The following is a 55,235-nucleotide window of genomic DNA, read 5'->3' on the forward strand; positions in this document are numbered from 1 at the left end:
CGCGCGAGCCGCTGCCCTCGACCGCGCTGGACGCCCTGGCCGGCATCGCCGACCGGATCGCGGTCGGCGTCCGCCAGGACCAGTTGCTCAACCGGCTGCGCACCACCACGGAAGCGCTGCAGGCCCCCCTGCTGCCCCCCGCCCTGCCGGCGATGCCCGGCCTGGACGTCGCCGTCCGCTACCGCGCCCAGGGCGACAGCCTGCAGATAGGCGGCGACTTCTACGACGTCTTCCCCCTCGACGACGGCCGGTGGGCCCTCGCCCTGGGCGACATCTGCGGCAAGGGCCCCGTCGCGGCCGCGGCCACCGGCCTGGTGCGCCACACCCTGTGGACCGCCACCCAGCAGGACCCCGCGCCCGGCTATGTCCTGCCCCTGGTCCACCGGGCCCTGCGCCGCGACAACAGCCCCTTCTGCACGCTGGTCTACGTCCTCATCGACCCGCGTGCCGACCCGGGCCCGCGCGTGCAGGTGACCTCCGCCGGGCATCCGTACCCGATCCTGCGCCGCGCCGACGGTGCCACCACCCTGCTCCAGGAACACGGGCCGATGCTGGGCGTCTTCGACCACCTGCACCACCCGGTGCGCTCCCTCGACCTGCGCCCGGGCGACACCCTGGTGCTCTACACCGACGGCTTCACCGAGGGGGCGGGCAACTACCGCTCCCGCGAGCCGGAGGACCTCGCCGAGGAGGTCCAGGCCCTGAGTGTCTCCCCCGACGGGAGCCCGGCCGAGGAGATCGCCGGAGCGCTGTTCGCCTCGGCGCTGGAGCGGTGGGGCGACAAGCGCCGCGACGACCTCGCTCTGCTCGCGGTCACCGCGTCGCCGTAGACCGTCTCAGGCGTCTTCCCGGGGACGCGAGGCGTCGGCTTCCCGCTGATCAGCGGCCTCGAAGGTGAACAACTGGTCGAGTCCGACGATACGGAAGACCCGCATCAGGTCGGCACCGACACCGGCCAGGGTCAGCCGCGAGCCGCCCGTCACGGCACGGCGGTGGATGTGGACGAACACCGTGATGCCCGTCGAGTCGCAGTAGGTCAGCCCGGACAGATCGAGCACCACACGGGTGCCCTCGCCGAAGGGGACCAGGTCGGCGGCGCCGGTGAGCCGCTCGGCGTTGCCGTAGTCCAGTTCCCCGGCCACCGCCAGCACGATGGCACCGGACGGACGGACCTCGCGGGTAACGGTCAGCGAGTGGTCGGTCACCGTTCCTCCATGTGCTGACGATCGTGTGCGACGGGAACGCGAGGAACGGCCATCACGCGTCGCTCCCTCCCGGTCCTTCCCGTACGGCCAGGAGATTACCCGGTGACCGGGGAAGCCGGTGGCCCTCCGCCGAGGCCACCCGTGCCGGACCCGGGCCCTCTGGGCTGGTTAGGCTGCCCGGCATGAATCCGGCCATGATCAGCAGCAGGACCACCGAGCCCGTCCTCCTCGGCGCCGAGGAACTGACCTGCGACCCCGAGCGGGAGGCCCGGTTCGCCGAGTCGGCCCACCGCATCCTGGCGGAGCTGGTCGCCGGGGGCGCGGCGCTGGGCTGGCTCGAACCGCCCTCCCGGGACGAGGTGGCGCGGCTCATCGGCCACGTCGCCTCGGCGGCACGGGCCGGGGACGCGGCCCTGCGTGCCGCCTGCCTCGGCGACCGGCTGGTCGGGTTCGGGTACTGGCTGCGGTACGCCCGGCCGACCCACCGGCCGCACGCCGACCTGGAGAAGGTCGCGGTGGACGCCGCTGCCCACGGCCGCGGCGTGGGCCGGACGCTGGTGGCCGCCCTGATCGCCGATGCCCGGCGGGCGGGCATCGAGACCCTCACCCTGGACGCCCGGGGCGACAACGCCCACGCCCTCCGCCTGTACCGGTCGCTGGGCTTCACCGAGTACGGCCGACTGCCCGACTTCGTCGCCGTGGGGGAACGCCGCTACGACAAGGTCTTCTGCATGATGAAGCTAAACACGAACTAAACCGATCTGGGGGTGAGGCATATGCCTCCGGGTCCTTCGGTGATTTGCCTTCTGAGGGCAGACCTCGGGGCTGCTATACCGGTTCAATAACGAACGCCTTCTGGCGTAAACCTGGCCCCGCCCCATGGTTAACGTGATCGGGTGGATCTACTGGAACCGATCATCAAGCCCTATGCCTGGGGCTCGCGCGAGGCGCTCGCCCGGTTGCGGGGCGGTGACGTGCCGTCCGCGGGGCCCGAGGCGGAACTGTGGATGGGGGACCACCCCGCCGGGCCCGCGGGTGTCACCCGCGACGGCCGCGCCCGCACCCTGACGGACGTGGTGCACGACGACCCCGAGCGGGAACTCGGCGCGGACTGTGTGGCCCGGTTCGGCGGCCGGCTGCCCTTCCTGCTCAAGGTGCTCGCGGCCGACCAGCCCCTGTCCATCCAGGTGCATCCCGATCGCGAGCAGGCGCTCGCCGCGTTCACCGCGCAGACGGCCAACGGGGGAGAGGGCCCCTACTCCGACGACTGGCCCAAGCCCGAACTCCTCTACGCGCTCAGCCCCTTCGAAGTCCTCGCCGGGTTCCGCGACCGCGCCCAGGCCGCCGCCGTACTCGACGGCCTCGGTGTACGGAGCCTGCGCCCCGTGATCGGACTCCTCGGCGCCGAGGGCGAGGGCACCGGGCTCATGGCGGCTCTGCGGACCCTGCTGGAGTGGCCGGAACCGGACCGCGCGTCCCTGGTGCGTGAGGTCGTGGCGGCGAGCGCCCGCCTGGCGGACGCGGCCGGGCCGCACGCTGCGGCGTACGGCGCGGTGGTGGCCATGGCCCGGCACCATGCCGACGACATCGGTCTGGTGGCGTCGCTGCTGATGCGCCATCAGGTCCTGGACGCCGGAACCGCGCTGTACATGCCGGCCGGCGGACTGCACGCGTACGTGCGGGGAGTGGGCGTCGAGATCATGGCGGCCTCGGACAATGTCCTCCGCGCGGGCCTGACGACGAAGGAGGTCGACGTGCCGGAGCTGCTGCGGATCACCGACCCCACGGTCCGGGTACCCGTCGTGGAACCGGGCGAGGTCGCCGGCCGGGGGCGTACCCATGTGTACGACTGCCCGGCCGAGGAGTTCGCCCTCTACCGTACGGAACTCACGGCCACGCCCGTCCCGCTGGTGCCGTCGGCCGGACCCCGCATCGTGCTCTGCACGGCCGGGGACGCGCGGTTGCGGAGCCCGGACGGCGGGGTGCTCACCCTGCAACGGGCGGACTCCTGCTTCGTACCGGACTCCGACCGGGGAGTCACCGCCGAGGGCACCGGGACCCTGTTCGTGGCGGGCACCGGACTCGCCGTCCACCGCCCCCGGCGTCTCCCGGACGGACCACTCAGGCACAGACACACCGCCTGACATCGTTGTCATCGGTCAGTTCCGAACAGAGGAATGAACACACAGGTGTACGCGGCAATAGACATCGGCGGTACGAAGATCGCGGGCGCGTTGATCGACGACGCGGGCGAGGTCGTGGAGCGGACCGAACTGCCCACGCCCGCCCGGGAGTCCGCCTCCCGCCTCAGTGCCACCGTCGACCGGGTGATCGACGCGCTGGCTGCCCACCCCGCCTGGCGCGCGGTGCTCGGCATGGGCATCGCCAGTGCCGGGCCGGTGGACACCGCGGCCGGGACCGTCAGCCCGGTGAACATCCCCGCGTGGCGATCGTTTCCGCTGGTCGAGAGCGTGCGGGCGCATCCCCTGGTGTCCGGTGCCATCGATCCCGTACTGCTCGGTGACGCGGTGGCGGTGGCGGCGGCGGAGCACTGGCGCGGTGCCGCCCGGGGCGTCAGGAACGCCCTGTGCATGGTGGTCTCGACGGGCGTGGGCGGCGGATACGTGCTCGATGGCGCGCTGCACCCCGGACCGTCCGGCAACGCCGGGCACATCGGGCACATCCCGGTGGACCTGGACGGCCCGCCCTGCGTGTGCGGCGGGCGGGGGTGCGTCGAGGGGTACGCGAGCGGCACCGCGATCGCCCGGCACGCGGTGCGGCTCGGCTGGCGGCCGCCGGCGGGCCGGGAGGCGACCGCGGCGGACGTGGCCGTCGCGGCCCGCGCGGGCGACGACCGTGCCCTGGCCGCCTTCGACCGGTCCGCCCGGGCCCTGGCCGCGGCCATCGCCGGGAGTGCCACCCTGCTGGAGATCGAGGTGGCGGTGATCGGCGGGGGAGTGGCCCAGGCCGGTGACCTCCTGTTCGCCCCGCTCGGCCGCCACCTGCGCGGCTTCGCGGTGCTCGACTTCGCCCGGCACGTGGTGGTCCGCCCCGCCGAACTGGCCCGGGACGCCGGCCTGGTCGGCGCCGCCGCGGCGGCCCGCAGCCGGGTGCTCGACGGCGGCGCCCCGATCGCCGCGGAGTGAGGCAGGGCGGGGACGGTTGGTGCGGGGGACCGGTCGGCCGCGGTCCCCTGGCGCCGGGTGTCCGAGGTGCGCGAGGGAGGGCCGCTCCCGGCGCCACCGTCGTCGTACGAAGCTGACGAGGGGGCCACGGCATCGTGCCGTGGCCCCTCCATCCGCGCGTCTACGAGGGTTACCGCTCCGGCCGGGGCGGCGCGGTCGAGCCGCGGGGTACGAGCCGGGGGGTCGCCGCGGGCCGGGAGGCGATGTCGTCCCCCGCGATCACCTGGAACAGGGCCTGGGCGACCTTGGCGCCGAAGGTGTGGACGTCATGGCTCATCGCCGAGAGGGTGGGGTGGGTCAGCCGGCACAGTTGGGAGTCGTCCCAGGCCAGCAGGGACAGCTCGTCGGGGACCGCGATGCCCATCTCGGTGGCCACGCCCAGCCCCGCCACGGCCATGATGTCGTTGTCGTACAGCACGGCCGTGGGCCGGTGGGCGGACAGCAGCAGGGAACGCGTCGCGCGGGCACCCTCCTCACCGGAGAAGTCCGTCTCCATGTGCTGCCCGCCGTCGAGGCCGAGTTCGCGCATGGTGCTCTGGAAGGCGTCCGCCCGGATGGCGCTGTGCCCGAGGTCCGTCGGGCCGCCGACGCGGGCGATGCGCCGGTGCCCGAGCGCGGCGAGGTAGCGGACGGCCTCGCCCACGGCGGTGGCGTCGTCGGTCCAGACCGACGGGAACCCGCCGGTGAGGCTCGGGTGCCCCACGGTCACGGCGGGCAGCTTGAGCCCCCGCAGGGGTTCGATGCGGGGGTCGGCCTCGCGCAGGTCGACCACGATCGAGCCCCCGATCTGGCGCTGCCGCCACCAGCGTTCCTGGAGCTGGATCTCCTCCTCCAGGCTGCCGACCAGACGCAGCAGCAGCGAGCAGTCCCGCTCGGCGAGCACGCTCTCGATGCCGGAGATGAACTCCATGTAGAACGGCTCCAGGCCCAGCAGCTTGGCAGGCCGGCAGATGGCCAGGCCAATGGTGTCGACCGCCTGCCGGGACAGGCTGCGCGCCGAGGAGTTCGGCGCCCAGCCCAGTTGCCGGGCCACGGCGAAGATCCGCTCGCGGGTGGCCTCGGAGACTCCCGGCTTGTGGTTGAACGCCAGGGACACCGCGCCCTTGGACACCCCGGCGGCGGCCGCCACGTCCTTGATGGTGATGCGTTCGGTGGGTGCGCTCACGCCGGTGCCACGCAGAAGAGGGCCGCTCGCACGGCGTTCGCGCCCGTCTCCGCGGCGCCCCGGACGGTCAGCCGGACCTGTTCCCCGGGCAGCAGGGTGCGCAGACCGGTGTCGCAGACAGCGGCCGGTCCGAGACGGTCGGGCTGGAGGAGCAGGTCCCGTACGAGTGTGCGTGCTGTCACCACGACATCGAGACTACCCGCACCGGCGCCGAGCGAGGACGACACGGTGACGTCGTACTCCGGGGCGGGGTAGGCGAAGTCCTTGTCGGTCACCGGGAAGTACACGGCGCGCAGCTCCTCCGCGTCCGCGATCAGGAACTCCTTCGCGGACGCGGCGTCCGGCACCAGCTCCGGCGCGACCGGCTGCCGGTGCACGGCGCGCGGACCGGCGCTCAGGTCGAGGACCTGCCGCGCCAGCACGGTGCCGTCCGCGTGCAGGCGGCGCAGGGTCACCGCCACCGGCCAGGGCTCGGCCGCTTGGTTGATCACGGCGAGCACCGGCCCGTCCGGGCCGGGCTGGACGGTGAGGAGGCGGTCGGCGTAGACGCGGCGCAGCTCGTGGTACAGGGGCTTGCGGCGGCCGTCGCCGTCGATCGCGGCCCAGGAGCTGACCGGCCAGCAGTCGTTGAGCTGCCAGACGACGGTCCCCGCGCACACCGGCCAGTGCGCGCGCCAGTGCTCGATGCCGGCGGCGACGGCGCGGGCCTGGACGAGCTGGGTGAGGTAGTGCCAGCGGTCGAAGTCGTCCTCGGGCAGCGGGAAGTGGCGGGCGACGCCCCGGTCCAGCTTGCCGTTGCCGTCCTCGGCCTTCTGGTGGTGGAGCATGCCGGGCGAGTCCGGCGCGAGCCGCTCCCCGGGCAGCGCGCGGCGCAGGGTGGCCAGGGCAGGCGGCGCCTGCCAGCCGAACTCGGCGACGAACCGCGGCACACTGGCCCGGTACTCGGCGTAGTCCTGCCGGTTCCACACCTCCCAGGAGTGGTGGGTGCCGTGGGCAGGGTCGTTGGGGTGGTGGTCCCAGGACCCGGACCAGGGGCTGCCCGCGGCGTAGGGCCGGGTCGGGTCGAGCTCGGCCACCACGCGGGGCAGCAGGCCCAGGTAGTAGCCCTCGCCCCAGGAGTCGCCGGCCAACTCCGGCTCCCAGTCCCAGTCGCGGAAGCCCCAGAGGTTCTCGTTGTTGCCGTTCCACAGGACCAGGGAGGGGTGCGGCATCAGGCGGACAACGTTGTCGCGGGCCTCGGCCTCCACCTCTCCGCGCAGCGGCTGCTCCTCCGGGTAGGCGGCACAGGCGAAGAGGAAGTCCTGCCAGACCATCAGGCCGAGTTCGTCGCAGGTGTCGTAGAAGGCGTCGTCCTCGTAGATGCCGCCGCCCCAGATGCGGACCAGGTCGATGTTGGCGTCGGCGGCCTGGGTCAGCCGGGTGCGGTAGCGCTCGGGGGTGACCCGGCTGGGGAAGACGTCGTCGGGGATCCAGTTCACGCCCCGGGCGAAGATCCGTACGCCGTTGACGACGAAGGTGAAGCCGGTGCCCTCCTCGTCGGCGGAGCGGTCGAGGGCGACGGTGCGGAAGCCGATGCGGCGCCGCCAGGAGTCCAGCGGCCGGCCGCCGGTGTCACGGGTGCCGTCGGTGCTGTCGATGCCGTCGGTCGTGTCGAGGAGGGACACCTGGAGGTCGTAGAGGGGCTGTGCTCCGTGGCCGCGCGGCCACCACAGCTCGGGCTCGGGCACCTCCAGCGTCAGCACGGCCTCGGTGCCGTCGACCTCGGTGCGTGCCGTGACGCCGGCGACCGTCGCGTCGAGGGCGAGGCGGCGCCCGGCGCCCCGCCCGGTGCGCTCGATGTCGACGCGCACCTCGACGCGGCCGGTGCCGTCGGTGACCGTCACCAGGGGCCGTACGCGCTCCAGGCGCGCGGTGGACCAGCGCTCCAGGCGCACCGGCCGCCAGATCCCGGCCGTCACCAGGGTCGGTCCCCAGTCCCAGCCGAAGCCGCAGGCCATCTTGCGGATGTACTGGAACGGCTCCGGGTAGACGTTGGGCCGGTCCCCGGTCAGCCGGCGGACGGACTCGGCCTCGTCGTAGGCGGAGGCGAACTCCACGCGCAGGTCGCCGTGCCGGCCGGTGACGTCGAAGCGGTAGCGGCGGTGCATGTTGCGGGTGCGGCCCAGTTCCCGGCCGTCCAGTGTGATCGTCGCGGCGGTGTCGAGGCCGTCGAAGACCAGGTCGGTGCGCTCATGGCCGTCCGCGGCGGTGTCCTCGGCGGCGAGCGGGCGGTGGTAGGTCCAGGCCCGGCGGCCCACCCAGGCGACCTCGTTCTCGTTCAGCCCGAGGAAGGGGTCGTCGATCACTCCCGCGGCGAGCAGATCGGTGTGGACGCAGCCCGGCACCTGGGCTCGCAGCGCCTTCCCGTCGTGCTGCAGGCTCCAGCCCTCGGTGAGCTGAACGGCTTCCTTCATTGCGTCTCCTCATGGCGGAACGGGACACGGTTTCGCGTACGGCGCGACACAACTTAACGCCTCCGTCATGAACCGGTCTAGCCCTGCTTTTCCGCGACAGAGACACAAAGCCCCTGGTGGTAACAGGGTTAAGCATCGCAGACGGTGACCGCATGTAACGATTGAGTATCGCGGAGGCTCCTTGAGCTTTACCGGTTCACGAACCGGCTGCCATAGTGCCCGCACGACACCGAAGCCCGAGCCGTGATTCTGGAGGAGTGGGGCGCATGGGGAAGAGAATGCTGAGCGTGGCGGTGCTGGCGACCACCGCGATGACCGTCGCGGGGTGCGGCGGCGGGGGGACGCCGGACGCCGGCGAGACGGCCGCCGCGCCGCTGAACCCGGCGAGCGTCAAGGGCGACATCACGGTGCTCACCAACCGCACCGACCTCGTGAACGACGGCACCATGAAGAAGTACGCCGCCGAGTTCAACAAGGTCTACCCCAAGGTCGAGGTCAAGTTCGAGGGCATGACCGACTACGAGGGCGAAGTCAGGATCCGGATGAACACCGACGACTACGGTGACGTCCTGCTCATCCCCGGCGCGGTCGCCAAGGGCGACTACCCCAAGTTCTTCACCCCGCTCGGCAGCGCGTCGTCGATGCGCGCGAAGTACCTGTTCACCGACCGCACCAACGTCGACGACAAGGTGTACGGCATCGCCTCGTTCGGCACCGCCAACGGCCTGGTCTACAACAAGGCCCTGTGGAAGAAGGCCGGCATCACCGACTGGCCGGCCTCCCCCCGGGAGTTCCTGGCCGACCTGAAGGCCATAGCGGACCGGACGGACGCGACGCCGTACTACACGAACTTCAAGGACGGCTGGCCGCTCAGCGACCAGTGGACCAACGGCGTCGGATCGGTGAGCTGCGACAGCCGGGCGTCCGACAAGCTCGCCGAGACGGACGAGCCCTGGTCGAAGGGGTCCGACCTCCAGGTCATCGACGGTCTGCTGTACGACATCGTGCACGGCAAGCTGTCGGAGAAGGACCCGGCCACCACCAACTGGGAGCAGTCCAAGACGCTCCTGGCCAAGGGTGAGATCGGCAGCATGATGCTCGGCTCCTGGTCGATCAGCCAGATGCGGGCCGCCGCGCAGAAGGCCGGGGAGAACCCGGACGACATCGGCTTCATGCCGTTCCCGGCCCGGTCCGGCGGCCAGTTCTGCTCGACCCTGGTCTCCGACTACCAGCAGGCCGTCAACATCCACTCCGACCACAAGGCCGCGGCCCGGGCCTGGATCGACTGGTTCACCGAGAAGTCCGGGTACGCCGCCACCCAGGGCGCCGTCTCCGCGCTGAAGGCCGACCCGATGCCGAAGACGCTCGAAGAGTACGTTGACAACGATGTCAAGATGGTGGAGCGCTCCGAGAAGAGGACGGCCGAGGTGAACGCCATCGACAAGGCCGCCGAGATCGGCCTCAACCAGAAGGACTACCGCCAGAAGCTCGTCGACATCGCCCGCGGCGCCCAGAGCGGGTCCCTGGAGGACTACTTCGACGAACTGAACCGGCGCTGGTCCGAAGCCAGGCAGAACGCCGGCTCCTGACCCCCGCCGAGGTACGGGTCCCGGCGGTGCCGTCACCGCGGCCGGGACCCGGCGCCACAGCGCCGCAGCGGACGACGAAAGGCCCTGGCCCTCTCATGCCCCGAACCGATTCCACCACCTCACCGCCCGTACCGGCCCCGCGGGACGCCCGGCCGGTGAAGCAGCACGCCGGCCGCCGGGCCGCAGCCGGACGCTCCCGGCGCGAACGGACCCTGCGCCGGCTGACCCCGTGGCTCTTCCTCGCGGTCCCGCTGGCCCTCCTGGTGACCTTCACCTATGTGCCCGTGGGCAACATGCTCTACTACAGCTTCACCGACTGGGACGGGGTCAGCCCCGACCGGAACTTCGTCGGCGGCGAGAACTACGCCGAGGTCTTCACCCGCCCGGAACTGCTGCGGGTCTTCGCGGTGAGCCTCTACTACCTGGCGGCCTCCGTCGTCCAGATCGCCATCGCCCTGTACTTCGCCACGGTCCTCAGCTTCGACCTGCGCTTCCGCAACCTCTTCAAGGGCATCCTGTTCTTCCCCTACCTGATCAACGGCGTCGCGATCGGGTTCGTCTTCCTCTACTTCTTCCAGGACGGCGGCACCCTCGACTCGATCCTGTCCTGGTTCGGCGTCGGTACCGACCACGCCTGGCTGGGAGACCCCGCCTCGGCGAACATCTCGCTGGCCGGTGTGTCGGTGTGGCGGTTCACCGGACTGAACTTCGTGCTCTTCCTGGGCGCCATCCAGTCGATCCCCGGTGAGCTGTACGAGGCGGCGCAGCTCGACGGCGCCGGCCGGTGGAAGCAGTTCCGCCACATCATCGCCCCGGGCATCCGGCCGGTGCTCAGCCTCAGCGTCATCCTGGCGATCTCCGGCTCGCTGTCGGTGTTCGAGATCCCCTACATCATGACCGGCGGCGCGACCGGCACCTCCACGTTCGTCATCCAGACCGTGAAGTACGCCTTCCAGTTCAACAAGACCGGCCTGGCCTCGGCCTGCGCGGTGGTGCTCCTGGCGATCATCCTGCTGATCACCTGGCTCCAGCGCCGCCTGGTGCCCGACGAGAGGGTGGACCTCGTATGACCGTCACCGCCACTGTCACCGCCCGGCGCGGGCCGCGCCGCCGGGTGCGCGTCTCGACCGCGCTGACCTACCTGGTGCTGATCGCGGCGAGTCTGGTGACCCTGGTCCCGCTCACCGTGGTGTTCCTGACCTCGCTGAAGACCTCCGAGGAGGTCACCGGCGGCCACAGCGCCCTGGACCTGCCCGGCGACTGGCTCAACTTCTCGAACTACCGGACCGCGTTCACCAATGGTGAGATGCTCACGGCCTTCGGGAACACCGCCTTCATCCTGCTGTTCTCGATCACCGGTACGGTGCTCATCGGCTCGATGACGGCGTACGCGATCGACCGGTTCGACTTCCGGCTCAAGAAGGCGGTCATGGCGCTGTTCCTGATCGCCACACTGGTGCCGAGCGTGACCACACAGGTCGCCACCTTCCAGGTCGTCAACAGCTTCGGCCTGTTCGACACCCGCTGGGCGCCGATCCTGCTCTACATGGGCACCGACATCGTGTCCATCTACATCTTCCTGCAGTTCATCCGGGGAATCCCGATCTCGGTCGACGAGGCCGCGCGGTTGGACGGCGCCAGCGCCTTCACCATCTACCGCAAGATCATCTTCCCGATGCTGAAGCCGGCGATCGCGACCGTGGTCATCATCAAGGGCATCACCACGTACAACGACTTCTACATCCCGTTCCTGTACATGCCCTCCGAGGAACTCGGCACCATGTCCACGGCGCTGTTCCGCTTCAAGGGTCCCTTCGGGGCCCAGTGGGAGACCATCTCCGCGGGGGCCATCCTGGTCATCGTCCCGACCCTGGTGGTGTTCCTCTTCCTCCAGCGCTACATCTACAACGGGTTCGCGCAGGGCGCGAGCAAGTAGCCCGCCCGCGCCGGGTCGAGGTGGGGGAGGGCCGAGGGGACCGGCCTTCCCCCACCGACGCGGCGGGGGGCAGGTGTACGGCGGTCGACGCCTCGGGCCGGTGCACTCAGTAACTGTCGTAGCTCGGCTCGCCGTTCGTCCGGTAGACGCCCACCACGGTGCCGCCCTTCGTCGTCGACACACTGACCGGCGTCAGCGCGGTGGGGACCGCTCCGTCGGCGAACAGCCGCTTGCCGCTGCCGATGATCACCGGGTGGATGGTCAGCCGGTACTCGTCGACCAGGCCGTGCCGCATCAGGGTCTGGGCGAGGTCGCCGCTGCCGATGACGCCGATGGGGCCGCCCTCGGACGCCTTCAGCTCCCGTACGGCGTCCACGGCATCGCCCCGCAGCAGCGTGGAGTTCCGCCACTCGACCGAGGTCAGGGTCCGCGACGCCACGTACTTGCGCATGCCGTTCATCCGCTCGGTGAACGGATCGCCCGGGTCGGCACCGGGCCAGTACGACGCGAAGACGTCGTACGTCTTGCGGCCGAGCAGCATCGTGTCGAAGCCGTCGTACCAGCCGGCGATGGCCGCGCCGACCTCCTCGTCGTCCACCGGCTTCTGCCAGCCACCGTGCCGGAAGCCGCCCTCGGCGTCCTCGTCCGGACCACCGGGGGCCTGCATGACGCCGTCCAGGGTCAGGAACGTGCAAACGATGATCTCGCGCATGGTGCGCTCCCTTCGTCGAGGGGTAGACGCACCGGCCGCCGGAAAATCATCGGCGGTGCCCGCACCCGGCGCGGAGCCGGAGGCGGGCCCCGTCGCGGGCGGTGCCCGTCCGTGACGTCACAGGGCTCCGGCGTCCCGGGCGGTCCACACGCTCGGGTAGATCGGCCGGAAGCCGAGGTCCCGGCGGATCCGCTGGTTGGACATGATGCCCAGCCACGGGTCGGGGTCCGTGAGCTCGTGCAGCCCGGCGGGCACCTCGACACCGTTGAGCTGGTACAGCTCGACCGTGGTGACGGGGGCGTCGTCGGCGATGTTGTAGATCCGGCCGGCGATGCCCGGCGCGTAGAGCAGGCGCATCAGGCCCTGGGCGACATCCGCGTGGTGGGCCATCTGCAGGCGCTGGTGCGGCGCCCAGCCGGATGCCCAGCGCAGGGAGTCGGCGAGGTGCGGGTCGCCCTCGCCGTAGACGAAGGGAAGCCGTCCGATCCGCATGTCCAGGCCCTCCAGCGCGAGCAGCTCGCGTTCGGCCTCGGCCTTGGACGCGGGGTAGGCGCCCCACATCGCGCCGCCCGGCCGGCTCTCGTCCTCCTCGGTCAGCGGGCGGCCCCGTCCGAGGCCGTACACGTTGCTCGTGCTGACCTGCACGAACCGCGCGACGCCCGCGCGCTGAGCGGCGCGGCCCAGGGCCACCGCGGCGTCCCGGTTGACGGCCCACGCCTCCTCGTCCGGCACCCCGCGGAAGGAGGCGGCGACGTTCACCACGGCGTCCACGCCCGCGAGCGCCTTGCCGAGCGACTCCTCGTCGCGCATGTCCCCCACGGCGACCTGAGCGCCCAGCTCCGCGAAGTGCTCGCCGCGGGCCGCGTCCCGCACCAGGACCCGCACCTGCTCGCCCGGCTGCCGCTGGGCCAGCAGCCTCGGCACGAAGCGGCGTCCGACCTGTCCCGTCGTACCGGTCACCAATGTCAGCATGATCTGCTCCTCACGTCCGAACCGTGTCGCCTTGTCGTCGGTGACCAGCCTCGGCCGGGGCGGGGACGAGGGGGAGAGACCTCCGCATCAGGGGATCGCGAGTCCCTGGATAAGCCGGCCGGTCTCCCGCACCCTGGAGAGGTGAACCGAGCCGAACTCGCCGACTTCCTGCGCCGCGCCCGTGCCCGCCTGGACCCCTCCGACGTGGGCCTGACGGCCGGAGCCCGGCGCCGTACGCCGGGGCTGCGCCGCGAGGAGGTGGCTCATCTGGCCGGCATGTCCGTGGACTACTACACGCGGCTGGAACAGTCCCGGGGCCCGCGTCCGTCCCGCCAGATGCTCACCGCGCTGGCCCGCGCCCTGCGCCTGACGGAGGACGAGCGCGACCACCTCTTCCACCTCACCGGCGAGGAGCCACCGCGCCGGGAGGCGACCGGCACCCATGTGCGCCCGGGGCTGCTGCTGGTACTGGACCGGCTGCACGACACCCCGGCGGCAGTGGTCACCGACTGCGGCGAGGTCCTGGCGCAGAACGCGCTGTCGCGGGCGCTGAGCGGGGACGTCCTCGCCCGCCCGCCCCGGGAGCGCAACTTGATCCGCCGCTTCTTCCTGGACCCGGCGGCCCAGGAGTTGTTCCCGCCCGAGGACCGCCCGCAGCGCGCCCGCGAGCAGGTCGCCGGACTGCGAGCGGTGGCCTCGGCCCGCCCCGCGGACCCCGAACCGGCCGCGCTCGTCGCCGAACTACGCTCCGCGAGTGAGGAGTTCGCCCGCCTCTGGGACGAGCACGAGGTCGCGGTGCGCCGGGCCGCCACGAAACGCTTCCGGCACCCCGCGGTCGGCATCCTCGAACTCGACTGCGAGATCCTCGTCCACTCCGACCACAACCAGCAGCTCGTCATCCACACGGCCCGCCCGGGCACGGACTCGTACGAGCGCTTGCGGTTGCTGGGCGTGGTGGGCTTGCAGGACCTGACGCCGACGGGCTCCTGACCCGGTGCGCGCCCCGGCCGTCCGAGAGGGGTGACCGGCGTACTGCGCGACATGACCGAGCCGTGCCTTCCCGCGGCCTGCGAAGAGGTGGATGACAGTGAGCGCCCTGATACGGAAATGCGCCTCCTACACCCGGGGGCGCGACGCCAGACAGGCCGGCCTCTACCCCTACTACCCCAGCTTCGCCGCGCGGGAGGCGGGCGTCGCCCGGATGACCGGCGGGCGCGAGGTCGTCATGTGCGGCTCCAACGACTACCTGGGGCTCAGCACCGACCCGCGGGTCGTCGCGGCCGCCGCCGAGGCCACGGCCCGGTACGGCGCCGGGTGCACCGGCTCCCGCCTGCTCAACGGCAACCTCGACCTGCACGACCGTCTGGAACGGGAGCTCGCCGACTTCTTCGGCAAGCCCGCCGCGCTGGTGCTGACCACCGGCTACCAGGCCAACCTCGGTGCTGTGGCCGGGCTGTGCGGACCGGGCGACCTGGTCCTCATCGACCAGCAGGCCCATGCCTCCCTGATCGACGCCGCCCGGCTCAGCCGCGCCAAGATCCAGTGGTTCGCGCACAACGACCCCGACGACCTCACCGGCAAGCTGCGGCGCACCGGTCACCGGGGCGGGGTGCTCGTGGTGGTCGACGGCGTCTACAGCATGGCGGGCGACCTCTGCCCGCTGCCCCGGCTCGTGGAGTCCTGCCGGGAGTTCGACGCCACCCTGCTGGTCGACGACGCGCATGGCGCCGGTGTGCTCGACGAGGGGCGCGGCACCTGCTCCCACTTCGGCCTCACCGACGAGGTGCCGCTGGTCACGCTCACCTTCTCCAAGGCGTTCGGCTCCATCGGCGGTGCGGTCCTGGGCGAGGAGGAGGTCGTCGAGTACCTCCGCCACCACGCACGCGCGCTGATGTTCTCCGCGAGTGCGAGTCCCGCCGACACCGCCGCCGCGCTGCGGTCCCTGCGCATCCTGCGGGAAGAGCCCTGGCGGTGCGCGGCGGTCGCCGGCAACGCCGCGTACCTGCGCCGCGAGCTGACCGCGCTGGGCTACCGGGTCGGGGCCGGCGTCACCCCCATCGTCCCGGTGGACACGGGCGACGAGCCGGCCACGCTGGGCGCCTGGAACCTGCTGATCGAACAGGGGGTGTACGTCAACGCGGTGCTGCCCCCGGCCGCCTCACCCCGGCTGCGCACCAGTTGCACGGCCGTGCAGACGCGGGAGCAGCTCGACCGCGCGGTGGCCGCCTTCGCGGCGGTACGGGAGCGGGTGCCGGGGCTGACGGTGGCGGCGGCCGGGTGACACCGGCCGTCGCCGGGCGGGGACGCGCGCCGTCCTGCCCGTTCCGCCCGGCGCGTCGGCCAACGGCCGCGGGTTCCGCCACCAGGACGGCACCCGCGGCCGCCGGTCCGCCGGACGAGGGTCAGCCGCTGACCGTGATGGTCGAGCTTCCGCTGCTCTGGTAACCCTCGGTGGCCAGGATCATGTAGTACCTGAACTGGCCCAGGTTCAGGCCCGCGCGGGCCCACGCGTCGAAGTGGTTGCCGGTGGTGATGGTGCCGGAGCCACTGGTCACCTTCGACTGCCGGACGCTCCAGTACTGGTCGAAGGTGCGGGTGCCCTCGACCGAGGGGGCGTTGTACCGCGTCGTCTTGTAGATGTCGTACGTACCGCCGTCGCTGTAGACGGTGCCCCGGTACTCGCCGGTGGGCCGGAAGCTGCCCCAGTTGTCGACGATGTAGTACTCCACCAGCGGGTTCGACGTCCAGCCGTAGAGGCATCCGTAGCCGTTGCCCGACGGGTTGAAGTAACCCTGGTAACGGACCGTCCTGCGCCCGCCGGTGTTCCAGCCCTTGCCGGCGACGAAGTTGTTGCAGTTGGTCCACCGGGTGCTGTAACTGCCGCCGCCGTTGAGCGTCATGGAGACGGAGCCGCCGCCGTCGGTCCAGAACGAGTAGTACATGCCGTCGTAGCCGGTCTGGCTGGTGGTGATGGTGGTGGCGGCGTGGGCGGTGCCGGGCAGCAGCAGCCCGGACGCGGTGGCGAGCGCGACGGTGCCGGCGCCACCGAGGAAGCCTCGTCGGCTCAAACCGCTGAAGGGAGCGGGGTTCTGCTGGTTCTGGTCCTGCCTTGCGCCGTCCTGCTGCATGCGTCCTCCCGATGAAGGCTGGTGGGGGTCGAACGGCTGCTGCCGCCCGCGGCCTTGCGGAAACGGCGGGGGTCGCCCCTCGTCGCCTCACGAGAGGGGAGCGACGGTCTCCTGCCGTTCGGTGGCCACAGTTTTCGTAGAACGCCATGAGCCTGTCAACAGTTTCGGCAGTGTTTCGGAAACATGCCTGACACGGGGGAGGCGGGGGAGGGCTGGAAAGCCCAGGTCATGCCGCTCCTCGCGGGGGCGATCCAAGGAATGGGGAGGAGTGAGCGAAGAACGTAACGCAAGTACGGGAGCATTGCCCGAAACTTTCGAACGCGACCCCGTACGCCGGGCCGGCGGACGGCGGCCCGTTCGGCACGGTCGTGCCCGGGCAGCTCATCCCCTCCGCGAGAGCCCACCAGCACGTGCCCCGTGCTCCGTCCGCCGCACCGACGCAGGTGAAGTGGCCGCACGGCTCGGGCTCTATGGTCGAGGTCGCCCTCACGTCCAGCTCGGTGCCGTCCCTCCGGGGTCCCCGAAGGGCACCGGCCGACCGGTGAGCGCGTCCAGGAGAATGCGGTCACCGAGCGGCCGCGACAGTCCGACCCTCACGTTCTGTTCGATCATGTCGGCGGGACAAGCTCCGCGTTCGACACCCTTGACCGAGGCGGACAGGACCACGCTCTCACCTGTCTCCAGCGCCGTCACGACGGGACCGTCGTCACAGGACCCGTGCGTGGCCCTCACCGTCACGGAGCGGCCGTCTGCCGCCGTCCCGGTCAGCCGGGGGATGCTCCTGAGACCGCCGGCAGCCCCTTGCCTGGCCCGTCCGATCGGCGGCTCGGGAAGCTTCGACGGGGTGACGGCGACCCGCTTGAGCGGGGTGTCGTAGTGCTCCAGCGTGAACAACCACGCGGGAACGGTCGCCTTGCCGCGGCTTGTCACGATGGTTGTCGTACCGAGCCGGGCCCCGGTCACGGTGAGGTGGGGTCCGGCGCTGCGGTCGAGGGCGAAGGATCGGTACGCCTTCTTCGATCCCATCAGTGGGCGAGTGAGTTCCTCCCCGTCTCCCCAGTCCACCTTGCCGAAGGCGGAGGGCGTGCGGGGCAGTTCGCCGTCCAGGACGAAGTTCCTCGTCTCGAAGGCCCGTTCGTCCGCCGCACCGCGCCAGCCGGAAACCGGCTCCTGCACCGCGTCGGCCATCGGGTAGTAGCCCCGCGCCCAGGTGGCGGCGGCTGCGGATCCCCGCCAGGCATCGGCTACTTGACGGGCGCGCTCCTCCCGTACGCGCGGCGACTGAGCGTCCGCACGTCCGTCGTCCGTGCGCTGATCACCGCCGCAGCCGGCGAGGAGGCCCGCGCTCAGCAGTGATGCCGACAGCAGGCGGAGGGAGTGCATCGGTCGCGTATTCATGACGTCCTCCGTGCGGTCGACGAGAGGCTGGCTACGGAAGGCAGAGGGGCGGGGATGTGCAGCCCCAGCGCCGACCCGCTTCACACCTTCGACGCGGAGGGGCGCATCCGGGTTCACCGCGACGGTGACCGGCTTTCGCCAACCGATCCCCGGGGGCACCGGACACGCGCTCGCCGTGCCACCGGGCCCCGTGATCGTTCACCCCCCGGTCACGACCGCGCTGTTGACGCGCGTAGCGCTTGGGCTCAGGCTGGGGCTGATCGCCGCCGCGAGAGCGGTGGGCGCACCGACGAACCGGAGGTCTGGATGTTCAGACGGATCGCACGGCTCCTCACCGCGATTGTCATGATCGCGTCAGGCGCGGTGGTGGGCGTGGGCGCCACCGCGGGCACCGCACACGCCGACGAGTGTTACACCTGGAGCCGCACCCTTTCCCAGGGCGCCTCCGGCAGCGATGTCACCCAGTTGCAGATCCGGGTCGCGGGCTGGGTGACCTCCGGCGAACGCCTCTCCTACGACGGCCAGTACGGCGCCCGCACGGCCGCCGCCGTGCGCAAGTTCCAGGCCGCGTACGGACTCACCGCCGACGGCGTCGCCGGGCCGGCGACCTTCAGCAAGCTCTACGCGCTGCAGGACGCGGACTGCACCCCGGTCCACTTCTCCTACGCCGAGCTCAACCGCTGCAACTCCGACTGGTCGGGCGGCGCCGTCTCGGCGGCCACCGCCAAGGCGAACGCGCTGAAGACCATGTGGAAGCTGGAGGCGATGCGGCACGCGCTCGGCGACGTCCCGCTCACCATCTCCAGCGGCTTCCGGTCCTACGCCTGCAACAGCGCCGTGGGCGGCTCGTCCACCAGCCGCCACCTGTACGGCGACGCCGCCGACCTGACCGGCTCTCCCACGCTCTGCCGCCTCGCCCAGCAGGCCCGTACGCACGGCTTCTCGGAGATCCTCGGCCCGGGCTACCCCGACCACAACGACCACACCCACGTCGCCCTCGACCCCTCCCCCTACTGGTCCGCCCCCACCTGCGGCATCTGATCGACGGCGCCGGGGCCGGCCAAGACCGCGCGCGGGTCCGGGTCGCTCAGGACGACCCCGCGCCACCACCGGCCCCGCTCCGAGCCCCGTGCCGCCCGGACGTCACGACATCCGCAGGCGTTCGGCGATGTCGGCGAGGTGGCGGCCCTGGTAGCGGGCGGCCTCCAGGGTGGCCGCGTCCGGCGTCTCGCCGCCGCCGCTGGCCCAACTGGTGCCGTAGGGGTTGCCGCCGGCCGCGAACAGCAGCGGGTCGGTGTAGCCGGGCGGCACGATGACGCATCCCCAGTGGTAGAGGACGTTGTTCATCGAGAGGATGGTGGACTCCTGCCCGCCGTGGCGGTTCATGGCCGAAGTGAAGCTGGTGGCGGGCTTGTTGTGGAAGACGCCGGCCTGCCAGAGGCCGCCGGTCAGGTCGATGAACTGCTTCAGTTGGGACGTCACGTTCCCGAACCTGGTGGGGGTGCCGAAGGCGTAGGCGGTCGCCCACTCCAGGTCCTCCAGCGTCGCCTCCGGCACCTCGTCCTTCGTGGAGTCGACGTGCGCGCGCCAGGCGGGGTTGGCGTCGATGGCCGTGTCGGGCGCCAGCTCGTGGACGCGCCGCAGCCGGACCTCCGCGTCGCGCGCGGCGGCGCCCTCCGCCACCGCCTTCGCGAGCTGGTGAACGTTTCCTGTGGCGCTGTAGTAGATCACGGCGACACGCACACTCATGGCACACTCCTGAGCACGGACGGACAGCGAACCGGAACCCTCACTGTCGCGCCGACGCCCCGCGCCCACCGATGACACGCCGCCGCGTGAGCCGCTGTCCGCCGAACGCACCAGTCGGCGCAGGCTCCGCCGGCCGGTCCGGCGAGTCCGACGGGTTCCGCCGGTCCCACCGTTCGCCGGGCGCGCCCACCGCGCCCGCCGTGTCCGGCCGGCCCCCGCGGTGCCGGGCGGCTCAGATGCGCCAGGAGCGCAGCGCGTCCGCGATGTCGTAGATCTTCAGCGGGGTCTCGCGGGCCTTCTTGATCAGGTCGGACAGCGCGCCGTACGGCGGGTCGATGCCCTCACCGGACTGGTCGAGGTACTGGGTGGTGACGAAGGCCGCGAAGAGGCTGTTGCGGTGGGGGAGCGGTTCGAGCCGCACGATGGTGTGCAGCAGCGCGGCGGCCCGCCACGCGGCGTCGGGGTTGGACTCGGCGAGCGTCGGCGTGCGGGTCTTGTGCCGGGCGACGGCCGCGACCAGGGCCGAGTAGTCGGTGACGGACACGTCCTCGTGGCCGAGGGCGATGTCCTGGACGTCCAGGAGCCAGGAGACATCGACGTACAGGGTCTCACTCATCAGGCGGCCGTGGCTCCCTGGTTCCGCTCGGAGGGAGGGACCTCGTCCGGGAACGCCGCGTCGAACTCCTCGCGCAGCCTGTCCGCCCAGGACGCGGCGCCCGCCACGAACCGCTTGCGGTGCATCTCGCGCACGCCCAGGTCGTGCAGGTACTGCTTGAGACTCTTGCCCTCGGCGGCGGCGGCGGCACGCACGCCTTCCATCTCTTCCTCGGTGAAGGACACGTTCAGTGACGGCATACCCGCATGGTACCTACTTGGTGCCTGCGGAAGGAAGCGGAGCGGGCGACGCCGCCACCCGGGAACGGATCGGGGCGGGGCGCGCCCGCGGCATGCCGTTCTGCCCGCCGTCGCATCCGTTGACAGGGGCATGATCTCCCACCCATCCTGGGAGCGCTCCCACCCATACGCCCCTTTCCAGCCGTCCTTGCCGTCGGCCCCTGGGAGGACCCCCATGGCCTTACCGCACCGTCCCGGCCGGCCCAGGCGCTCGCGCCCTCGCCGTCTCGTCCGCACCGCCGCCCTGGCCGCCGCGCTCGCCCTGCTGTCCCCGCTCGGCCTCGCCGGCCCCGCCTCCGCCGCCACGCGGGAGGTGCCCGCCGCGGACGTCGAGGTGACGGTCAACACGCAGGCGTCGCTGGGCCGGCTCGCGGACACCGCGCGCGGGGTCAACGCCGCCATCTGGGACTCCCACATGAACGACCCCGAGGTCGCGTCCCTGATGAAGCAGGCCGACGTGGGAGCGATGCGCTACCCGGGCGGCTCGTACGCCGACATCTACCACTGGCAGACGCACACCGCGCCCGGCGGCTACGTCGCCCCCGGCACCGGATTCGACGCCTTCATGGGCACGGTCCGCGCCACCGGCGCCCAGCCGATCCTGATCGCCAACTACGGCTCGGGCACGCCCGAGGAGGCGGCCGGCTGGGTCCGGTACGCCAACATCACCAAGGGTTACGGCGCGAAGTACTGGGAGATCGGCAACGAGATCTACGGCAACGGCCACTACGGCAGCGGCTGGGAGCACGACGACCACGCCGACAAGAGCCCGCGGGAGTACGCCCGTCAGGTCCGCGCCTACGCCGCCGCGATGAAGGCCGTCGACCCCACCGTCAAGATCGGCGCGGTGCTCACCGCACCGGGCGAATGGCCCGACGGCGTCATCGGCCAGGGCGACCCCGGCGACTGGAACCACACCGTGCTCTCCCAGGTCACCGACGTCATCGACTTCGTGAGCGTGCACTGGTACGCGGGCGGCTCCGACACCACCGCCGACGCCGCCCTGTCCCGGCTGTCCCGGCTGCCCGGCGAGCTGCGCGAGGTACGCAACCAGCTCGACCGGTACGCGGGCGCCGACTCGCCGCGCATCGGCATCGCCCTCACCGAGGTGAACACCAACACCGGCGGGGCCCTGCTCACCGCGCGCCCCAACGGCCTGTTCGCCGCGGACGCCTTCGCCACGGCGCTGGAGAACGGCGTGTTCAACGTCGACTGGTGGAACACCCACAACGGGCCGGGGGAGATCCACACCGTGGACGGTGAGACGGACTACGGCGACATGGGCATGCTCTCCAGCGGCGCCTGCGGCGACGGCGTCTGCCAGCCGCCCGCGAACACGCCGTTCCACCCGTACTACGGCATGAAGATGACGAGCGAACTGGGCACCGCGGGCGACACCATGGTCGCCGCCGGGTCCTCCGCGCGGGATGTCTCCGCGCACGCCGTGCACCGCCGCGACGGGCGCCTGAGCGTCCTGCTCATCAACAAGAACCCGGACGCCGCGCGGACCGTCGGCCTCAGCTACCGGGGCTTCACCCCCTCCGCCGCTACGCCCGAGGTCAGCCGCTACGCGCGCGGCGACAGCGACATCACCGACGTCACCGGCAGCGGGGCGACCGCGTCGCGGGTCACCGTGCCGCCGTACGGCATGATCACCGTCACCCTCGGCCCGAAGGCCGGTACGGGACCCGGCGCCTCGGCCGCCGGCACGGCGGGCACGCCGAAACTGGAGGCGGTCACCGACACCACGGCGCGTCTGTCCTGGGCCGGTGCGCCCGGTGCCGCCCGTTACCTGGTCCAGGAGCGCGACGGGACGCACACCTGGGTGGTCGGCGAGACCACGGGTACCTCCGTGACGCTGCGGAACCTGCCCGCGGGCAGCACCCACACCGTCAACGTGCTGGCCGTGGACGCCTCGGGCAGGCTCGCCGCACCGTCCGGTCCGCTGACGTTCACCACGGGCACCCCGTCCGACGCCGTCTGCGCGGTGACGTACCACCGTGACTCGGGGTGGGGCAACGGGTTCGTGGCCACGGTGACCGTACGGAACCTGTCGGACACCCCGGTCACCGGCTGGACGCTCGACTGGGACTGGCCGACGGACGGCCAGTCCGTGTCCTCCAACTGGAACGCCGCGTTCGAGCAGACCGGCCGGCACGTCCGGGTGACCGCACCGGAGGGCGCGGGACCGCTGGCCCCGGACGGCGCGTCGACGGCCTCCTTCGGATTCGTCGGCGCCAACGACGGCCCCAACCCCGACCCGACGGCCTTCCGGCTCAACGGCGCGGTCTGCTCGGGCGGTTGAGACCCGCCCCGGTCCGGGAGCGCGCCGGCGACCTCCCGGACCGGGACGCTCAACACCGGGGGTCCGGGCGCCCGGGCTGCTCCGACCGCTCAGCGTGCTGCGGAGCCTGCCGTCGAGGCGCCCGGTGAACCGGACCTCGCTGACTGCCCGGCGGTGGTCGCCGAAGGCGCTGACCGGGGTGGGCCCGGGGCAGGAAGAGGGCCAGGAGCAGGCCGATGGCCATCGCGCCGGTCGCGATCAGGAAGGAGACGCGGAAACCGTGCAGGGTCGGGACGGTGGAGCCGTTCCCGTGATGTGCGGTGCCGGCGAGGACCGCGCCTGTGACAGCGCTGGAGATCGCGGCGCCGATGGAGCGCATCAGGGTGTTGACGCCGGTGGCCGCGCCGGTCTCCGAGGCGGGTACCGAGGCGACGATCAGGGCGGGGAGGGAGGAGTAGGCGAGGCCGATGCCCGCGCCCAGGACCACCACGACGACGAGGCTCTGCCAGGCAGCGCTCATCAGGCCGAGCCCGGCGGCGTAGCCGACCGCGGTGACCGCCATGCCGAGGATCAGGGTGGCCTTGGGCCCGTGCCGCGCGGACAGCCGGGCGTGGACGGGGGCCACGCACATCATGGTCAGGCCGAGCGGCGCCATCAGCAGGCCCGCGGCCACCATGGACTGGCCGAGGCCGTAGCCCGTGGACCCGGGGAGCTGGAGCAGTTGGGGCAGGACCAGCGTGACGACCAGGTAGGAGCCGCCGACCATGACCGAGGCGAGGTTGGTGAAGAGCACCGTGGGGCGGACCATGGTGCGCAGGTCCACCAGCGGCGCCTCGCGCCGCAGCTCCGTCACGGCCCACACGGCGAGCACCACGGCCGCCGCGGCGGACAGCGCGAGGGTGGTGCCGGAGGTCCAGCCCCAGTCCCCGGCCTTGGTGACCGGCAGCAGGAAGAGGACGAGACCGGCCGACAGTCCGGTCGCACCGAGGATGTCGAACGTGCCCTGCGTGCGGGTCGGGGACTCGGGGACGAAGCGGAGGGTCAGGGCGACGCACAGGACGCCGAGGCCGGCGGCGCCGTAGAAGAGGACGTGCCAGTCGGCGTGCTGGGCGACCAGGGCCGCGGCGGGCAGGGCGAGGCTGCCGCCGACGCCCATGGCGGAGCTCGCCAGGGCCATCGCCGAGCCGAGCTTCTCGCGGGGCAGCAGGTCGCGCATCAGACCGATGCCGAGAGGTATCGCGCCCATGGCGCAGCCCTGGAGGGTCCGGCCCGCGGTCATGCTGAGCAGGTCGCTGGTGAGGGCGCTGACCAGCGAGCCGGCGACCATCGCCAGGAGGCTGAGGATCAGCATGCGGCGCTTGCCGTAGAGGTCGCCGAGGCGGCCCGTGATCGGCGTGGCGACGGCGCCGGAGAGCAGGGTCGAGGTGATGACCCAGGTGGCGTTGCCCGGCTCGGTGTCCAGCAGGTGCGGCAGGTCCTTGATCACCGGGACGAGCAGGGTCTGCATCACCGCGACCACGATGCCCACGAAGGCGAGCACGGGGACGAGGGCCCCGCTCGCTCGGGACGGGGGCCGGTCGGCCGGCGTGTGCGTCATGGGGAGGAGCCTCCTGACCGAGAGATGGGTGGTGACGGCGGGAGACAGGCGGCGGCGGGTGTGCCGTCCGTCACCCGCCGTCCGCCACCCGCCACCCGGATGAGGTCGCGGCTCACTCGAAGGCGGACGCACTCTTCTTCCGGTTCGCCGTTGCCCATGGGCCGATGGCGAACCTGCCCCCGTCCCGTCGTACTTCCAGGGCCCCCGCGCCGCCGAAGTGCGCGGGAACGAGCAGCTCCCGTTCGTCGGCCGCCCGCCCGAGGATCCGGCGGCGGCTGGCCACCGCCTGTTCGGGGGCCAGGCAGGCGCTGCTGTTGCAGCAGGGGTGCAGGATCTGCACCGGACTGTGCAGCAGATCTCCGACGAAGACCGCCCGGTCGCTGCCGGAGGCGAGGCGCAGCACGGACGAGCCGGGCGTGTGGCCGGGTGCGGACTCCAGGGTGAGGTGTTCGTCGATGCGGTGGTGGCCGTCCCACAGCACGGCCTGTCCGGCCCGGTGCACAGGCGCGATGCTGTCTTCGTAGATCAGGCGGTCGACTTCCTGCGCGCCGTTCCCGTACGCGTTGTCCGGGCCGTAGTGGAAGTCGTCGGCGGCCGGGATGAGGTACTGGGCGTTGGGGAACGCCGGTATCCACTGCCCGTCCGCGTCGACGGTGTTCCAGCCGACGTGGTCGACGTGGAGGTGGGTGTTGACGACGACGTCGACCTCCTGAGGGCGGACCCCGGCCCTCGCCAGGAGGCCGAGGAGGTCGCTGCGGGCGTGGTGGAACGGCCCCATGCCCGGCCGCTCGCGCCCGTTCCCCGCTCCGGTGTCGACCAGGACGGTCCGGCCCGCGCTGCGCAGCACCCAGCTCTGCAGCGCCAGCACCACCGAGCCGCTGTCCGGCTCCCAGTGGTCCGGCGCCAGCCAGTCCGCGTTCTCCCTCCACACATCGGCGGCGGCTCCCGGGAACATGTCGGCGGCGGGCAGGAAGGGCTCGTGCCACTCGACCACCCGGATGACCTCGACGTCCCCGAGCACCATGCGCTGCACACTCTCGTTCTCGTTCATCACGCGACCGACCTTAGGACCGGCCGAACGATCGTCTCAATGCGCATCCTGCTCAAGGAAATACGCATCCATCTCATCGCTCATACGGCGGATACCCTGGGCGGATGGATGTGGTGAGCGATGCGATCTCCGCCGTGCACCTCGGGCACCCCTGGTTCCACCGGCTGCGGACGAGCGGGAACTGGTGCGCGCGATGGGATCCGTACGACGGTGCGGGGTTCTACGTCGTGCTCAAGGGCCACTGCTGGCTGCTGACCGACGGCAGCGCGCCCGTACCCCTCGGTGTGGGTGACGCGGTGCTGCTGCCCCATGGCACGGGTCATGTGATCGCCGATTCCCCGGTCGACGCGGGGGTCGCGCGGGAGAAGGCGGTGCCGTTCGCGCGATGGCTCGCGGCGACGGAGCCCACAGCCCAGTCCGGTCGCCACGAGACGGAGCTGCTCTGCGGCACGTACTGGCTCGACTGCAGCCGTATGCATCCGCTGATGGCGGAGCTGCCCGAGGTCGTCCACCTTCCCAGCCGGGTCGGCGGCCACCTCGAACTCCGTGCCGCCATCGATCTGCTCGCCGGTGAGCTGGACGAGATGCGGCCCGGCTCCTGCGTGGCCCTCCCGAACCTGCTCGACCTCCTCCTCATCTACATGATCCGCGCCTGGATGAGCGAGGCACCCAGCGGCGTCTGGCCCCGCGTACTGGGCGACCCGGTGGTGTCCGCCGCCCTGCGGGCGATGCACGCGGACCCGGCCGCGCCGTGGAGCAACGACCGTCTGGCGGCGGAGGCGGGCGTCTCCCGTCCCACCCTGGCGCGCCGGTTCACCACCCTCGTCGGCCGCCCTCCGATGGCTTACCTCACCTGGTGGCGCGTGATCCGCGCCGCCACCCTGCTCCGCGACACCCCGGACACCCTGGCCACCATCGCCGGCCGGGTCGGCTACGGCAGCCCGTACGCGCTCTCGCACGCCTTCCAGCGGGAGTTCGGCACCACACCGGGGCGGTATCGGGCACAGGCGGCGGGGCGGTCCGCTGACGCCGGAGCAGAGTGACCGCCGGAACACGGCCGGACAGGTACGTCCTCCTGTGCGGCGGACTCAAGGCGCGGTGCGGTTCCTGGCGGTGGCCGTGCGGTGGACGGTGGCGCGGCAGGGGTGCTCTCCGTCGAAGATGTCGGTCAGCGGCCACTGCGACACCGCGCCGAAGACCACCGCGGCGGTCGCCGCCCAGGGGGGCGGGTTGCCAGGGGAACGGCCCGTACGGGATCGTTCATCGGAGGAAATGCTTTCTTTCGAGTTGGTGAGGTGAGGGATCCGCCCGGCGGGTCCTCGATACGTGGTTTCCACCCGAGCGCAGACGGCCGCAGACCCGGAACCGGACTTCCCGTGGGGCGGTGCCCCCTGCCCGGTCCTGGTCGCCGACCCGGCCGGCCGCGTGGTGCGGTGCAACGACGCCGCTCAGGCACTGCTGCCCGGGGCCCGCCCGGGGTCCCGGCTGGCCGACGCGGTCCCGGCCTGGCTGGCCGCCGCCCACCAGGCGGTCTGCCTGCCCGGTCCGCGCACCGCGGGGGAGCCGGACGCCCCCTGGTCCGGCATGATCGAAGCCCGCCGTCTCCGGGCGCACCCCAGCGTGCGGCAGGACGGCGCGGTGGCGTGGTGGCTGGTGGACGACACCGACCACCACCTGGCCCGCGAGGCCCTGCGCACGGAGCGGGAGCGCACCGCGTTCCTCGCCAGGACGTCCAGCACCCTGCTCTCCTCCCTCAACCTGGAGCGCTGCATGGACGTCACCGCGCAACTGGCCGCCGAGAGCCTCGCGGACGCGGCCCTGGCCATCGCGCCGGCCCGGGGCCGCCGGCTGCCGGTGGTGACCTGCCTGCGCGGCGCCGCCCCCACCTCCGCACTGGAGGCGGTCGACGCCGACGAGGTGCCCGGTCTCGGCGAAGCCCTGCGCGGGTTCCCGCCCGTGCCGTCCCGGTGGATCGACCCCGCCGCCGCCCCGGCCTGGCTGATCCCCGAGGACTTCGGCCCCGTCGGGGCGATCGTGGTCACCCCGCTGCCCGGGCACGGCGTCCCGGCCGGCGCGCTGGTCCTGCTCCGCAAGGAGGGCGGCGCCGCCTTCACCGAAGAGGAAGAGGTCTTCGCCCGCCTGTTCGCCGCACGCGCCGGGGCCGCGATGTCGGCCGCCCGCCTCTACGCGGAGCAGCGGGCCATCACCGAGGTGCTCATGCGGGAGCTGCTGCCCCCGGTGCTGCACCAGATCACCGGAGTGGACCTCGCCGGCAGCTACCGCCCCTCGTCCGACCACGAGCGCATCGGCGGGGACTTCTACGACGTGCACCCCGCCACCGCGGCGGGCGAGCCCTCGCTGGTGACCTTGGGCGACGTGTGCGGCAAGGGCCTGGAGGCCGCCGTCCTCACCGGCAAGATCCGCAACACCCTGCACGCCCTGCTGCCCCTGGCCGACGACCACCAGCGCATCCTCACCCTGCTCAACACGGCGCTGCTCAACGCCCACACCACCCGGTTCGCGACCCTGGTCCTGGCCTCCGTCGCCCGCCACGGCGACGCGGTGCGGGTGCGGCTGACCAGCGCCGGCCATCCGAGCCCGCTGATCGTCCGCGCGGACGGCACCGTCGAGGAGGCCGACACCCGCGGCACCCTGGTCGGAGCCCTGCCGGACGTCCGCGCCCGCACCACCACCGTCACGCTGGCGCCGGGGGAGTCCTGCGTCCTGTACACCGACGGCATCACCGAGGCCCAGGGCGGACCGCTGGGCGACGCCTTCTACGGCGAGGAACGCCTCAAGCGCGCCCTCGCCGGATGCGCCGGAATGCCGGCCGAGGGCATCGTGGAACACGTCCAGATGCTCGCCTCCCAGTGGCTCGGCAGCCGCGGACACGACGACATGGCCGTCGTCGCGATCTCCGCCCCCCGCTCCCCGCACCGCGACGCCGGGCACGACCGCACCCCCGGCGGGTGCGCCGCATGAGCCCGGGCACCCCGCCCCGGCTCCCCGACGACGAGCGCCTCCGGGACCTGGCCGGCCGGCTGTGGGACGCCGTGGCGGCCGGGGACGAGTACACCGCCACCGGCACCGTCCTGCGCGCCCTGGACGACGGCCTGGACCCGGAACACGTCCTGCTGGACGTCATCGCGACGGTCCAGGGCAGGGTCGGCGAACAGTGGGCCGCCAACCGCATCAGCGTCGCCCAGGAGCACGCCGCGACCTCCATCAACGAACGCGCCGTCGCCGCGCTCGCCCTCCACCCCGCCGCCCGCACCACCCCTCACCGGGGCCGGATCACGGTGGCGTGCGTGGACGGCGAATGGCACGCGCTGCCCGCCCGGCTGGTGGCCGAGGTGCTCAAGCTGCGCGGCTGGCGGGTGGACTACCTCGGGGCGCAGGTACCCGCCCCGCACCTCATCTCCCACCTGCACACCACCAAGGCCGACGCGGTCGCCCTGTCCAGCTCGATCGCCACCAGGCTGCCCGCCGCCCACGCGGCCATCACCGCCTGCCAGGCCATCGGCGTCCCCGTCCTGGTCGGCGGCGCCGCCTTCGGACCCGACGGCCGCTACGCCCGGCTGCTGGGAGCCCAGGCATGGGCCACCGACGCCCGCACCGCGGCCGACCGGCTCGCCGCGGGCCCGCTGCCGTGCCCGCAGCCCGACCCCCGGCAGGGGGACGACCTGCCGCACCTGGCCGACCAGGAATACACCATGGTCGTCCGCGGCAAGGACGCGCTGGTGCGGACCGTCTTCCTCGCCCTGGCGGACGCCTTCCCCGCCATGCGCGGCTACGACGACACACAGCGCGAGCGTACGGCGGAGGACCTCGCGCACATCGTGGAGTTCCTCGCCACCGCCCTCTACCTCGACGACGACGGCCTGTTCACCGGCTTCATCGCCTGGACCGCACACATCCTGCGGGCCCGGGGAGTGCCCCCGCAGTCCCTGCCGCCGGCCCTCGCTCTCCTCGCCCGTGAACTGAAGGACTTCCCCCGGGCGGTCCGCATCCTGCGCCGCGGAACCGAGACCCTCACCACCGACCACCCCACCCCCGGAACGCCCGCATGACCACGCTGCCCTCCGCCCTCCGCCTGACCACCACCGGCACCGCGGACACCGTCCGCATACAGATCACCGGAGACCTCGACCACGACCACGCCGACCTCCTCCTGGACGAGGCCACCGCCCAGCTCACGGCCCGGCCGGGCATCCGCGAACTGCGCCTGCACTGCGCGGAGATCGGCGCCGTCGACTCCATGGGACTGTCCGTCCTGCTGATGATCGGCCGCCGCACCGCCGCGGCCGGAACCCGCCTGTACCTGGACGACCGGCCCGCGAGACTGACCCGGCTCCTCGACCTCACCGGCACCCTCGACCACTTCACGGCGAGCGGGATGTGACCGGCCGCTGAGCGCCGCCGGGGCGGGACCTGCCGCGCGCGGGGCCCGGACCGGCCGGACCCCGCGCGCAGGGTGCTCACGAACCCTCGTACCTCGTGCTTACGGGGTGTCCAGCACCGTCCCCGTCAGCACCGGCGCGCCGGGCAGCGGCTCGGCGTTGTCGTCGGTCATGGCCAGGCGCATCGACTCGGCGGGCTCGGCCACCTGGTCCCGCACGGTCGGCACGATGAAGTCCGCGCTGGTCTCGCCCGGCGGGATGTTCAGCCACACCCACAGGCTCGCGTCGGACAGCGGCCGCTCGGGGTCGGGTCCGTCGCCGGCCCAGTCCGCGAGCCACTGCGGGTCCACGTCGTGGGTGGACAGCTCGGCGCCCTCGGTGACCGGAAGCACCCGCACCGGCTGCCAGAGGTTCACCGCCGTGGGCGCGTCCACGGACAGCCGCCAGGTCAGTGTCTCCCCCTCGGTCACCCGGTCCGCGACCGGTGACAGGGTGAACACCGGCGCGGGGTCGTCGTTCTCGACGGTGAGCCCGCCCCGGTGCTTGCCGACCACCGCGTTGTGGACGGCCTTGACGGCGATGTCGTGCGCCACGTCGTAGCCGTAGACCGTGTCGCCCTTCACCTCGACCGGCACGTCGATCGCCTTGGTGCCCGGCCGGACGGTCACGAGGCGCTGCTCGGCCCGGCCGGTGTCCGGGTCGAGGACGTACACGCGGACCTGCCCGCTGCCGTGCCCGGAGATCTTGACCGGGATGCGGTAGGTGCGCGTGCCCGAGTCGCCCTCCTTGACGATGGTGCGGCCCACGTCGACGCGCGGCAGTGCGGCGGCCTTCACCGCCGGGGTGCCGGGCGCCCAGCCCCAGGCGTCCATCAGCCAGGCCCGCCCGGACCGCGAACGCGGCGTCAGTTCGAGGGACTTGACGTGCTTGAGGTCGAGTCCGGCCCGGGTCGCGGCGGTCAGCGGGATGCGCAGCTCCTGGGCCCAGTAGGAGGAGGTGCTCGCGGAACCCGGGAGTCCGTCCACCCGGACCGAGCCCAGTGTCACCTTGCGGCGGGAGGAGTCGGTGACGGACACGTCGAACTTCGTGCCGGTCGTGTTCGGCGGGACGAAGACCCGCAGGGCGAGCTTCTGGGAGCCGCGCAGGGAGACCGGCCGGGCCGGAGTGACGCGTGCGGCACTGCCCGGCGCGGACCACTTCAGGCGCACCGCGCTACGGCCCGTCTCCTGTTCCGTCTCCCACCACGCGAAGTGCGGTGACGCTCCAGGGGTCTTCGGGTCCAGGCAGGCCACCGCAGGGTCGGGGTCGATCGCCGAGCACAGTCGGGCGCCGGTCACCTTCGCCCCGCCGTCCGGCAGGAAGCCACCGCCGCGGTGGCCGCCGACCGCGTGGGTCAGCACCCGGGCCGGGTCCGCGGACGGGGCCCGCTTGCCGGAACCGTCGAGCAGCGGACGTACCCGGTCGTCCCCGGCGAGGAAGAGCCGGGCCGCGGCGGCGATGTACGTGGCGCCCGCCTTGTGCTGCTGGGCGGCGGTCAGCCGGGTCGCGGCCCCCGGCGTGCACACCGGGTCCGGATCCTCCGGGTCGGTCCCGAAGTCGTCGGCGGCCGGTGCGACGGCCTCACCCGGAGTCCACTCGCTGTTGAAGTAGTTGTGGTTGGCGCCGACCACGTAGACCGCGCTGTGCAGGGCCGTGCCCCGGCTGATCCCGCGCGTGCCGTCGACGTAGTTCTCGCCCTGGAGGTCCGACACATCGCCGTCGCAGCCGGGCAGCAGCGTCACGGACGGCACGTCGGCGACCGGGTTCTGGCCGAAGATCGTCGGTCCGATGAGCACGGTCCCGCGAATCTTCCAGCGCACCGGGCCCCGGTGGCCGTCCTCGGCGGCCGGCGGCGGGTAGAGGCTGTCCATGGCGGCCCGGTTGACGCCCTCGCCACCGCGTGAGTGGCCGACGAGCAGGACACGGGAGAGGTCCGCCTTCGCCGCCTTGCGTACGACGGCCGGGGCGGAGGAGCGGTGGGCGGTCCAGTCGGCCCAGCGGGCGAGGTGCTCGCGCACCAGCGTGGACCGCGCCTGCGCGCCGGCGTCCTCGGCCTGCCAGTCCTGGGCGTTGATGCCGTTCGCCGAGATCGACACCGTCACATAGCCCTGGGAGGCCAGCAGTTGCTGGTCGCGCAGGTAGCCCAGGTGGCTGGGGATCGGCTGGTAGCCCTTCGCGCAGGGCCAGTCGCCGGTCACGTCGTCCTCGGAGCCCGGCTTGTAACAGGTGCCGTGGCGGCCGTGCAGGAACAGCGCGAGCGGCCGGCTGCCGGTGGCCCCCTTGGGCGCCACCACCTCGGCGGTCATCTCCACCGGGGTGGCGAACCCGGGCAGGCGCACCGGATCGAGGTCGTACGTCCCGGTGACCGTGCGGTACGAGCCGGGCAGCCCCGGATCGACGCCGTTCGCCGGCGCCTTCGCGGGTACGCGTGCCACGCCCGGGCCGGACCCGGGCGGGTCGTCGGCCGCCGCGTCCAACCGGCGTCCACCGGCCGTCACCTGAAGGTCCGTCAGTTGTCCGGGCGGGGTCCCGCCGAGGGCGAGCCGGAAGGTCTTGCCGTCCCTCGTCGGCTTCGGCGCCCCCAGCAGCCGGTCCCCGGCACGGAACTCGACCCGCGCGTCCCCCATGGGCACGGCGTCCGGCGTACGCCAGACCAGCTCACGCTTCCCGCCCTTCTCGTCGATCCGCCACCCCGGCGGAAGGGAATCGCCGTCCGCCGTCGCGTTCGACGGAAGCAGCGGGTACGGCTGTTCGTCGGCCTGTGCCGGTCCGGGCAAGCCCGCCAGGGCCGCCAGGACCGCCACGGCGGTCACACATATTCGGGCACGGATCAAAGGTTCTCTCCTCAAACCACCGTACGCAGACGTCCCGTCGGTCCCGGGCGCCCCTCGCGTCACCTAGGACGGGGGAGAGGTGCGGGTGGGTTGTCCCTGAGGAGACACCGGTTCTCGGGAGAGGGATGTGATCAAGCCAGTGCGTCGGTCGCTCACCGATGCGCCGCGCCCTGCCCGCTCTCAGTCGAGCAGTCCCGCCTCCTTGGCCAGCACCGCCGCCTGGACGCGGTTGGTGCAGTCGGTGCGGGTGAGGATGTTGCTGATGTGGGCCTTGATGGTGCCGGTGCTCAGGTGGAGCCGGGCGGCGATGTCGGCGTTCGACAGGCCGGTGCCCAGCAGTCGCAGGACGTCCCGTTCGGTCGGGGTCAGCTCCGCGACCCGGCGTGCCGCCGTGTCGCTGCCGTGGTCCGGCCGGGCCCGGAACTCGATCAACTGGCGGGTGATCTGCGGGGCGAGGACGGGGTGCCCGGCGGCGGCGCGGCGTACGGCGTCGATGAGGTCGTGCGGACCGGTGTCCTTGAGGAGATAGCCGTGGGCTCCGGCACGCAGGGCGGCGGCCACGGTCGGTTCCTCGCCGAACGCCGTCAGCATCACCGCCCGGGTGCGGGGCGCGTGCCGGGTGATCCCGGCGAGGGCGGCGATGCCGTCGCCGGGCATCCGGATGTCGAGGAGGGCGACGTCGACGGGGTGGGCACGGCAGGCTTCGACGGCCTCCTGCGCGTCCTGCGCCTCGGCCACCACACGGATGTCGTCGGCGTTCTCCAGGATCAGCCGTATCCCGGCACGCATGAGCGCTTCGTCGTCGGCGATCAGGACTCGGATCATCGGCTCAGTGTAGAGCCGCCAAGATCAGCAGGGCGATGGTCCCGGCGGTCACCGGCAGCAGGACCAGCAGCGCCGCGCAGCCACCGCCGAGGAGGCGGGGCCAGGTGAGCACGTCCGTGGGCAGCGGGGGCCGCGAGCCCGCCCCGTCGGCGACCGGCCGGGGCGGCACGGCGTACGGGGGCGGCGACGCGGGCCGCACGGGTATGCGGGCAGTCAGGGCGAAGCCGCCCTCCGGGCGCGGCCCGGCGTGGAGGGTGCCCCCGAGCAGGCCGATCCTCTCCCGCAGGCCGACGAGTCCGCTGCGGCTCCCGCCCCCGGGCGAACGGGGCGCCGGCGGGGCGTCGTTGACGACGGCGATCAGCACCGTGTCCCCTTCGTCCCGGTACACCACACGTACGGGCGCGCCGGAGGCGTGCTTCAGCGCGTTGGTGAGCCCTTCGCGGGTGACACGGTGCACGGCCTGCCTGGTACGGGGGTCCGGGTCCGTCGGCCCGGCCGCCTCCCAGTGCAGCTCGGCGTCGACCCCCGCGCTCCGGGACCCCGCCACCAGGGCCGCGAGATCCTCGCGGGTCCCGCGCTCGCCGGTGTCCGCGTCGGGCTGGTGGCGCAGGACGCCGAGGATGCCGCGCAGCTCCTCCATGGCCGTCCGGGCGGTGGAGTGCAGCAGCTCGGCCTGGGCGGCCAGCGCGGGCGCCTGCCGTTCGGCGGTGAGCTGGAGGGCCCCGGCGTGCACCGACAGGAGGCTGATGCGGTGGCCGAGCAGATCGTGCATCTCGGCGGCGATGCGGGTCCGTTCCTCCATGCGGGCCGCCTCCTCGGTGAGGAAACGGGCGTGTTCGAGATAGGCGTTGCGCTCACGCAGCAGCCGCGTCAGTGGCCGCCGGCGCCCCATCATGAGGCCGGACAGCGCGGGCAGCACGATGAACAGCGCACCCAGGCCGAGACTCCCGGCCAGATACGGCTCCTCCGGGACCGCGGTGGCGACGTGCACCGCGAGCAGCACCAGCACGACACCGGCCCCGCTCGCACCGATCACCCCCCAGGCACGCCGTGCGGGAGCGATCCGGCGCACGGCGGACCACACCACGTACGGCACCGCCACCGTCGCCCACACGTTCTCCCCGGCGACCACCGGCACGCAGCCCAGTACCGCCAGGGACGGGTATCTGCGCCGCGCGGGCACGAGCAGCGCCGTCCACACCCCCAGCAGGACCGAGGCCACCGGGTGGGACGGCGGCACCAGCGGAACCGGCGCCAGTGAGCACAGCAGGACCAGACCGGTCAGTACGGACTCGGTGACGACCGTCCGCCGGGGCGCGCCGCGCACCGCCTCCTGGACCGCGGCGACCTCGCGGCGCAGCCGCCTCCCCGCTCGTACTGCCGGGTTCATCGTTCCTCCGTGTGGATGCCGCGCCGCACGGCCACTGCGGTCGTACGCGGCTGTTCTGGTCGTAGGCGACACACGCGCCGACCGGCGTGGTCTCAGGCGCTGTGTTCCGCTCCCCGGGGGACCCGCAGCTCCGGCTCCGCCCGCAGCCCGGCGACATCGGCGCCGCTCTCGGTCAGCACGCGGTCGATCTCCGCGAGGGACTCCGCGTCCGTGGCGGTCCCGTCCAGGAGCGCGGCCAGCAGGTGGGTGGTGCCCACCGTGGGCGAGCCCGTGGTGGCGGCGATGAACTCGGTGACATGCAGGAGCCGCTGGTCGAAGTCGGCGGGGCCGTCGGACTCCGGAGGTACGCCCTCCGCGATCCCGGTGGTGGGGAGCAGCACGCGGGCGACAGTATCGTGCCGTACGCCGTGCCGGCGCAGGAACTCGGCCCCTCGGTTGGCTCCGGCGAGGTCCTCGGGCAGTTCGCGTCCCGCGACCGTCAAGGACCGGTCCAGTGCCAGGATGCCCAGCAGCACATCGACGGGCCGCGGCCCCGGCGCCCCGCGCCGTACCGCCGACCGCCGTGCCTCCGTACGCACCGCGCTCACCACCGCGGAGCCGAACCCGGCGCCGCCCCCGGCCATCCAGGCGATGACCTTCCGGGTCAGCGGGTTGCCGCTCTTGCCGAAGGTCCCCGCCTTGCGCAGCAGCAGAACCGAGCCGGGCTCCGGCGGTTGCTCGGCGCCCCGCAAGGCGTCGAGCGCGGCCGGGGCGGACGGAACGTCCAGCCTCTTCGTGACCAGGGCCTCGTGGGCGCGGGTGCCGGGCAGTTCGACCAGTGCCCGCGCCACATGGCGTACGCGGACGGAAACGGTGCCCTCCTCCCATGCCGCCGCCAGCGCGTTGCGCAGGCAGGTGCGCAACGCCCCGGTCATCGCCGGGAGTTCGAGGCTCGCCCGCTCCTCTTCCGGCCTCTTGCGGTTCTTCCAGCGCAGCCTGCGGGCCTCCTCCTGGCGGACCTCCCGCCAGCAGGCGTCGATCTCCCGGTCGTCGTCCGGTCCTGCGGCGGTGCCGTCACCCGCGTCGTCACTGACCCACACGGAGGTTTCCCGGCTCATGATCCACCCGCTGAGCGTGCCGGCGGCCCTCCTGCCGGGGGTGATCGCGGCACCCGCGGCCGAGTCGCCCGCCACGAGCGCGCTCAGCAGGCTCTCCGTACCGATGTCGTCGCGTTCCTGCCCGGCCGCCGTCCGTACGGTCTCCAGCAACAGCTCGACGACGTCCCGCTCGAACTCGGTGGTGGCGCCGGTGCCGTGGCCGGACGTGCGCTGCTCCATCGGGTCTCTCCCTCTGCGTGGGGTCACCTTCCGGACGGCAACGCTAGCCACGCGTCTCCGGGCTCCGCCTCGGCCCACCGGCCACACTCGCCGGCCGACCGGCCAGGGTTCCGGTCCGACCGGCCAGGCAACCCTGCCGGACGTCACGACGTCCCAGAGGTCGAGCGTGACCGGGGCGCTCCCCGGCCGGCGCGCGACGGCAAGCGACCGAGCGTCCAGGAGGCACACCGAACATGCAGGTGAACGTGGAATGGGTCGACGCCCGCGAGAGGCTGCCCCGGCTCGGGGAACCCGTCGCGGCGGCGATGTTCGGCACCTGGCCGCGGGACTTCCACGACCGTTCCGTCGCGGGTGAGGACTACTGGCTGGTCAGGCCCATGGTCTTCCACGACCTGTACATCCCCGCGACCTTCCGGCCCCAGTCGGAGGACGAGAGCCACTATCACGACTGTTTCGTGGACTCCGACGGCATCATCCGCTACCCCCCGGGCGGCCCGAGCGAGGACCACGTCACCCACTGGGCGGCGCTGCCGTTCCTGCCGGGGCTGCCGGTGCACGCGGCAGACGGCCCGGAAGCGGGCGCAGCCCTCCGGCGGGCCCGCGAAGCCACGGGCCGCCGGTAGCCCGGGAGGCGACACACCGCCGTCGGCCCAGCCGGCCGGAGGGGATACTGGCCCTTTCACACGGGCCGTGCACCGGGCGGACGCCGGCGAACGGCCCGCCTGCCGCCGACGGCAACGACGAGGAGCGCTTCCAGTGACCAGCGACACCCGCAGAGGACCGCCCACTGCCGGCAGCGAACGCGAGACGCTGCGGGCCTTCCTCGACTACCACCGCGCCACCCTCGCCATGAAGTGCGAAGGACTCACCGACGAGGAGCTGCGGCAGCGGTCGATGCCGCCGTCCACGCTCTCGCTGCTCGGTCTGGTGCGGCACATGGCGGAGGTGGAGCGTGCGTGGTTCCGGCGGGTGTTCGAGGACCACGACGCACCCATGGTCTGGTCCGACAGGATCGACTTCCAGGCGGCGTACGACGCGAGCGCGTCGACCCGGGACGAGGCGTTCGCGGCTTGGGAGGCCGAGGTGGCGAACTCGCGCCGGATCGAGCGGGAGGCGGAGTCCCTGGACCGGACCGGGTATCAGCCCCGCTGGGGCGAGGCGGTGTCGCTGCGGATGGTGATGGTCCACGTGCTCCTGGAGTACGGCCGTCACAACGGGCACGCGGACTTCCTGCGTGAGGGGATCGACGGGACCGTGGGCGCCTGAGTCCACGGACCCGTCGTCCGGGTGCCGCCGCGTGGGTGGCCGTCGGAGCACGGCCGAAACGGCACCGCCCCGGCGGTCAGTCGAGGATCGCGGTCGCTTCCACCTCGACCAGGACATCCGGCTCGAAGAGGTAATCGACACCGATCAGGGAGGCCGGCGGGAAAGGAAGCCGGAGCCCGATCTCGTCGGCGACGGCTTGTACGCCGTCCATGAAGTCGCCGATCTTCTCCGGGCTCCACCGGGTCACGTAGAACGTCAGGCGCAGGACGTCCGCGAACGACGCGCCCGCGCCCGCCAGCCCGACGGCAGTGTTGCGCAGCGCCTGGGCGACCTGCCCGGCCAGATCGCCGGGGGCGACCGGGGTTCCGTCGGCCTTTCGCGCGATCTGCCCGCTGACGTGGACGTGCCTCGTCCCGGTGCCCACGGCGACATGGTGGTACGGGGTCGGCTGCAGCATGCCTTCCGGCGTGAAGTACTGAACAGTCATGGTCTTCTCTCCTCCAAGAAAGTATCCGTAAGCTACCTAGTGCAAGAAGGACACTTCAACGAGACCAGGTTTCGCCATGGATACCGACGACGAACTCCGCATCGAGGCGCCGCACCGCGAACTGCTCGACCAGATCCTCGACAAGTGGTCGCTCAGTGTCATGAACGAACTCTGCGAACGCCCGTGCCGCTTCAACGAACTGCGCCGGGCCATTCCCCAGGTCACGCAGAAATCGCTGACCGCGACACTGCGGCGGCTCGAACGCAACGGCGTGGTCGAGCGCGAGGTCGTCTCCACCCGCCCGGTGGCGGTCGTGTACCGGATCACCCCCCTCGGCAAGACCCTCCGGCACCCCGTCGACGTGCTGCTGATGTGGGCCTCGCAGCACATGTCCGCCATCGAACGCGCACGGGAGAACTTCGACAGGCAGGAGGAAGAAGCCGACCTCTGAGCGGCACCGCTGAGCGGACCGCGCACCGGAGGAACCGGTGGTCGGCCGGTGTGCGCCGGTGTGTGCCACCCGCACTCGTTGAACCGCTGCCAGGGCGCAGCCCGTTGTAGGCCACCGTAAGCAGCACAGAGCCAGCGGTCGGCACGGCGCGGGCCCGGCTCCGCCCTTGAGGAGGTACACATGAAGTCCTGGCGTTCACGTATCGCCGCCGTCGCCGTGGTCGGTGTCGCCGCGGTCACCATTCCGCTGACCGCGGGCTCCGCGTCCGCCTCGGCCGCCAAGGCGTGTCCCTGGCCCACCTCCGGCGGCTGGTGCAACATGGGCGGGAGCAAGTCGTACGAGGAGTGCCAGTCGGAAGGACAGTACGACGTCACCTACAACGGTTGGAACGAATACCTCTGCATCTGGGACGACAACTACCAGGGCTGGCTGGAGTGGCTCCGCTGAGCCGGCGCCGGGTGCCGTCGACGGACCGGCGCACCCCACGAGCACTGCCTGACGCCCTTACGGGTTCCCTGCCGGTCGCGGTGTTCCGGTAGAACCCAGAGCGTGGACGAGGCGAGACGGACCGCCACTTCGCAGGAGGTGGCGGTCTTGTCGTACCTGGTCGCCGTGGCGGGGGGGAAGCCGGCCAACGGCCGCCGCCGTCGCGGACGGGGCGGATCCTCCTCGGGGAGTTTGTTGCGTCCGGGGGCCGGGAGGCGGGGGATTGGTGTAGACCAGGAGGGGGCGGGTGTGGCCGGCCCGGTCGGTGTCCGAGGAAGGAGTGTGTTCGATGCGCAGAACCACGGTCTTGCCCGGGGTCCCGAGTCTGCCGCCCGGTGCGGGGGAGGTGGCGCTGCACCGGCTGGAGGTGGCCGGGCCGGACGACCCTCCGTTCGCCGCGGGGACCTTCGAGGAGGTGGGGCCGCTCTCTCGGTGGGACCAGCCGCACCGGCACACCTTCTACGAGATGGTGCACGTCACCGCCGGTTCGGGAGTCCACGTCGTCGATCTCGCCAGATGGCCGCTGCGCCCTCCGCAGTTGGCCGTGGTCCTGCCCGGTCAGGTGCACCACTGGGAGGGCGGCCGAGGTCCGGAGGGATCGCTGGTGCTGTTCACCGAGGACTTCCTGGTGGACCATCCCGGCGACCGGGAGGTGCTGCGACGGCTCGGCGCGCGGTGCTGGTTCGCCCTGGAACCGGAGCACGACCGGGCGATCGGGTCCCTCTTCGCCGAACTGGCCGCGGAGTACCGGCAGCGCGCGGCGGGCCACGAGAGCGTGCTGCGGTCCCTGCTGCACGTGCTCGTCCTGCGCGCCGCCCGGATCCCCGGGCCCACCGGGTCCGCCGGACGCGCCGCCGGTCCGCGGGCCCGCGGCCGTGCGGCCGCGGTGGCCGAGGCGTTCACGGAACTGATCGCCCGCTCCGAGGCGGCGGGGTGGAGCGTGCGGCAGTGCGCCGACCGGCTGGGGGTCACGCCCGGATACCTCACACAGGCGGTGCGGGCCGCCACCGGCCGCCCGCCCGGCAGGCTCCTGATCGAGGCACGGGTGTACCAGGCGCAGCAGATGCTGGCCCACACCCGGTTGTCGGTCCGGCAGGTCGCCGCGCGCATCGGCTTCAGCGATCCGGCCTACTTCGGCCGGTTCTTCCGGCGCGAGACCGGCAGCAGTCCCGGAGCCTTCCGAAATCACCACAGCCGCCATCACCAGTCCCTCGAAGCCTCGTCCGGGCACGCCTAGTTTCGTTGCCCACCACCCCCCGTTTCGAGGAGAAGACATGGACGGAGCAGGCACGCACGGCGCGGGCCCGGACGCCCCCGGAGCCGACCGCGAGGCGGCGTCCTCCCGGCTGGTGCGCCGCAAGACGGTGCTGCGCGCGGCGCTCGCCGCAGGCGCCGCGATCCCCGTCGCCCTGGCCGGCGGCCCGGCGCTGGCCCGCACCTCGGCGGCCAGCGGCACGGCTCCCGACCTCACCCCGTCCTGCGACGACGGCGACGACCCGACCCCGGAGCAGACGGAGGGCCCGTACTTCAAACCGAACTCACCGCAGCGCACCAGTCTGCTGGAGCCCGGCATGTCCGGCACCCGGCTCACCGTGACCGGCTACGTCTTCGGCCGCGCCTGTCTCCCCGTGGCCGGCGTCCTGCTGGACTTCTGGCAGGCCGACGCCAACGGAGCCTACGACAACACGGGTTTCCGGCTGCGCGGGCACCAGTTCACCGACTCCGGCGGCACCTTCACGCTGACCACCATCGTGCCGGGCCTGTATCCCGGCCGCACGCGCCACCTGCACGTCAAGCTGCAGGCCCCCGGCCATTCGGTCCTGACCACGCAGCTCTACTTCCCCAACGAGCCGCGCAACAACACCGACACGATCTTCGACCCGCGGCTGCTGATGACCGTACGGGACGGAGGCGGCGGCCGGGAGGCGGCGTTCGACTTCGTCCTGGACGTCGCGCAGGACCCCGGGCCCGGCCCGACCCCGCCGCCGGGCGGGACCTGGGCCGTGGGCGTCGCCTACCGGATCGGCGACCGGGTCACGTACGCCGGCCGGTCCTACGCCTGCCTCCAGCCGCACACGGCTCAGCCGGGCTGGGAGCCGCCGGCCGTACCGGCCCTGTGGCGCGCGGCCTGAGAAACCCGCCGGGCACCCGCCAGCGCGTGCACACCGAAGACCGCCACATGGGGGAGTAGGGGAGGGGCGGGACACCACCTGCCCCTCCCCTCGGCGGCTCGTCGTCCGTATTCCTGCCCCGGGGGGGAGGGAGGGAAGGACACGGGGACGGGGACGCGGGAAGTCAGCGCTTGGTGACTGATACTCGGCACCATCTAGGCTGACGCGATGACTGATGAGCAGGAGCGGGCGCAGCCGTCGGGCGTGTGGGCCACGGCGGTGGGAGTGGCCAGGGTACGGGCGCTGGAGACCGAGCGGGAGAACGCGCTCTTCCGGGACCCGCTGGCGCGGGCCTTCGCCACCGCCGGCGGTCTGTGGCCCTCCCCGCCCCCACGGCCCGACGACGGTGACGAGGCCGCGCGCCGCCGCCGGCTGGCCGTGTCGTTCTCCATCGTCATCAGGACGAAGTTCCTCGACGACCTGTTGCGGCGGGCCTGCGCGTCCGGGGTCCGGCAGGTCGTGCTGCTCGGCGCGGGCATGGACAGCCGGGCCTTCCGGATGGACTGGCCCGAGGGCACCCGGCTGTTCGAGGTCGACACCGCCGCCCCGCTGGACTTCAAGGCGTCCGTACTGCGCCAGGAGCAGGCCGTCGCACGCTGCGAGCGGATCACCGTCGCGGTGGATCTGCGTGAGGACTGGCCGGGCGCGCTGGCCGCCGCGGGGCACGACCCGGCGTCGCCGACCGTGTGGATCGCCGAAGGACTGCTCATCTATCTGCCCGAGGACGCCGTGGAGTCGCTGCTGGCCCGGATCAGCGCGCTGTCGGCGACGGGCAGTTGCCTGGGGCTGACGTTGGGCTCGCGCGGCGTGATCGAGCGCTTCGGCGCGGACGCCGTGCCGGGGTCGGCGGCGTCCATGTGGGTTTCGGAGATGCCCGACGACCCGGTGGGCTGGCTGGCCGGGCACGGCTGGGAGGCCAGCAGCCACACCTTGTTCGAGTGCGCCGCCGCCTACGGCCGCCCGAGCGGCACCGCGCCGCAGCACGATGAACGACCCGGCGGCCTGATCTCGGCGGTCCGCCGGTAGAGCGCTCCGGCTTATTCAGGAATCGGCCGGGAGATCGACGATCGGCTCAGGGCCGCGAGGGTGGCGTCCAGGTCGGTCGGGGTGGGCCGGTTGTGGGGCAGCTTGGCCAGGATCTTGGCCATGCCGCAGGTGTTGGTGAGGGCGGAGAAGACCAGGCCGCCCGCGACGCCCGCGGAGAGCCGGCGGGCCGCCGTCCAGCGCTGCCCGGCGATCAGGCCGGTCAGGACGAGGGAACCCGCGGCGAGGCGGACCTGGCGGTCCATGGCCCAGGGAGTGCGGGGGCCGGCCGGGCGGTCGGTGTCGTGCCCGAGCCGGGTCCAGGCGGTGGTGCCGCCGGTGAGGGTGGCGGCGGCGATGCCCTGGTCGGCCAGGCGCCGGCAGGCTTGGGCGGAGCGGGTGCCGGAGGCGCACACGAGGAGCAGGTCGCCGCGGTCCGCAGCGGTGCGCAGGGCGGGCAGGGCGGCATCGAGGTGGTCGAGGGGGATGTTGTGGGCGCCGGGCAGATGGCCGGAGGCGTACTCGCCGGGGGTGCGCACGTCGATGACGGTCAGCTCGTGCAGGCGTGCGGCGGCCTGGTCGGCGGTGAGGGCGGTGGTGGGTGACACGGGGTTTTTCCTTTTCTCGGTGCGGGTCACCCCTTCGGTAGGATACCCAAGGGGGTATCTCGAAGGAGTGTGGGTTGTGGAACTGGCGATGGCGGCCGAGGAACTGAAGACGGTGGTCAACCGGCTGCGCCGGGCGCAGGGTCAGATCGCCGGGGTGATCAAGATGATCGAGGAGGGGCGGGACTGCGAGGACGTCGTCACCCAGCTCGCCGCGGCGTCCAGGGCTCTGGACAAGGCGGGGTTCGCGATCATCGCCACCGGTCTGCAGCACTGCCTGACCGACGCGGACATGGCCGCCTCCGGTGACCGGGAGCAGATGCGTGCCCGGCTGGAGAAACTGTTCCTGTCCCTGGCCTAGGCCGGGGTGCCTTGACGCCGGTCATGTGTGTCCGTCTCCTCAGGTGAGCGCGTCGATGAGCATGAAGGCGGCCACGGCCAGCAGCACGAGCGCGAAGGTGCGTTGCAGCAGGGGGCCGGTGACCTTGGCGGCCAGGCGTCTGCCGTCCCAGGCGCCCAGGATCGCCGCCCCGGTGAAGGGGCCGACGACCGTCCAGTCGACGCCGGCGGTGGTGGCGCCGCGGGTGGCCAGGGCGGCCAGCGCGTTGGTCGAGATGACCAGCAGGCTGGTGCCGACGGCGGCCCGCATCTCGAACGCCAGCACGGTGACCAGCGCCGGGACGGCGAGGAAACCTCCGCCGACCCCGAGCAGCCCGGTCAGCGCGCCCAGCCCCGCGCCGGTCCCGGCGGCCTTGGCGGGCCTCGCCCCGCCGACCGCCGGGTCGGTGGCGGTGGGGCCGGGCGCGGTGGGGTCGGGCCCGGTGGGCCCCGTGGAACCGGTGGCGGTGGGGTCGGGCCGGGTGCGGCCCGGGCGCAGCATCGTGACGGCGGCGAGTGCGGCGACGGCCGCGAACGCGGCGGTCAGTACCGGCTGCGGCAGACGCGACGCGGCGGCACCGGCCGCGGCCGCGGGCAGCAGTCCGGCCGCGGCGAACAGGGCACCGGCCCTCCAGCGGACGTTGCCGGTACGGGCGTGGGCGTACAGGGCGGTCAGCGAGGTGGCCGTGACGATGATCAGGCCGGCGGTGGTCGCGGCGGCCGGGGTGAAGCCGAGCAGGTAGATCAGCGCCGGGACGGCCAGGACGCTGCCGCCCCCGCCGAGCGCGCCGAGCGCGAGCCCGACCACCGCCCCCGCGATCAGAGCCAGGAGCAGTGCACTCACGCTATGGCACCCTCGTTGCCGCCCGGACCGACGACCGGCAGCCCCGCACGCGCCCGAGCGGTCAGGCCGGCGGGGACACCGTGACGGTGGACGAGGGGCAGGCGCAGCGCGTCGGGTGCGTGCCCGGCGTTCCACTCGGGTGGTTCCCGTACGTCCAGCAGGACGGCGGTGCCGTCGCTGGTCCGCTGGTGGGCCGGTCGGGGAGTGAGGCGGCCGGGGCGGCGCCGCAGGGGCGACAACATCAGAGGATCTCTTTCGTGCGGGTGGTGCGGTAGGGCGGGTCAGCCGGCGCGGCCGGGGCGGGTGAGGGTCAGTCCCGCCTCGGTGGCGGCGTCGAAGCCGTCGTCGATGGCGACCACGTCCCGGCCGGCGGCGTCCAGCAGGGAGGCGGCGATGGCCGCGCGCATCCCGCCGGCGCAGTGCACCCACACCACACCGTCCGGCACCTCGCCGATGCGGCCGTGCAGCTCGTGGAGGGGAAGGTGGACGGACCCGTCGACGTGGCCGCCCGCACGCTCCGAGTCCCGGCGTACGTCCAGGACGACCACGTCGTCGCCGCGTTCACGGGCATCCGCGAGGTCGGCGAAGCGGGCGCGGGGGAAGGAGGCGAGCCGCTCGCCCGCGCGGATCCAGCCGGCCGAGTCGCCGGTGGCGGCGGCGGCCGGGCGGTCGATGCCCACCCGCGTCAGCTCCCGCTGCGCGGCGGCGATCCGCTCCGGGGTGTCGGCGAGCAGGGTGACGGGCCTGCCCCACGGCATCAGCCAGGCCAGATAGGTGGCGAGCCGGCCCTCGCCCTCGAAGTTGTACGACCCGGCCACGTGCCCCTCGGCGAAGGCCGTGCGGCCGCGCAGGTCCACCACCCACTCGCCGGCGGCCAGTTGGGAGGCGATCTCCTCGGCGTCCGCCCGCCTCGGCGGGGTGAGGTCGACCGGCGCGGGGCCGGCGGCGTTGACCGGGCCCATGTGCGCGTAGTAGGCGGGCACGTCGTCCAGCCCGGCGAGCATCCGGGCGACGAAGGTGTCCGCGTCCAGGGTCAGCGCGTCGTTGGCCGCCCGCTCCGCGCCGATCGTGGTCGCGTCCCCCTGGGCCTGGGAGGAGGAGCAGAAGCTGCCGAACCCGTGGGTGGGCAGCACCGGCACCGCGTCGTCCAGCTCGTCGGCCAGCCGGTGGGCGGAGGCGTGCTGGGCGCGGGCCAGGTGCTCGGTCAGCCGGGGCTCGACCAGATCGGGGCGGCCCACGGTGCCGATGAGCAGGGAGCCGCCGGTGAACGCCGCCACACCCCGCCCGTCCTCGGTCAGGGCGTAGGAGGTGTGGTGCGGGGTGTGTCCGGGGGTGGCGATCGCGCGCAGCACCAGCCCCTCGTCCACCGTCACGGTGTCACCGTCGGCGACGGGGGTGCGGGCGAACGACACGCGCGCCCCGGCCGGCACCAGGTACCGGGCGCCGGTGACGCGGGCCAGCTCCAGGCCGCCGCTGACGTAGTCGTTGTGCAGGTGGGTCTCGGCCACGAAGGCGATGCGCACCCCGCGGCGGGCCGCCGCGGCCATGACCTGGTCGATGTCCCGCGGCGGGTCGACGACCACCGCGGCACCGGACCCGCCGGCCAGGTAGCTGCGGTTGCCCAGGCCCTCGCATTCCAGGGTGTCGACGAAGAACACGGCTCATGACTCCTCTCGGGTGACGTACCCCGGGGGGTATCTGACCCTCACCCTAACAGGGATACCCAGGGGGGTATTCCGGAAGGTGTCCCGGCCCGGTGGAGAGCGCCGTCCTCGATGCGTCACCGGAGACGCCGGCGGGTACCCGGTGGGGTACAGGGAAATGAGCCGTTCCGCACTGTCCGGGAGTGCCCGTGTCCTACGACCGCACCGTCCGCCTCGGCACCGACTTCGACACCGCCGTCACCGCCGTCCGCGAGGCCCTGGCCGATCAGGGCTTCGGCGTCCTCACCGAGATCGACGTCAAGGCCACCCTCAAGGCCAAGCTCGGCCACGACATGGAGGACTACCTGATCCTCGGCGCCTGCAACCCGCCGCTCGCCCACCAGGCCCTCGAAGCCGACCGCAGCATCGGACTGCTGCTGCCCTGCAACGTCGTGGTCCGCCGCGACGGCGACACCACACTCGTCCAGGCCCTCGACCCGGGCACCATGGTCGCCCTCACCGGCCTGCCCGCCCTGGAGCCGATCGCCGCCGACGCCACCACCCGGCTCGACGCCGCCCTCGCGTCCCTCACCTGACCCGCCCGGCCGAGCGCCGGACGACCCGTGCGCGCTGGGCCGGCCGTACCGCTCCCCGTACGGGCCGCGACGACCGCGGCAGCGGTGTCCCCGTGGTCACCCGGTGGGCCGGTAGTAGGCCGCTACGGGCCCGCGCGCCTCGTCGTGCAGGGCCGGACCGTCCTGCGGCACCGCCGGCCAGGCGCCCGACGCCGGGTTGAGCGCGACGAGTTGCTCGGTCGACAGCGCGTACACGACCCGGCCGATGCCGGAGCGGACGATGCCGCCGTCGCACATGCCGCACGGCTGGCAGCTCGTGTACAGGGTGGTACGGGCGGCCGTGTCCGGGGCGAGTTCGCGGGCCGCCCAGCGGGCGAGCTTCAGCTCCGGGTGGGCGGTGATGTCGCGGTCCCGACGGACCGTGTTGTGGGCTTCCGCGAGGACGGCGCCGTCCGGTCCGGCCAGAAGGGAACCGTACGGCGCGTCACCCAGGGTGACCGCATGGGCGGCGATGCCGATGGCGCGCCGCAGCAGGGCCTCGTCGGCCGAGGTGATCATGATCGAGTGCTCCAGTGGGTGGCCACGGTGGTGAGCGCCCGCCACGCCGCGTCGGGCCGGCGGGTCTCTTCCGGGTCTCCGTGGTAGGGGTCGAGTACGACGGTTTCGGCGCCCAGCAGGCGCAACTGGTCGAGATCGTCGAGGATCTGCTCGACGGTGCCGACGCCCGCGCACCGGTCGGGGGCGTCGACCGGCGCACCGGTGACACGCAGGGCGATACGCGGCGCGAACCCCGGCAGCGCGTGCCGCCGCAGAACCTCGCGCATGCGGGGAAGGGTCAGCCGCAGCGGATGCCAGGCGTCACCGAACCTCGCGGCACGCCGCAGGGCCGCCCCGCTGTGACCGCCGACCCAGACCGGAACGCCGCCCTCCCGGCGTCCCACCTGCCCGGCCTCCCGCAGGACGCCGAGACACTCGTCCGTCAGCCGGCCGCGCGCGCCGAACGGCACGCCCAGCGCCTCGAATTCCCGCCGGGCCCAGCCGACCCCCACCCCGAGGACGAACCGACCGCCGCTCAGCCCATGGAGGTTGGCCGCCATACGGGCCACCAGCAGGGGATGCCGGTACGGCAGGACGAGCACCGTCGTGCCCAGTCGCACCGTGGTGGTGAGACCGGCCAGCCACGACAGGGTGGTGAACGGCTCGTAGAACGGTTCCGGGTACCGCTCGGCCACGTCCGGGGTGACCGCCACATGGTCCGACACCATGAGGACGCCCAGGCCGAGGCCCTCCGCGAACCGCGCCCATTCCCGCAGGACACCGGGATCGGTCCCCGGGCCGAAGTTCGGTACATTGACGCCGAGTTGCATGGCCCGAGGCTATCCCGGTGATTACGCCCCACGGAACGGAATCTTCCAGGCGTATCCCCGACTCCGCCGTGAATCTGCTGCTACTTTCCTCCCATGGCCGGGAATCTTGACCACGTCGACTGGGCGATCATCGAGGAGCTGCAACGGGAGGCCCGCATCTCCCTCAGCGAACTGGGCCGCCGTGTGAACCTCAGCCCGTCGGCCACCACCGACCGCGTCCGCAACCTGGAGGCCGCGGGCGTCATCACGGGCTACCGTGCCGAGATCGACCTGGCCAAGGTCGGCTACCCCGTCCTCGCCGTGGTCCGCCTCAAATACCCGGGCAACCGCCACGAGCCGCTGCGCCGCCTGCTCGCCGAACGCCGCGAGATCCTGGAGTGCCTCCGGACCACCGGCAACGACTGCTACACCCTGAAGGTGGCCGCGACCTCCATGGAACACCTGGAGACCCTCATGGACGAACTCGCCGGCTTCGGCAGCACCACCACGAACGTCGTCTACAGCCAGACCCTCCCTTACCGAGGACCCATCGCCCCGAACTGAACGACCACCCCCCCGGGGCTGCGACCGTCCGACGTCGGCAAAGTGCCGGTCAGCCACACTCCTTGCCGTTGAGTGTGAACGCCGCGGGCGTCCCGGCGGGGGTGCCCGTGCCCTGGAATCCGAAGGTGACGCTGGAGCCCGGTGGGATCGTGGAGTTGTGCGCGGCGTTCGCGGCGGTGACGTCGGATCCGGTCTGCGAGACGGTGGCGTTCCAGGCGTTCGTCACCTTTTCGGTGCCCTTGAACGAGAAGCCGAGCCGCCAGCCGTCGACCGCCGCCGTGCCGGTGTTGCGCACGCTGACATCGGCCGTGAAGCCGCCGTTCCAGGTGTTGGTGACGGTGTAGGTCACGGCGCACGGGGCCGAGGGGGATGTGGGCGTGGGTGTAGGGGTGGGCGTCGGAGTCGGAGTGGGGGTCGGGGTGGGTGTGGGAGTGGTGCTGCCGTCGGGCTCCGCCCCCCACTGCGTGGCCGAGCCCTCCGCCAGCACGATGTGCGGCGCGTCCACCGGCGTACTGCCCGGCGTGGTCGGAAGGGCCTGGTAGGACCAGTCGTTCGCGGGGTTCCACGCGCCGGCCGAGGTGATGCGGAACTGCACCTCCTTGCGGTACGCCGACTGCCCCGCCGGCGCGATCACCGCGTTGGAGCAGTCCACGGTGACGAAGTAGACGTCACCCGCGAAGTGCGTCGGGCCGGTCACCTTGCCGCACTGGTTGTAGTTGGTGGTGGTGCTGATCTGGTCGGGCGTGACCGAGCCGTCGAGGGTGAAGTAGTAGCGCAGCGAGGCATGCGTCAGCGCGCGTGCGGGCCAGGCCGACTTGTTGACCAGGTACGCCTTGATCTCGGTGAATCCGGCGCCCGAGGCGTTCACGGACGCCTGGACCGAGATCTCGGAGCCGTCCGGTTTCTCGGCCTGGGGGAAGCCGGCCAGCGGGCTGCCGCCGTACTCGGCGTACAGCCGGGCCAGGGCGCCCGTGAAGGCCGCGTTGTAGTCGGTGGCCACCTCGTTGTTCACGTAGTTGGACCGGTCGTCGGTGTACGCGTCGTCCGCCGAGCTCGGCCCGCCGACCAGCGCGCCGTACAGGACGTGCCGGTTGTCCGCCGGATTGGTGAGCTGGTCGGTCCACGAGCCGTGACTGGTCCGGTGGTGCGGCTTCGTCGGCGGGTTGGCGCCGAAGCCGACCACGTAACTGGACTTGCGCGGGTTGTCGCCGAGCGCGTAGTCGATCTGCCGGACCGCGAAGTCGTGGTAGCGGGCCTTGCGCACCGGGTCGCCGGTCAGCCAGTCGGAGTACGACAGCGCGGCGAACGCGGTGTTGGCGGCGTACCGCAGCGATCCCCAACTGTCGAGGACCGCCTGCCCGCCGGGCGAATAGCGCACCTTGGCCCCGTTGACACCGACCGTCCACCAGTCCAGCCAACGGTTGGTGTCGTCGATGTACCGCTGCTTGCCGGTGAGCTGGGCGAGGAGCACGTACGAGCCGTAGGAGGTGTCGTCCCAGGAGAGCGTCCAGCGGTAGGAGCGGGTGGTCGTCTGGGGCTCGGTCGACAGCTTGTCGTAGGCCGATTCGGCCTTCGCCAGGTACGTGGTGTCACCGGTCGCCTTGTAGAGCCAGATGGCCCCCCAGACCAGCTCGTCGTGGTAGCCGCTCCAGGAGTTGTAGTACGCCTGCGCGTCGGTGATGCAGTCGCTGTACTTGCCGCGGTAGGCGTCGGCGAACGCGTACAACTGCTTCGCGTGGGTGAGCAGCTTGCTCGCGTACGCCGGGTCGCTGTCGGCGAACACCATGGAGGAGGACGCCATGGCCGCGGCGGTCTGGCCCGCGAGGTCGGAGCCCGGGCAGGAGGCGTCGATCTTGTACGCGGGCCGTGCCATCGGCATGACTTCGGCCGGCCCCCACCACTTGTGGTCGTCGGCGCCATTGCCCACCTGGCCGTACAGCACGTTCGCGGACGGGTGCGCCTTGATGAAGTAGTCGTTGACGAAGCGCAGGTTGTCCTGGAGGTAGCGGAGCTGGCCGGAGGCGGCGTAGGCGGACTTATGCTCGACGCCGCCCCAGGCCAGCATGGTGGCCGAATACGCCATGGGCAGGCCGAACTTGACGTGGTCCCCGGCGTCGTACCACCCGCCGGTCAGGTCCAGCCCGGCGTCCTTGCCGTCGCCGAGGGCGGAGTCGCCGCGCCAGGAGACGCGGTTGTCCTCCGGGAGCTTCCCCGACCGCTGCGCCTCGTAGAACCAGAGCGACTTCTGCAGCGCCTCGCCGTAGTTGAAGGCGGCCGACGCGGCGGAGGAAGGGCCGGCGGCGGCCGACGGCAGCAGCAGACCGGCGGTGACGGCCATCGCGGCTCCCCACGCGCTCACCAGCCGGGAGCGCCGGACACCGGCCGGGCCTGCCGGGCGGACCTCGGGGGCCGCCGCGGGGGACGTGGAGCGTCTTCGGGAGATGAGGGAAGTGAGGGAGGAGAGCGGGCGCAACGGACGTTCCTTCCGTGCGGGGAGGGCGGCGGGCGGTGCTCTGGCGCGGTGGTCCGGGGTGGGGACGGGGATCGATGGGAGCGCTCCCATCACTGGTTCATGAAGCCAGCGCGCACGGTGACTGTCAATATCCCGCGCGTACTTCGGTCCGGAGGCCGCGTCGACGGACCGGGGCGGGCGCCGCGTCTTCCGCGATTCGGGTGGCTTCGCCGGCAGCCGACCCCGTCGAGCGGTGCCGGCCGTTGCGTACCGCGTCGAGGACGGAACGGGGCCTCCCGTCCGGCGTCGCCGGTGTGGAAGGCCCCGCTGTCCCGCGGCGGATGCGTGCGGGGTGATCGCGCCTGCCGCGGCTCAGCCGCCGCAGGCCGCGCGGATGCCGTAGAAGGCGGACAGATACTTGGCGTGATAGTCCGCGCTGGTGATACGGACGAAGGCTTCGTCCGCCGAACGCAGCGAGGAACCGGTGAGGTTGGCGCTGCCGGTGTACACGCGGGGCGTGATGTCACCGTTGTAGTCGCCGTCGATGAGTATCTCCTTGTTGTGCGGGCGTACGTCGATGCCGGGGCCGTTGGGGATCGAGCACTTCCGGTGCTGGATGCCGGCGTTGTCGAGTGTCTTGACGACGTCCGCCTGCGCGGAGGCGTAGATGATGTCGATCCAGCAGCCCTTGGCGCGCAGCGCGGCGAGTTTGTCGGCCACCTGGATGCGTGAGTCGTTGAAATACAGCATCACGATGCGGATGTCGGTCTGGTGGCGCTTCCCGTCGGTGCCGGTGTAGCCGCATGACACCTCGTCCAGGGCGTTGACGATCGTGTCGGTGGCCGGGTTGTTGTACGAGGAGTCGCCGCGCGGGAAGAAGAAGGCGCGGTAGGTGGAGCCGGTGGGCGTGGAGAAATAGGCGTGGTTGTCGCCCCCGGCCAGGTGGCGGCCGGCGCGCAGTTGGCTGTGGTAGTCGGCGTAGCCGTCGTAGACGGTGCTGTCGACGAAGGTGACCGCGTCGTTGAAGGACTCGACCTTGTACCAGTCGGTGAGGTTGGACGAGGTCTGGAAGACGACCTTGTTGTAGACGGTGTTGTCCGCGAACGGGCCGATCCTGGAGAAGAGGAAGAACTTGTTGTGGTTGTAGGCCGGGCCGGGCGGGGCCACGCTGAGGCAGCCGCGTTGGACGTCGTCGACGCCGTCGGCGTCCTCGTAGAGGTCGTCGCAGACCACGATCCACGAGGAGGAGGTGTCGTTGGTGCCCAGTGCCTTGCGCAGGGCCTGGTAGGCGGGGTTGGTGAACTCCTTGCCGTCGCCGTCGACATAGGTGGAGTCGTCCACGATGAGGCGGACGTCGACCCCGCGCTGGTGGGCCGCGAGCAGCGCGTCGGCCACCGCCTGGTCACGGAACTCGAACATGGAGCCGCGGATCTGCTGCCCGGCCGGGGTCGCGTCTATGAGCCGTATCAGTTGCGTGAAGACGGCTTCCTGCCGGTCGGCGCTGCCCAAGGGGTCGTTGAACACCGGCCCGTTGATCACGGGCTTGGTCGCCGCCGCGGCCGCGGTGGGCGTCGCCAGCACGGTACCCATCAGCAGCGCGAGCAGTGACATCAGGGTGCCGAGGAACAGGCAGCCGCGTCGGGACCGGCGCAGGGAAGCAGCCGGAAGGGTATGGATCATATGGGGTGTCTCCGAAGGCATGAGGTCGTGGACCGGGTGAGGCGGTCCGTGGCTGCGGGTGCCGGACGCGGTCCGGTCGCAGGGGTGCGTGGCGCCAGGACGACGCCCGTGGAGGGAGAGCTTGCTGGGCGCCGCATTGTTTCGCAGCCCCGTTCGGGCACCGAAACAATGCCCGGCCCCGGTTTTTCCCCGCCCCGGACGCCTCGTGCTGCGTGGCCGCTTCGGCTTCGCGGGGTGAGGGGAGGCGGTGTGGCGGGGCGTCAGGAGCGGCCGGTTGTTCCGGAGACGGGGCCGGTGCGGTGGTGTGTGCCCGGAACGCGCCTCACCGCTGTGGCGATGACGTGTTGTGATGGTGCCGTGACCAATGCTGTCGAAGAGTCCAACCGGCGTTTGCTCCGTGCCCGGGACGCCATGGACCGCGCCTATGCCCAGCCCTTGGACGTCCCGGCGCTTGCCCGTATAGCGCACGTGTCCCCGGCCCACTTCAGCCGCACCTTTCGCGCCACGTTCGGTGAGACTCCGCACCGCTATCTGCAGCGGCGCAGGATCGAGCGCGCCATGTTCCTGCTGCGCGAGACGTCACGCAACGTCACGGAGATCTGCTTCGACGTCGGCTTCGCCAGCCCCGGCACCTTCAGTCGCACGTTCCACGACATCGTCGGCTGCTCGCCGAGGCAGTACCGCAAGCAGGCCGTCACCACGAACGTGCCCACCTGCTTCACCATGGCCTGGACGCGGCCGGGCCCCGCACGGCCGGCCGACTGAGCAGTTCTGGACAAGTATTCGCGCGGCCCGACACCTAGCGTGGAGTCCATGTTCACGGCCATCACACACTCGCAGATCTACGTCCTCGACCAGGACGAGGCCCTCGACTTCTACGTGGGCAAGCTCGGCATGGAAGTCGGCGCCGACGCCGACCTCGGCTTCATGCGCTGGCTCACCGTCAACGTGCCCGGCCGGCCCGACCGGCAGATCCTCTTGGAAGAACCCGGGCCGCCGCGTCTGCCGGAGGAGACCGCGCAGCAGGTCCGCGCTCTGCTGACCAAGGGCGCCGCCGGCGGGCATCTCATCCTGAGCACCGAGAACTGCCGCAAGACGTACGAGACCCTGCGCGGCAAGGGCGTCGACATCACCGAGGAGCCGACAGAACGCCCGTACGGCATCGACTTCGGCCTCAGGGACCCCTTCGGCAACAGCATCCGTATCACCCAGCCGACAGCCTGACCCGGTACTCGGCTTCAGCGGGTGACCGTGACACGAGGCCGACGTCGACTGCGCCGATGCCCAAGGAAGATCCCTGCCCGCTGTCATATCGCGCCTCGTGCACGAAGAGACCCGCCACGACACGACAGAGGAGAACCAGTGATCAGGACCATAATCACCACCGTTCTGGCGGCCGTGAGCGTCGCTGCCCTGACCTCAACCGCCGTACCCGGCGCCGCGCGGGCGGCCGGCGTCGACCGGGAGTCGGCGCATGCCGCCGGGACCACCGCTGCGGCTCCCGGGCCGGGAAGCGGGTCGACCGATGTGTCGCCGCAAGCCTGGACCGACTGTCCGCAGACGTATTTCTGCGTCTGGGTCGACGTCAACTACCAGGGGCCCAGAGGCCAGTTCCAGGGCTCCAACGCCAGTTGGGGAATGTTCGACCAGGCTGCCTGCCGATCGGGCACCTGGCACGACTGCGCCTCGTCGGGCTTCAACAACGGAACGAGCGGCATGGGCGTCGTCGTCTGGGACGAATCGGGTCAGTACGGTCTTACCCGCTGCCTTCCGAAGGGCTGGCGTCACCCCAACTTCACCCAGGTGCACTGGGAAGGCACCTCGACGCCCATCAACGACAGGATCTCCAGCAACGAGTGGTCCTGGAACTGCCACTACTGAACCGACCCGCCCGCGGACGGACGAGGGGCATTCGGTCATGGAATCTCGGCGACGGACGACCGTCAGGGAAAGGGCAACCGCCCTCTTGGTGATCGCATGGGCCACGGTCCTGATGTGCCTCGCCGGATGCGCCGCGGGTACGGCCTCCCGGCCGGACCCCGCGGCGCCCTCGGCGCGGACGCACGAGCGCGCGGCCGCCGTCCTCACCGTCGACGCCACCACGCTGCGGCAGCGCTGGCGGCTGTTCAACGCCCAGCAACTGCTGGACCAGCGGTGCATGAGGAGACTGGGCCTGCGGTACTCGATCACGAGCGCGGGCCCGGAGCCGCCTTCCGGGGTCACCACGGCCGACGTACTCGGATCCAGCCCGTCGTCCGGTTACGGGGTGTCCCCGGAGAAGGGCGGGGTCTCGGGCGAACCCGCGCAGGACCGGTACGTGCGCTCCCTGCCCAGCGCCGAACGGGAACGCTACGTCACCGCTCTCAATGGACCGGCCGACCAGGCGGCCTCCCTGACACTGCCCAGTGGCGACAAGGGTTTCTACGCCACCGGCGGCTGCACGGCTCGGACACAGGCGTACTTGTACGGCAGTGTGCGCGCCGCGTTCGAGGACATCCTCGTACCCCAGGACGTGAACGGACTCTTCACCGGATACCTGGCCCACGACCGGCGGTACGGGACGGCGCTCGGCCAGTGGCAGCGGTGCATGGTGGCGTACGGGAGCACGGCACGGACCCCCGCGGCCTTGATCCAGTCGCTGAGGGCCGAGGCGGCGCGGCACACGAGTCCCGCAGCGCTCGACCGCCACCAGCGCGCGGTCGCGACGGCGGACCGGCGATGCGACGCCAGGAGCGGCCTGCGCGCCACGCTCGCGGCCCGGCGTGCGGCCTTCCTGCGACAGCAGCCCCGATCGGTGCTGTCACGGCTGGAGGGTGTGTGGCGGATCAGACAGCAAGCGCTCCAGCGAGCGGCGCTTCAGCGGTGTCGTCCGTGCCGGTGACCACCGCCGCGCACTCCGGTCGCATCAGGCGCCCTCGCCTCGCTGTGCCGGCGCGTGGCGGTGCGGTCAGGTCACGCGTGCTCTCGCATCGAGGATGCTCCGTGCGGTCGCGAGCACGGCCTGCTCCGGCGGGCGCGGTGCCCAACCGAGCACGCGCTGCGCCTTGGCGTTCGTCGCGTCGCGTGGGATGCCGAGCATCGACAGGCTCAGGCGGACGTCGTCGTCGAACACGGCGGCGATGCGCACGATCCAGTCGGGGAC

55 protein-coding genes (2 of these 55 only partly in view) are annotated in these 55,235 nt (G+C 72.3%); 29 read left to right on the forward strand and 26 right to left on the reverse strand.

Going from position 1 to position 55,235, the window contains the following annotated elements:
• Nucleotides 1-830, forward strand: partial view of a GAF domain-containing SpoIIE family protein phosphatase gene (locus IE316_RS10510; protein WP_190203936.1) — the 3' portion only. Its footprint begins 1,204 nt before the window's first position; the window shows 830 of its 2,034 coding nt (coding positions 1,205-2,034); the start codon falls outside the window, past its left edge; its stop codon occupies nt 828-830.
• A gap of 6 nt (nt 831-836) precedes the next feature.
• Here the strand turns inward: IE316_RS10510 and IE316_RS10515 are convergent, their stop codons facing one another.
• Nucleotides 837-1,205, reverse strand: coding sequence for an STAS domain-containing protein (locus tag IE316_RS10515; RefSeq protein WP_190203937.1), 369 nt, complete (start codon nt 1,203-1,205; stop codon nt 837-839).
• A 194-nt stretch (nt 1,206-1,399) separates the two neighbouring features.
• Here IE316_RS10515 and IE316_RS10520 point away from each other — a divergent pair, with 194 nt between their 5' ends.
• The 3 genes from IE316_RS10520 to IE316_RS10530 all read left to right on the forward strand — a co-directional run bounded on the left by IE316_RS10520 (nt 1,400) and on the right by IE316_RS10530 (nt 4,351).
• Nucleotides 1,400-1,960: a GNAT family N-acetyltransferase gene (locus IE316_RS10520; RefSeq protein WP_190203938.1), complete on the forward strand. Its 561-nt coding sequence runs from the start codon at nt 1,400-1,402 to the stop codon at nt 1,958-1,960.
• Nucleotides 1,961-2,101: 141 nt separating this feature from the next.
• On the forward strand, nt 2,102-3,349 hold the full coding sequence (gene manA, locus IE316_RS10525) for a mannose-6-phosphate isomerase, class I (RefSeq protein WP_190203939.1): 1,248 nt from the start codon (nt 2,102-2,104) through the stop codon (nt 3,347-3,349).
• 33 nt (nt 3,350-3,382) lie between these two features.
• Nucleotides 3,383-4,351: an ROK family protein gene (locus IE316_RS10530; RefSeq protein ID WP_190203940.1), complete on the forward strand. Its 969-nt coding sequence runs from the start codon at nt 3,383-3,385 to the stop codon at nt 4,349-4,351.
• A 169-nt stretch (nt 4,352-4,520) separates the two neighbouring features.
• Here the strand turns inward: IE316_RS10530 and IE316_RS10535 are convergent, their stop codons facing one another.
• Nucleotides 4,521-5,555 (reverse strand): LacI family DNA-binding transcriptional regulator, encoded by a 1,035-nt coding sequence (locus tag IE316_RS10535; RefSeq protein WP_190203941.1) that lies wholly within the window; start codon nt 5,553-5,555, stop codon nt 4,521-4,523.
• On the reverse strand, nt 5,552-8,008 hold the full coding sequence (locus tag IE316_RS10540) for a glycoside hydrolase family 2 protein (protein ID WP_190203942.1): 2,457 nt from the start codon (nt 8,006-8,008) through the stop codon (nt 5,552-5,554). The genes IE316_RS10535 and IE316_RS10540 overlap by 4 nt, the downstream gene beginning before the upstream one ends.
• Before the next feature lie 266 nt (nt 8,009-8,274).
• Here IE316_RS10540 and IE316_RS10545 point away from each other — a divergent pair, with 266 nt between their 5' ends.
• From IE316_RS10545 to IE316_RS10555, 3 genes are all read left to right on the forward strand, one after another.
• On the forward strand, nt 8,275-9,597 hold the full coding sequence (locus IE316_RS10545) for an ABC transporter substrate-binding protein (protein ID WP_190203943.1): 1,323 nt from the start codon (nt 8,275-8,277) through the stop codon (nt 9,595-9,597).
• Between the two features lie 95 nt (nt 9,598-9,692).
• Nucleotides 9,693-10,667, forward strand: a complete 975-nt coding sequence (locus tag IE316_RS10550) for a carbohydrate ABC transporter permease (protein WP_190203944.1) — start codon at nt 9,693-9,695, stop codon at nt 10,665-10,667.
• The gene (locus tag IE316_RS10555) at nt 10,664-11,533 is read left to right on the forward strand and encodes a carbohydrate ABC transporter permease (RefSeq protein ID WP_190203945.1); all 870 of its coding nucleotides are present in this window, start codon (nt 10,664-10,666) and stop codon (nt 11,531-11,533) included. Before IE316_RS10550 ends, IE316_RS10555 begins: the two co-directional genes overlap by 4 nt.
• Nucleotides 11,534-11,639: 106 nt before the next feature.
• Here IE316_RS10555 and IE316_RS10560 read toward each other — a convergent pair whose 3' ends face one another.
• Together IE316_RS10560 and IE316_RS10565 are read right to left on the reverse strand one after the other, a co-directional pair.
• Entirely contained in the window at nt 11,640-12,245 is a 606-nt protein-coding gene (locus IE316_RS10560; RefSeq protein ID WP_190203946.1) for a dihydrofolate reductase family protein, read from the reverse strand.
• Between the two features lie 117 nt (nt 12,246-12,362).
• Nucleotides 12,363-13,217, reverse strand: a complete 855-nt coding sequence (locus tag IE316_RS10565) for an NAD-dependent epimerase/dehydratase family protein (RefSeq protein ID WP_190203947.1) — start codon at nt 13,215-13,217, stop codon at nt 12,363-12,365.
• A 141-nt stretch (nt 13,218-13,358) separates the two neighbouring features.
• Between IE316_RS10565 and IE316_RS10570 the strand changes: the two genes are divergently transcribed.
• Both IE316_RS10570 and IE316_RS10575 read left to right on the forward strand, forming a co-directional pair.
• Complete coding sequence (locus IE316_RS10570) at nt 13,359-14,207, forward strand: helix-turn-helix transcriptional regulator (RefSeq protein WP_190203948.1); 849 nt, start codon at nt 13,359-13,361, stop codon at nt 14,205-14,207.
• A gap of 91 nt (nt 14,208-14,298) precedes the next feature.
• Entirely contained in the window at nt 14,299-15,498 is a 1,200-nt protein-coding gene (locus IE316_RS10575; RefSeq protein WP_373311144.1) for an aminotransferase class I/II-fold pyridoxal phosphate-dependent enzyme, read from the forward strand.
• Nucleotides 15,499-15,619: 121 nt separating this feature from the next.
• Here IE316_RS10575 and IE316_RS10580 read toward each other — a convergent pair whose 3' ends face one another.
• The gene (locus IE316_RS10580; RefSeq protein WP_190203950.1) at nt 15,620-16,345 is read right to left on the reverse strand and encodes a glycoside hydrolase family 11 protein; all 726 of its coding nucleotides are present in this window, start codon (nt 16,343-16,345) and stop codon (nt 15,620-15,622) included.
• Between the two features lie 486 nt (nt 16,346-16,831).
• Nucleotides 16,832-17,743, reverse strand: a complete 912-nt coding sequence (locus IE316_RS10585) for a hypothetical protein (protein WP_229910317.1) — start codon at nt 17,741-17,743, stop codon at nt 16,832-16,834.
• Nucleotides 17,744-18,049: 306 nt separating this feature from the next.
• Here IE316_RS10585 and IE316_RS10590 point away from each other — a divergent pair, with 306 nt between their 5' ends.
• On the forward strand, nt 18,050-18,784 hold the full coding sequence (locus tag IE316_RS10590; protein WP_190203951.1) for a D-Ala-D-Ala carboxypeptidase family metallohydrolase: 735 nt from the start codon (nt 18,050-18,052) through the stop codon (nt 18,782-18,784).
• 102 nt (nt 18,785-18,886) lie between these two features.
• On the opposite strand, the gene wrbA is transcribed toward IE316_RS10590, so the two are convergent.
• The 3 genes from wrbA to IE316_RS10605 all read right to left on the reverse strand — a co-directional run bounded on the left by wrbA (nt 18,887) and on the right by IE316_RS10605 (nt 20,347).
• The gene (wrbA, locus tag IE316_RS10595) at nt 18,887-19,492 is read right to left on the reverse strand and encodes an NAD(P)H:quinone oxidoreductase (protein ID WP_190203952.1); all 606 of its coding nucleotides are present in this window, start codon (nt 19,490-19,492) and stop codon (nt 18,887-18,889) included.
• A gap of 232 nt (nt 19,493-19,724) precedes the next feature.
• Nucleotides 19,725-20,108: a toxin Doc gene (locus IE316_RS10600; protein WP_190203953.1), complete on the reverse strand. Its 384-nt coding sequence runs from the start codon at nt 20,106-20,108 to the stop codon at nt 19,725-19,727.
• On the reverse strand, nt 20,108-20,347 hold the full coding sequence (locus IE316_RS10605) for a hypothetical protein (RefSeq protein WP_190203954.1): 240 nt from the start codon (nt 20,345-20,347) through the stop codon (nt 20,108-20,110). The genes IE316_RS10600 and IE316_RS10605 overlap by 1 nt, the downstream gene beginning before the upstream one ends.
• A gap of 214 nt (nt 20,348-20,561) precedes the next feature.
• On the opposite strand from IE316_RS10605, the gene IE316_RS10610 reads away from it, so the two are divergent.
• Nucleotides 20,562-22,691, forward strand: a complete 2,130-nt coding sequence (locus IE316_RS10610) for a cellulose binding domain-containing protein (RefSeq protein ID WP_190203955.1) — start codon at nt 20,562-20,564, stop codon at nt 22,689-22,691.
• 49 nt (nt 22,692-22,740) lie between these two features.
• Here the strand turns inward: IE316_RS10610 and IE316_RS10615 are convergent, their stop codons facing one another.
• Together IE316_RS10615 and IE316_RS10620 are read right to left on the reverse strand one after the other, a co-directional pair.
• Complete coding sequence (locus IE316_RS10615; RefSeq protein WP_190203956.1) at nt 22,741-24,267, reverse strand: MFS transporter; 1,527 nt, start codon at nt 24,265-24,267, stop codon at nt 22,741-22,743.
• A 112-nt stretch (nt 24,268-24,379) separates the two neighbouring features.
• Nucleotides 24,380-25,318 carry an MBL fold metallo-hydrolase gene (locus IE316_RS10620; RefSeq protein WP_229910318.1) on the reverse strand — a complete coding sequence of 313 codons (939 nt, stop codon included), beginning with the start codon at nt 25,316-25,318 and terminating at the stop codon, nt 24,380-24,382.
• 104 nt (nt 25,319-25,422) lie between these two features.
• Here IE316_RS10620 and IE316_RS10625 point away from each other — a divergent pair, with 104 nt between their 5' ends.
• From IE316_RS10625 to IE316_RS10640, 4 genes are all read left to right on the forward strand, one after another.
• Nucleotides 25,423-26,361 (forward strand): AraC family transcriptional regulator, encoded by a 939-nt coding sequence (locus IE316_RS10625; RefSeq protein WP_190203958.1) that lies wholly within the window; start codon nt 25,423-25,425, stop codon nt 26,359-26,361.
• A gap of 283 nt (nt 26,362-26,644) precedes the next feature.
• A complete protein-coding gene (locus IE316_RS10630) occupies nt 26,645-28,300 on the forward strand; it encodes a PP2C family protein-serine/threonine phosphatase (protein WP_190203959.1) in 1,656 nt (551 codons plus the stop codon).
• Nucleotides 28,297-29,388 (forward strand): cobalamin B12-binding domain-containing protein, encoded by a 1,092-nt coding sequence (locus tag IE316_RS10635; protein WP_190203960.1) that lies wholly within the window; start codon nt 28,297-28,299, stop codon nt 29,386-29,388. The genes IE316_RS10630 and IE316_RS10635 overlap by 4 nt, the downstream gene beginning before the upstream one ends.
• Complete coding sequence (locus IE316_RS10640; protein ID WP_190203961.1) at nt 29,385-29,720, forward strand: STAS domain-containing protein; 336 nt, start codon at nt 29,385-29,387, stop codon at nt 29,718-29,720. Before IE316_RS10635 ends, IE316_RS10640 begins: the two co-directional genes overlap by 4 nt.
• A 99-nt stretch (nt 29,721-29,819) precedes the next feature.
• On the opposite strand, the gene IE316_RS10645 is transcribed toward IE316_RS10640, so the two are convergent.
• The 4 genes from IE316_RS10645 to IE316_RS10660 all read right to left on the reverse strand — a co-directional run bounded on the left by IE316_RS10645 (nt 29,820) and on the right by IE316_RS10660 (nt 36,122).
• The gene (locus tag IE316_RS10645) at nt 29,820-32,570 is read right to left on the reverse strand and encodes an alpha/beta hydrolase (protein WP_229910319.1); all 2,751 of its coding nucleotides are present in this window, start codon (nt 32,568-32,570) and stop codon (nt 29,820-29,822) included.
• Between the two features lie 201 nt (nt 32,571-32,771).
• Nucleotides 32,772-33,416 (reverse strand): response regulator, encoded by a 645-nt coding sequence (locus IE316_RS10650; protein WP_190203963.1) that lies wholly within the window; start codon nt 33,414-33,416, stop codon nt 32,772-32,774.
• A 4-nt stretch (nt 33,417-33,420) separates the two neighbouring features.
• Entirely contained in the window at nt 33,421-34,806 is a 1,386-nt protein-coding gene (locus IE316_RS10655) for a sensor histidine kinase (protein ID WP_190203964.1), read from the reverse strand.
• Nucleotides 34,807-34,898: 92 nt separating this feature from the next.
• Complete coding sequence (locus IE316_RS10660; RefSeq protein ID WP_190203965.1) at nt 34,899-36,122, reverse strand: hypothetical protein; 1,224 nt, start codon at nt 36,120-36,122, stop codon at nt 34,899-34,901.
• A 233-nt stretch (nt 36,123-36,355) separates the two neighbouring features.
• On the opposite strand from IE316_RS10660, the gene IE316_RS10665 reads away from it, so the two are divergent.
• Nucleotides 36,356-36,745 carry an AQJ64_40280 family protein gene (locus IE316_RS10665; protein WP_190203966.1) on the forward strand — a complete coding sequence of 130 codons (390 nt, stop codon included), beginning with the start codon at nt 36,356-36,358 and terminating at the stop codon, nt 36,743-36,745.
• Between the two features lie 133 nt (nt 36,746-36,878).
• Nucleotides 36,879-37,388, forward strand: a complete 510-nt coding sequence (locus tag IE316_RS10670) for a DinB family protein (protein ID WP_190203967.1) — start codon at nt 36,879-36,881, stop codon at nt 37,386-37,388.
• A 76-nt stretch (nt 37,389-37,464) separates the two neighbouring features.
• Here IE316_RS10670 and IE316_RS10675 read toward each other — a convergent pair whose 3' ends face one another.
• Entirely contained in the window at nt 37,465-37,875 is a 411-nt protein-coding gene (locus tag IE316_RS10675) for a RidA family protein (RefSeq protein ID WP_190203968.1), read from the reverse strand.
• A 76-nt stretch (nt 37,876-37,951) separates the two neighbouring features.
• On the opposite strand from IE316_RS10675, the gene IE316_RS10680 reads away from it, so the two are divergent.
• The 5 genes from IE316_RS10680 to IE316_RS10700 all read left to right on the forward strand — a co-directional run bounded on the left by IE316_RS10680 (nt 37,952) and on the right by IE316_RS10700 (nt 42,009).
• Entirely contained in the window at nt 37,952-38,326 is a 375-nt protein-coding gene (locus IE316_RS10680; protein WP_190203969.1) for a winged helix-turn-helix transcriptional regulator, read from the forward strand.
• Nucleotides 38,327-38,506: 180 nt separating this feature from the next.
• Nucleotides 38,507-38,773: a hypothetical protein gene (locus IE316_RS10685; RefSeq protein ID WP_190203970.1), complete on the forward strand. Its 267-nt coding sequence runs from the start codon at nt 38,507-38,509 to the stop codon at nt 38,771-38,773.
• A gap of 328 nt (nt 38,774-39,101) precedes the next feature.
• Nucleotides 39,102-40,049 (forward strand): AraC family transcriptional regulator, encoded by a 948-nt coding sequence (locus IE316_RS10690; protein ID WP_190203971.1) that lies wholly within the window; start codon nt 39,102-39,104, stop codon nt 40,047-40,049.
• 37 nt (nt 40,050-40,086) lie between these two features.
• Nucleotides 40,087-40,944 carry a dioxygenase family protein gene (locus IE316_RS10695; protein ID WP_190203972.1) on the forward strand — a complete coding sequence of 286 codons (858 nt, stop codon included), beginning with the start codon at nt 40,087-40,089 and terminating at the stop codon, nt 40,942-40,944.
• Nucleotides 40,945-41,151: 207 nt separating this feature from the next.
• Nucleotides 41,152-42,009 carry a class I SAM-dependent methyltransferase gene (locus IE316_RS10700; RefSeq protein WP_190203973.1) on the forward strand — a complete coding sequence of 286 codons (858 nt, stop codon included), beginning with the start codon at nt 41,152-41,154 and terminating at the stop codon, nt 42,007-42,009.
• 11 nt (nt 42,010-42,020) lie between these two features.
• Here the strand turns inward: IE316_RS10700 and IE316_RS10705 are convergent, their stop codons facing one another.
• Entirely contained in the window at nt 42,021-42,614 is a 594-nt protein-coding gene (locus tag IE316_RS10705) for a rhodanese-like domain-containing protein (RefSeq protein WP_190203974.1), read from the reverse strand.
• A 76-nt stretch (nt 42,615-42,690) separates the two neighbouring features.
• Here IE316_RS10705 and IE316_RS10710 point away from each other — a divergent pair, with 76 nt between their 5' ends.
• Entirely contained in the window at nt 42,691-42,972 is a 282-nt protein-coding gene (locus IE316_RS10710) for a metal-sensitive transcriptional regulator (RefSeq protein ID WP_018845516.1), read from the forward strand.
• Nucleotides 42,973-43,011: 39 nt separating this feature from the next.
• Here IE316_RS10710 and IE316_RS10715 read toward each other — a convergent pair whose 3' ends face one another.
• From IE316_RS10715 to IE316_RS10725, 3 genes are read right to left on the reverse strand one after another with little or no spacing between them, the layout of a single operon-like run.
• The gene (locus IE316_RS10715) at nt 43,012-43,833 is read right to left on the reverse strand and encodes a sulfite exporter TauE/SafE family protein (RefSeq protein ID WP_190203975.1); all 822 of its coding nucleotides are present in this window, start codon (nt 43,831-43,833) and stop codon (nt 43,012-43,014) included.
• A complete protein-coding gene (locus IE316_RS10720; protein ID WP_190203976.1) occupies nt 43,830-44,075 on the reverse strand; it encodes a rhodanese-like domain-containing protein in 246 nt (81 codons plus the stop codon). The genes IE316_RS10715 and IE316_RS10720 overlap by 4 nt, the downstream gene beginning before the upstream one ends.
• 39 nt (nt 44,076-44,114) lie before the next feature.
• Nucleotides 44,115-45,491, reverse strand: coding sequence for an MBL fold metallo-hydrolase (locus tag IE316_RS10725; RefSeq protein WP_190203977.1), 1,377 nt, complete (start codon nt 45,489-45,491; stop codon nt 44,115-44,117).
• Between the two features lie 194 nt (nt 45,492-45,685).
• Here IE316_RS10725 and IE316_RS10730 point away from each other — a divergent pair, with 194 nt between their 5' ends.
• Complete coding sequence (locus IE316_RS10730; protein WP_190203978.1) at nt 45,686-46,072, forward strand: DUF302 domain-containing protein; 387 nt, start codon at nt 45,686-45,688, stop codon at nt 46,070-46,072.
• 96 nt (nt 46,073-46,168) lie between these two features.
• On the opposite strand, the gene IE316_RS10735 is transcribed toward IE316_RS10730, so the two are convergent.
• Together IE316_RS10735 and IE316_RS10740 are read right to left on the reverse strand one after the other, a co-directional pair.
• Nucleotides 46,169-46,609, reverse strand: a complete 441-nt coding sequence (locus tag IE316_RS10735; RefSeq protein WP_190203979.1) for a nucleoside deaminase — start codon at nt 46,607-46,609, stop codon at nt 46,169-46,171.
• A complete protein-coding gene (locus IE316_RS10740; protein ID WP_190203980.1) occupies nt 46,606-47,418 on the reverse strand; it encodes an LLM class flavin-dependent oxidoreductase in 813 nt (270 codons plus the stop codon). The genes IE316_RS10735 and IE316_RS10740 overlap by 4 nt, the downstream gene beginning before the upstream one ends.
• 93 nt (nt 47,419-47,511) lie before the next feature.
• On the opposite strand from IE316_RS10740, the gene IE316_RS10745 reads away from it, so the two are divergent.
• On the forward strand, nt 47,512-47,961 hold the full coding sequence (locus tag IE316_RS10745) for an Lrp/AsnC family transcriptional regulator (protein WP_190203981.1): 450 nt from the start codon (nt 47,512-47,514) through the stop codon (nt 47,959-47,961).
• Nucleotides 47,962-48,010: 49 nt separating this feature from the next.
• On the opposite strand, the gene IE316_RS10750 is transcribed toward IE316_RS10745, so the two are convergent.
• Nucleotides 48,011-50,299, reverse strand: a complete 2,289-nt coding sequence (locus IE316_RS10750) for a glycoside hydrolase family 9 protein (RefSeq protein ID WP_190203982.1) — start codon at nt 50,297-50,299, stop codon at nt 48,011-48,013.
• A gap of 486 nt (nt 50,300-50,785) precedes the next feature.
• A complete protein-coding gene (locus IE316_RS10755) occupies nt 50,786-52,093 on the reverse strand; it encodes a phospholipase D-like domain-containing protein (RefSeq protein ID WP_190203983.1) in 1,308 nt (435 codons plus the stop codon).
• 336 nt (nt 52,094-52,429) lie between these two features.
• Here IE316_RS10755 and IE316_RS10760 point away from each other — a divergent pair, with 336 nt between their 5' ends.
• From IE316_RS10760 to IE316_RS10775, 4 genes are all read left to right on the forward strand, one after another.
• The gene (locus IE316_RS10760) at nt 52,430-52,858 is read left to right on the forward strand and encodes a helix-turn-helix domain-containing protein (protein WP_190204202.1); all 429 of its coding nucleotides are present in this window, start codon (nt 52,430-52,432) and stop codon (nt 52,856-52,858) included.
• A 48-nt stretch (nt 52,859-52,906) separates the two neighbouring features.
• Nucleotides 52,907-53,317, forward strand: coding sequence for a VOC family protein (locus tag IE316_RS10765; protein WP_190203984.1), 411 nt, complete (start codon nt 52,907-52,909; stop codon nt 53,315-53,317).
• Nucleotides 53,318-53,455: 138 nt separating this feature from the next.
• A complete protein-coding gene (locus tag IE316_RS10770) occupies nt 53,456-53,974 on the forward strand; it encodes a peptidase inhibitor family I36 protein (protein ID WP_190203985.1) in 519 nt (172 codons plus the stop codon).
• Nucleotides 53,975-54,062: 88 nt separating this feature from the next.
• Entirely contained in the window at nt 54,063-54,974 is a 912-nt protein-coding gene (locus tag IE316_RS10775) for a hypothetical protein (protein ID WP_190203986.1), read from the forward strand.
• Nucleotides 54,975-55,040: 66 nt separating this feature from the next.
• Here the strand turns inward: IE316_RS10775 and IE316_RS10780 are convergent, their stop codons facing one another.
• On the reverse strand, nt 55,041-55,235 hold the 3' portion of the coding sequence (locus IE316_RS10780; protein WP_190203987.1) for an NAD-dependent epimerase/dehydratase family protein. It continues 831 nt past the right edge of the window; only the last 195 of its 1,026 coding nucleotides appear in the window; its start codon lies off the right edge, out of view; its stop codon occupies nt 55,041-55,043.

It is taken from the genome of Streptomyces fumanus (assembly GCF_014655295.1).
GTDB classification, from domain to species: domain Bacteria; phylum Actinomycetota; class Actinomycetes; order Streptomycetales; family Streptomycetaceae; genus Streptomyces; species Streptomyces fumanus.

Excerpts from the sequence above, each read along its gene's own strand:
- IE316_RS10520 (WP_190203938.1), top strand. The coding sequence starts at position 1,400 with ATGATCAGCAGCAGGACCACCGAGCCCGTCCTCCTCGGCGCCGAGGAA.
- IE316_RS10530 (WP_190203940.1), top strand. The coding sequence starts at position 3,383 with ATGAACACACAGGTGTACGCGGCAATAGACATCGGCGGTACGAAGATC.
- IE316_RS10540 (WP_190203942.1), bottom strand. The coding sequence starts at position 8,008 with ATGAAGGAAGCCGTTCAGCTCACCGAGGGCTGGAGCCTGCAGCACGAC.
- IE316_RS10545 (WP_190203943.1), top strand. The coding sequence starts at position 8,275 with ATGGGGAAGAGAATGCTGAGCGTGGCGGTGCTGGCGACCACCGCGATG.
- IE316_RS10550 (WP_190203944.1), top strand. The coding sequence starts at position 9,693 with ATGCCCCGAACCGATTCCACCACCTCACCGCCCGTACCGGCCCCGCGG.
- IE316_RS10555 (WP_190203945.1), top strand. The coding sequence starts at position 10,664 with ATGACCGTCACCGCCACTGTCACCGCCCGGCGCGGGCCGCGCCGCCGG.
- IE316_RS10560 (WP_190203946.1), bottom strand. The coding sequence starts at position 12,245 with ATGCGCGAGATCATCGTTTGCACGTTCCTGACCCTGGACGGCGTCATG.
- IE316_RS10565 (WP_190203947.1), bottom strand. The coding sequence starts at position 13,217 with ATGCTGACATTGGTGACCGGTACGACGGGACAGGTCGGACGCCGCTTC.
- IE316_RS10575 (WP_373311144.1), top strand. The coding sequence starts at position 14,299 with ATGACAGTGAGCGCCCTGATACGGAAATGCGCCTCCTACACCCGGGGG.
- IE316_RS10580 (WP_190203950.1), bottom strand. The coding sequence starts at position 16,345 with ATGCAGCAGGACGGCGCAAGGCAGGACCAGAACCAGCAGAACCCCGCT.
- IE316_RS10585 (WP_229910317.1), bottom strand. The coding sequence starts at position 17,743 with ATGAATACGCGACCGATGCACTCCCTCCGCCTGCTGTCGGCATCACTG.
- IE316_RS10590 (WP_190203951.1), top strand. The coding sequence starts at position 18,050 with ATGTTCAGACGGATCGCACGGCTCCTCACCGCGATTGTCATGATCGCG.
- wrbA (WP_190203952.1), bottom strand. The coding sequence starts at position 19,492 with ATGAGTGTGCGTGTCGCCGTGATCTACTACAGCGCCACAGGAAACGTT.
- IE316_RS10600 (WP_190203953.1), bottom strand. The coding sequence starts at position 20,108 with ATGAGTGAGACCCTGTACGTCGATGTCTCCTGGCTCCTGGACGTCCAG.
- IE316_RS10605 (WP_190203954.1), bottom strand. The coding sequence starts at position 20,347 with ATGCCGTCACTGAACGTGTCCTTCACCGAGGAAGAGATGGAAGGCGTG.
- IE316_RS10610 (WP_190203955.1), top strand. The coding sequence starts at position 20,562 with ATGGCCTTACCGCACCGTCCCGGCCGGCCCAGGCGCTCGCGCCCTCGC.
- IE316_RS10615 (WP_190203956.1), bottom strand. The coding sequence starts at position 24,267 with ATGACGCACACGCCGGCCGACCGGCCCCCGTCCCGAGCGAGCGGGGCC.
- IE316_RS10620 (WP_229910318.1), bottom strand. The coding sequence starts at position 25,318 with ATGAACGAGAACGAGAGTGTGCAGCGCATGGTGCTCGGGGACGTCGAG.
- IE316_RS10625 (WP_190203958.1), top strand. The coding sequence starts at position 25,423 with ATGGATGTGGTGAGCGATGCGATCTCCGCCGTGCACCTCGGGCACCCC.
- IE316_RS10635 (WP_190203960.1), top strand. The coding sequence starts at position 28,297 with ATGAGCCCGGGCACCCCGCCCCGGCTCCCCGACGACGAGCGCCTCCGG.
- IE316_RS10640 (WP_190203961.1), top strand. The coding sequence starts at position 29,385 with ATGACCACGCTGCCCTCCGCCCTCCGCCTGACCACCACCGGCACCGCG.
- IE316_RS10650 (WP_190203963.1), bottom strand. The coding sequence starts at position 33,416 with ATGATCCGAGTCCTGATCGCCGACGACGAAGCGCTCATGCGTGCCGGG.
- IE316_RS10655 (WP_190203964.1), bottom strand. The coding sequence starts at position 34,806 with ATGAACCCGGCAGTACGAGCGGGGAGGCGGCTGCGCCGCGAGGTCGCC.
- IE316_RS10660 (WP_190203965.1), bottom strand. The coding sequence starts at position 36,122 with ATGGAGCAGCGCACGTCCGGCCACGGCACCGGCGCCACCACCGAGTTC.
- IE316_RS10665 (WP_190203966.1), top strand. The coding sequence starts at position 36,356 with ATGCAGGTGAACGTGGAATGGGTCGACGCCCGCGAGAGGCTGCCCCGG.
- IE316_RS10675 (WP_190203968.1), bottom strand. The coding sequence starts at position 37,875 with ATGACTGTTCAGTACTTCACGCCGGAAGGCATGCTGCAGCCGACCCCG.
- IE316_RS10680 (WP_190203969.1), top strand. The coding sequence starts at position 37,952 with ATGGATACCGACGACGAACTCCGCATCGAGGCGCCGCACCGCGAACTG.
- IE316_RS10685 (WP_190203970.1), top strand. The coding sequence starts at position 38,507 with ATGAAGTCCTGGCGTTCACGTATCGCCGCCGTCGCCGTGGTCGGTGTC.
- IE316_RS10690 (WP_190203971.1), top strand. The coding sequence starts at position 39,102 with ATGCGCAGAACCACGGTCTTGCCCGGGGTCCCGAGTCTGCCGCCCGGT.
- IE316_RS10695 (WP_190203972.1), top strand. The coding sequence starts at position 40,087 with ATGGACGGAGCAGGCACGCACGGCGCGGGCCCGGACGCCCCCGGAGCC.
- IE316_RS10700 (WP_190203973.1), top strand. The coding sequence starts at position 41,152 with ATGACTGATGAGCAGGAGCGGGCGCAGCCGTCGGGCGTGTGGGCCACG.
- IE316_RS10720 (WP_190203976.1), bottom strand. The coding sequence starts at position 44,075 with ATGTTGTCGCCCCTGCGGCGCCGCCCCGGCCGCCTCACTCCCCGACCG.
- IE316_RS10735 (WP_190203979.1), bottom strand. The coding sequence starts at position 46,609 with ATGATCACCTCGGCCGACGAGGCCCTGCTGCGGCGCGCCATCGGCATC.
- IE316_RS10740 (WP_190203980.1), bottom strand. The coding sequence starts at position 47,418 with ATGCAACTCGGCGTCAATGTACCGAACTTCGGCCCGGGGACCGATCCC.
- IE316_RS10745 (WP_190203981.1), top strand. The coding sequence starts at position 47,512 with ATGGCCGGGAATCTTGACCACGTCGACTGGGCGATCATCGAGGAGCTG.
- IE316_RS10750 (WP_190203982.1), bottom strand. The coding sequence starts at position 50,299 with ATGGCCGTCACCGCCGGTCTGCTGCTGCCGTCGGCCGCCGCCGGCCCT.
- IE316_RS10755 (WP_190203983.1), bottom strand. The coding sequence starts at position 52,093 with ATGATCCATACCCTTCCGGCTGCTTCCCTGCGCCGGTCCCGACGCGGC.
- IE316_RS10760 (WP_190204202.1), top strand. The coding sequence starts at position 52,430 with ATGACGTGTTGTGATGGTGCCGTGACCAATGCTGTCGAAGAGTCCAAC.
- IE316_RS10765 (WP_190203984.1), top strand. The coding sequence starts at position 52,907 with ATGTTCACGGCCATCACACACTCGCAGATCTACGTCCTCGACCAGGAC.